Origin of the sequence: Microcoleus sp. D3_18a_C4, from assembly GCF_036702415.1 — a bacterium.
Lineage (GTDB): Bacteria > Cyanobacteriota > Cyanobacteriia > Cyanobacteriales > Microcoleaceae > Microcoleus.
In genome coordinates this window covers 1-52,922 of sequence record NZ_JAUBTI010000039.1, presented here as the reverse complement: position 1 = coordinate 52,922, position 52,922 = coordinate 1, and the positions used below count along the sequence as shown (strand labels likewise).

The window sequence follows — 52,922 nt, the reverse complement described above, 5'->3', positions numbered from 1 at the left end:
GTCCCGCCCGTCCTTTTTGGACGGGCGGGACGCCCATCCCACAAACTTGTGGAAGTTATTTAATTCTCATTCCTTAGAAGCAAGTAACTCAAAACGCCTGCTGCAGACTGTTGGGGGAGTGGGATATGTATTGCGAGAGCAAAAGTGAGGAGGGGCGGATTTACAAATACTTGGCAGATTAAGTATGGATACTGGTGAACCCGCTCCTATTATACTACCTATTTTTTTGTACCAAATAGACCTAGAAATCCGGTCGTTCCTGATAATCTTCTGCAGAACTCGGGTCTAATTCCCACCGACTTTCATCTCGATGTTCAAGCATATTTGTTGTGTTCAAAATAGCGCCATCGGGCATTTCTATGCCCGCAGCGGCTCCGAGTTCGTCAACCATATCCAGGTCGGGAGTAGGCGCAGTTCCGCCCACCGATTGCTCGCCAGTGGCACTTTCTTGTTCCGCAGCAGGATCGCCATCTTCGCCACCGATTTGGGAACTCGTGGAAGAGTATTCCGAACTGCTGTCCTGCAGGGTTGTTATGTCGTCTTGGCTCAATCCCGGTTGATCGATGACGCCGGTACCGTAAGATTCGGTAATTTCTTGAGGCAATTCGCCCAAATTATCACCATCTCTTGTTGTTTTTGCGTTGCGTTCTTTTTGCTGTGCCACGAGACTTGCTCCTGTTTGTTTTTGAACTCAATTAAATTAAAAATGTCCGAATTTCGCTTGAGCTGAATTATTTTTAGTAATTGCCAATGGCTATCATTAAATGACATTGTAATTGCTATTTAAGCTTTTAGCTTCTATCCCAGGAAATATATTGATTCTGAGCAGCTATTTCATTGGGAATACAAAAAGCGATCGCCCTTTTCAAAAGGGCGATCGCTTTTTAATTGGGAGGCTAATTCTATTCTGGAAAATCAGGAATTATCCATTTGGGGGGTTCCGTCCGTTTCCTTCTCACCGCTTCCTCTGCTATTTCTAGCATTTTATCCAGAGAAGTATTTTCAATAAACTGGGACGTTGCTTCTGCGTATTCCCGCTTCGGGCACTTGTCGCCCAGAATGCAGCCATTGACGCAAGCTACAGCACAATCGACAGTGTTCTCCACCATAACTTTTTTCCTTTCACGGTTCCAACAACTAATAGGTAGGTACTCTGGGTGAATTTGTCAAGAGACAGTTCTATATCTTTATTTTACTTCACAAATTGTCATCAAAGGTCGATCGCCAGGGCAAAACTGTTATAAAATCAAAGCAACCTACCTAATCTGCCGATCGTGAGTAATTTTCTGCGGCGCTTAAAACTTTTACCTTGGCGAGAAATGCTGCAAATTGCCGCCCTCGTCAACTCAATCGTGATTGGACTGGAGCTATTTTTAGCCTGGGGTTTCACGCAATCGCGGCCAATCCGCAACGGGGTGACGCTTCTCTACGGTTCCTCCCTGGGGATGTTGATACCTTTTGCAGCCGCAGTGGGAATGGGAGCTTTAGCAGTGTACTTTTTAGAGTATTGGCAACAACAATTTTTGCTCAACCGAATTAGTTTGTGGGTTTTAGTTTTCTGCGTACTCTTGGGTTTGGTGTTAAAGTCATTCCTACCCATCCCTCCTTTATTAGCAAGTTTATCGGAAGCTGCACTAATCGGAGTTACTGTGGGAGTTTTTTGGAAGGGCCGGCCTTATTGGCGATAGTCATGCCATTTTAGATTTTAGATTTTAACTTTTAGATTTTAGATTTTAGATTTTAGATTGGCTATGACTGATGAATATTCTGGTTTGGGGGTTGTCTATAGTTACATTTTTTTGTGAATCTAGTATAAGGTGCCAATAGCGGACACTAGCCAGAAAAATTGTGCGCTATTGGCACCTTACAGAATATAAATTGTGCAGAATTACCGATCGACTAAAAACACAATTCTCAATTCCCCAATTTCATCGCATTTCAGGAACTCTCACAGTCTCTGTAGGAGGCATAATTGCCTCTTTAGCATTCAACTTTTGATTCAACTCCCGAATCCGGCGCGACAGCAAACGAATAATATTCACCGCAATTCCCGGCGTTTCATCAATCGCATCGTATAGCTGCATTTGAGTCAGCATCAAACACTCGGATTGTTCGACAGTAGAAATAGAAGCCGATCGAGGTTCTGCATCAAACAGCGACATTTCCCCGAAACAAGCCCCCGCTTTCAACTGTGCCAAATCCCGATCGCCTATATGCACGCGCACCGTTCCCGATACCAAAATATAGAGAGACCGACCTTCTTGTCCTTCCGTAAAAATCCTGTGCTTAGAAGGAAACGAAAGTTCATCCATTACCGATGCTAGACGCACGAGAAAATCATCCCGCAGTTCCTTAAAAATCGGAACCTCCCTCACAAACAATAGGCGTTCGACGCTTGTTAACATAATGAGATGCAGTGATTAATTTAAACTTAAAAAGGGGAAGGAGAAGGGGAATAAAAATGGTTGACGGTTGACGGTTAACTGTTGACTGACAATAACAACTGCCAACTGACAACTGACTAATGTTACCTTTTTCCCCCAGCACCCAACTCTGCCATCATCTCTTCAACTTGAGCGGATACCAAATTATCGGGGTCATTTTGCAGCCTGGGCAACAATTCGACCAAAGCCCGGGGCGAGGCTATTTTCAAATAGGCTAACACTGCTTCGCGGACAAAACCCGTCGGGTGCTGCAGACAGACAAGAGTTTGTTGAGCCGTCAGACTCCAGCGCGCTTCCCTCGCCAAGTGAAAGCAGCAGGCCAAGGCCCAATCCGAAAGGAAGTTGCGCAATTCTAGCAAGCGGCGCAAACGATCGCTAGGGGCTAGAGGTTTGTAAACCATCAATTCCGAGAGGTTGCTCAATTTTTCTCTTTCCGAGTGTTGATCTAACAAATTGATGAGCGATCGCTTCCTAGCTATATCCACAGTATTATCGAGAATTTCCAATCCCCTAGCCACCAAAGAAGGTTGGCCAGAAGCGATGTTGAAAGCAGCGGCTTGTACGGTGTCCAGCGGATAAAGAAACTTCATCAGCAAAAAACACCGCTCCCTAGAATCAGCTTCCAACCCCGCCAGAGCCCGCTGCAACAATTGAGCCGTATCGTTCCCAGGTGCCCCGGTACTGTTGGCTTCCCGATCCGAGAAATTGCCGTAGGTTGTTACCCCAGACAAATCTACTAGAGCTGCATAAATTTGACCGATAAACATTAACTCCTGTTCGATAAGAGTTTCCAAGCCGCTGCGGCCGATGCGGTCTAGAACCCCTTCTATCCCCGCTTCCGAAGGCATTTTTAACAGGATGCGGAGGATATTGCGCCTCGTCGTTCCCCAAGCCGTCATCAAATTGCTCACCAAAATGTCGATCGCCTCATTTGTCCCAATTTGACCCAGAGCCGTCCAAGCTTGCAACCTGACCAAATCAGACTTGTGGATATCCTCAGCCAAATACACGAGCAAAGGAATGGCATCGTTGTGAAGTTTGACTATCGCCTGCAAAGCCGCTTCCCTAGTCGATTTGTAACCAAGTCCGCGCAGCAGCGAAGGATAATATTCTTCCGAATGAGTAGACGAAATCACGTCTAACAGAGCGCAGCGCACTCGCAGAGATTCATCTTGCAACAGATTGGGGATATGCAGCCGCAGTCCTTGCAAATAATCAGCTTCTCCCAGAGCCCGCGTCCCCATAACACGTTCCCGCTCTTGCTTGTGTGTCAGCATTTGCCGCAGCGTGTTAGTAGCCTCTGCCTTTTGCAGGCGATCGCCCCTTCTCATAATTAAAGCAGCCGCCGTACCCCGCACCACCGGATCGACCGTCGGCTGCAAGTAAGGCCGCAAGCTCTCAATATTCGGTTCAGCTTCCGTCAGCCAGATGTAGCGCAAAGCCAAGGCCAGAACCTCCGGCGGCAAGGATTGCTGCGAGAGTGCGCGGACAGATTCTAAATATGCGGGGTTCGGGTGTTGCAGCATCGTTTCCAAGCTCTGGCGCTGCAAACCTGGGGACAGCGAATCGAGGAGGGGAGCCAGAACTTCTCCGACATTTTTGGGGTCAATTTGCGTCAGGAGTTCTATGCAAGAGCGCTTTTCATCTTCGCCCCCCGGCTTTTGTAGAGTTTCCACCACTGCGCGCTTGAGAGCTTTGAGGTCAACGTCTGTGACGCCCAAGCGTCCCCGCTCCGCACTTTTGACCAACAAACCCACGTATTGAGAGCGGATCAACCAGACCACAAACACCCACAACAGTGCCAATATGACGATCGCGCCAATAAATATCAAGCTTTGCTGGTCGTGAAATACATTTTCGTCTTGCTGGGGGAGTATCTTGCCTGTCACCCACAGCATAATCAGGATGCCTACTCCTGTAGCTCCGCAGGACAAAGGTTCGCCCACACCGTTGACCAAAGTTTGAATTCCCGATCGAATATTGTCGGGAATCGGTTGAAATAAAACCGGGCTAACGGTTTCCAAAAGCGTGTAGTGCAGCAGTTCGTCTAAAAATCTCAGCAATATTAGCCCGATAAACACAGATACTAGCTGGCCCAGAGATGCTCCTATAGTCAGCACCCCGAGTATAGCGATGCCCGCCGGCAAAATCATCGCCGTCACGAATACACCGATTCTTTCCACCAACCGACTCGAAGCGAACCATTGAGTCGCCACTTGAAACAGGCCTTGTATGCCTTCATAAATGCCCAGGAAGCTAGCGATCCAGCTAGCTCCGTCCCCCGGATTTTGGTATTCTAACTGGCTGTAGAATTGGAAATCTACCAGCACGTAGACGACTTCTGCGAGGATGAAGAAACTGACTAGAGGTACGGCGTATTTTTGCAGCGGGCCTGTAACTTTGCGGGCGGTAAATTCTTCTTGGTCGTCGTCTTCGTCGTCATCCGTCCAGTGAGCCGTTTCCGGGAATGCTTGGCTGTATTTTTCCGTGAGGTAGTAGAGCAACACCGAGCCTGTCGCCACCATCAGCCCCGATATGAGGGTAACGTTTTTGAGTCCGACTACGTACAGCAAAACAGGCAGAGAAAATCCGCTGACTACTCCAGCTACTAGATAGCCGCTACTGACTAGCGGATAGGTGCGCTTGATTTCTCTAATATTAAACAGTTGGTTGGAAGTGATAGAAGTATTAAGGTCATTGAGGACATAGCAAGCTTCCACCCACAGCCACATCAAAAAAATAGTAATAAAAGCGATGCTGATGCCAGCTATCTTAGTATTTTCGTAGCCTATTCCGAATCGAAACAAAAATAGCGGTACCGACATCATGCCCAGAACCACTACGACGGTGCGCCTCAGCGGCAGGATTTTTTGCAGCCACGAGTAGACAAATCCCAAGCCAGAACCGATAAAGGCGCTGGCTATGTAGATAAAAGGCATTTTGTCGGCACCGTACTCGTCTAAAAACAGACCTACTGTGCTTAGTTCCAGCCAGATCAGCCCGACGGAGGTTAGAGTGTAGACGAGGAACATCAGTAAGGTTCGCTCTACTTCTTCCGATCGCAGGTTGAGCGATCGTAGCACTCCTTGTCTTACTCCCGCCGAACCGCTGATTTGAAAATTTTCCATGCAGCGTTGATTTCCCTGTGTGGTAGCTTATTCCTGACTAACTTCGGAAGTCATCAGCTATCAGTCACCAGTTTATGACTGATGACTGCTCACTAATGACTATCTATTTATACTTTCTTTGGCGACAGCAGCATCATCATACTGCGTCCTTCTTTTTTGGGGGCTTGCTGCACTTCTGCGATTTCCTGCAAATCTGTGGCCATGCGCTTCAGCAAGTCCTCTGCTAGGTTGCTGTGTTGGATTTCCCGACCTCTGAACATGATCGTGGCTTTTACTTTGTCCCCAGATTTGATAAAGCGGTCTGCTAGTTTGAGGCGCACTTGGTAGTCGTGTTCTTCAATTTTGTAGCGCATCTTCACTTCTTTAACATCGGCAGTGTGCTGCTTCCGCTTTGCTTCTCGCGCTTTCTTTTCCTGCTCGAATTTGTACTTCCCATAGTCCATTACCCGGCATACGGGCGGGTCAGCTTTGTCGCTGACAAGTACGAGATCGAGTTCTTTTTCTTCTGCGAGGCGCAGCGCTTCTGCAGGCGTCAATATCCCTAGTTGCGCGCCGTCGGTATCGATTACCCGGATTTTGGGGTATCGAATATTTTCGTTAATCTGGGGTAGGTTGCGATTTTGTCTTCTTTCAATCACAGGCATGAATGGTTGTACAAGCAGTAGTTTAATAGCGAAGCTTCTTGATAGTTACAGGTTTGATCGGTCAATTTTTCACGATTGACGATCGAACTGTTTTATAAGGTGTTACCCTTACCGGACGTACTACCGCGCCCTGTGTCCCCTCCGCTAAAGCCTTGGGGAATATTTGGACTGATCGTAAATGAATTCTTACAATACTTGCTATTCTACTCACTCTGGCTGAGTTTCTGCCTAGTTTTATTTTAACTTCACACACGATCGCCCGCCCCCAGGCCCGATCGATGACAAAACCCTCAAAAATTCAGGGTAAAAGCTTAAGGATGAGGTACAACCGCTTTTCCTAGCCCATCTCGCCCGGTCTGGCAAGTCACCCAAGTCGCCTGATGTGCCTTGTACAATAGGTATAAGCAAGTGTAAATTTATGTTGCGATCTGAGGCAAAATTGACAAATTCTCTGCTGTGGCACCAACGGGTGGGAACTCAACGAGACTGGATGTGGCGGGGTTGGCAAACTCGCTACACTTATTTGCGGCCGGTTTTGGGGCGAAATCAAGACGCGATCGAATCTCAAGATTCTGCGGCCCCGGCAATTGCCCCGCACGCATCGGGAACGCCGATTATTTTACTGCACGGGTTTGGAGCTTCGATCGGTCACTGGCGACAAAATCTCGCCCAACTCGCCGAAAACCAAACGGTTTACGCCTTGGATTTGTTGGGGTTTGGCGCTTCCCAAAAAGCTCCGATCGACTATTCTGTCTCTTTGTGGGTCGATCAAGTTTATGATTTTTGGCTAACTTTTATCAGAGAGCCAGTAATATTGGCAGGAAACTCGATCGGCTCGCTAATTTGTCTGGCCGTCGCCGCGGCTCACCCGGACATGGTGGCCGGCACGGTGATGATTAGCCTCCCAGACCCCTCTGTGCGAGCCGAGGCGGTGCCCGGATGGCTGCTTCCGGCGATCGAAGCGGTTGAAAGTTTGTTTGTTTCTCCGATCGTACTGAGGCCTCTGTTTTATTTTGCCCGCAAGCCTTCCTTTGTCCGTCGCTGGGTTGGCTTTGCCTACTCCAACCCCGAAGCTGTTACCGACGAATTAGTGGAAATTCTAGCAGGGCCAGCGGGCGATCGGGGAGCAGCCCGCGCCTTCTGCGCTTTATTTAAAGCTGTAGGCAGTTCACAATTTTGCCCCAGTGTCAAGACTGTGCTGCGAAATTTAAGAATCCCGATGCTGTTAATTTGGGGCAAACAAGACCGGATGATTCCCCCTCGGTTCGCCCGACCCCACCAATTTGTCGAATGCAACCCCAATTATTTAGAGCTAGTTGAATTAGACAATGCGGGCCACTGTCCCCAGGATGAATGCCCGGAACAAGTAAATCAAGCCATTTTGAACTGGATGAGCCGGAATTTTGCACCTATGGGCGAGAGCGAATTGCAGCACTGTTGATTAGACGTCAACTACCGCACACCAACCCGAAGGGTCTGGTGTGGGCTTGAAAAAGCCTGTTGACCAGACGGCTAGTTCTTGACTAGCAGGCGTTAAGACCAAGCGTTAAACTTCGTACCTTGAAATGCGTGCCAGTTTCAAGCTCTACAACCGAGCAATTAAACAGGTGATTAAGGGAAAGCCAGTGTTGCTCAGATAGTACCGAGTCTTAACATCGTCGAGGCAAACTTAACCAAGAAATTGAGTGATGCAGTAATGCGTACATTTGTCCTAGATAAAAACTTGAAACCTCTTGACCCATGCCACCGGGCACGGGCAAGAGAACTATTGAAAAAAGGGAGGGCTAAGGTTTTTAAACGCTATCCGTTTACCATTGTTTTACAGGATAGGATTCTCGAAGATTCGGTAACTCACTGTCACCGAATCAAAATTGACCCAGGTAGCAAAACTACGGGTATTGCCGTGGTTCAAGAGCAAACAGGTCGCGTCACGAACGCATTAGAAATTGCTCACCGAGGGCAACAAATTAAAGATACTCTCGAATCTCGCAGAACGCTCAGAAGAGGGCGTCGCAACAGAAAGACCCGTTACCGCCAACCCCGTTTTTTAAACAGAACCCGTAAAACAGGATGGTTGCCACCATCTCTTGATAGCCGTGTTGCCAATATTGAAACCTGGGTTAGGCGAATCAGAAAGGTCTGTCCCGTTACCGCCATTTCTCAAGAATTGGTGCGTTTCGATTTACAACAGTTCCAGAATCCTGAAATTTCTGGAATCGAATATCAAAGGGGCGAATTATTCGGTTTTGAAATTAAGGAATATTTACTGCAAAAATGGAATAGGAAGTGCGCTTATTGCGGTGCGACAAATGTTCCTTTCGAGGTTGAGCATATTCTCGCCAAGTCTAAGGGAGGAAGTAATCGGGTCAGCAATCTGTGTCTTAGTTGCCATTCCTGCAACCAAGCCAAGGGAAGTAAACCCGTTGAAGAATTTCTCAAGAAAAAACCTGAAATCCTTCAGCGGATACTAGCCCAAGCCAAGACACCTCTACTGGATGCAGCAGCCGTCAATGCTACTCGTTGGGAGCTATACAGAAGACTACAGTTAACCGGACTGCCCGTGGAATTGGGTTCAGGGGGACGAACAAAATTCAACCGCCAAACCAGGGGAATAGAAAAACAGCATTGGACTGATGCAGCTTGTGTCGGGGAATCAACTCCCGAAAGACTACTGCTAAATAGCGTGAAACCTTTGCTAATTAAGGCTAAGGGACACGGAAGAAGACAGCGCTGCGGAACCGACAGATTTGGCTTCGTGCGATTCGTTCCCTACAAAGTGGAAGGCTATGCAGCCTGAAACGAACTAGGGGCAAGGAGAACCAACCTCTCGTAGTGGTTGGAACAGAACCTTGACAACTTGATTGACCTGTAGGTGAACCCTAATAAGGGTAATTCCTGCCGCCTTGACGCTTAGGTTGAAGCATCTCCCCCAGGATGGCGACTGACTGTCAAAATCTGGAAATCAGCAGGGGGGAGAAACGACAGATAAACCTTACCTCAGAGGATAATCTGGCTAGCTAAGTTAGGACGGGTTAACGTTCAGTAAACTCACTTGAAACCTTCGTTAATTTGAAGCTGCGGAAATGAGGAGAGAATAGCCAAAAGCTATGACCGCAGCCGTCAAAAAGACAATGGGGAAATGTGGCTGGTGAATTGAATCCGTCACCAGAAAGCGTTCACGCAAGTTATCAGCTAGATAACTATACTAACCCCGGAGGAGTGTGAGAACCCACCCCTGACGCAATTAGGTCAATCAGGAACGAATTAAGTCCCCTGTCATCTCTCCGAGTAGGTCGATACTCTGAGCAGGTAGTCAGCCGCATGAGGCAGGGGAATAGGATGGCTTCAGAAGCTAACGCCTTGGGGAAAGCCCAAGGATATGCAGACAGAAGTCCGACTGTTTGGAAGATGTAGAGGTACAAGTAGTAGTACATATACCGTGAGATGAAGGCAAGTAACCCAAAATGTGAAAACCAGAGTACGGATGGTAAGCCTGACGAGTGGAAGGACATTCCCTGGCGCAAGCTGGAACGTAAGGTTTATAAGCTACAAAAGCGCATCTACACAGCCTCGCAGCGTGGTGAAACTCCTCAAGTTCGGAAGCTACAGAAGCTACTGATTAAGTCCAGAGCTGCAAAGCTTCTGGCTGTCAGGCGGGTCACGCAGGAGAACAAAGGCAAGAAAACCGCTGGCGTCGATGGGGTGAAAGCGTTATCCCCACGTCAGAGATTGGAACTTGCTAAGAACCTGCGAATAGATGGTAAGGCAATGCCGACGCGAAGAGTTTGGATAGACAAACCCGGTCGAGATGAGAAACGCCCCCTTGGTATACCCGTCATGAGAGACAGAGCGAAGCAGAAGCTAGTGGAACTAGCTCTTAACCCAGAATGGGAGGCTCGCTTCGAGCCAAATAGTTATGGGTTTAGGAAAGGACGCTCATGCCAAGATGCGATTGATGCTATCAACAGCAGTATCCAAAAGATGCCCAAATGGGTATTAGATGCGGATATTGCCAAGTGTTTCGACCGTATAAACCATGAAGCTCTACTCACAAAATTGAATACCATGCCGCACCTTCGTAGGCAAATCGAAGCCTGGTTGCGATGTGGAGTATTGGATGGAATGAAATACTTCGACACCACAGAGGGAACCCCGCAAGGGGGCGTAATTTCCCCCCTTCTGGCTAACGTTGCCCTTCACGGCATAGAAGAACTGCTCAACCAATCCTTTGGCGGGGGATATTACGTTTCCCCTCAAGGAAAAAGAAAACGGTACACAAGTAATACCGTTCGGTTAATCAGATATGCCGATGACTTTGTAATACTGCACGAAGACCTAAAAACCATCCAACAAGCCCAAAAAGTAGTAGCTGATTGGCTTCAAGACATGGGTTGGGAATTAAAGCCAGAAAAAACTAGAATCACACATACTCTTGACGGAGGAAAAGAGTATGAAACTGGGTTCAACTTCTTGGGTTTTCACATCCAACAATACGAAGTTGGAAAACACCAATCCCGGACAAAAGACAAAATCAAAAGACTTGGCTTTAATTTCAATACATTAATCACCCCAGCCAAAGATAAGGTACAGGCTCACTTGGACAAACTCCATAACTTAATCTTGGAGGGTAAAGCAAAAGCCAAACCCCAGGCAGGGCTAATAGAAGAACTTAACTCCGTTGTTCGGGGATGGGCGAACTATTACAGGACAGTCAATAGCTCTAAAACATTCCATACGCTAGACCACCTGATGTACCAAAGACTACGGCGATGGGCAAAACGTCGCCACTCCAATAAGAATAAAACCTGGATAGCTGGACGCTACTGGGGTATAAACAGAGGGGAAGGCTGGGAATTCACCGACACAAAAACAGGGGCAACGCTATATAAATATTCCGACACGAAAGTCATCAGTCCTGGCACTAAAGACGAGTATGTGAAGGTCAAAGGCGAAAAAAGCCCCTACGACGGTGATATAGCTTACTGGGCTGCAAGAACTGGAAAACATCCTGAGTTGCCTAAACGAAAATCAATTCTGCTCAAGCAACAAAGACAAAGATGTACTCATTGTGGGTTATATATTACCGATGTACTGGATACGGAAGTCCACCATAAGGACAAAAATCACAAAAACAATTCATGGGGAAACCTTGAACTTGTACACACAATCTGTCACGACCAGATACACGGTAACTAAACATATGAGAGAAATCACGCTGAAGGGAAACAACGGCAGGTTGGAATCTACGGAGTATTGATAGATGAATCTCCGTTATTTATCTAACCCCCAAAGATGAGATAGGCAAACGCCACACTCCCCCCTAAACCTGAATAACGGCAAGAGGCTTGCTATGACAAAGCGTCCACAGTTGAGGAGCCGTGTGAAGGGAAATCTTTCAAGCACGGTTTTGAAGACCAGCGGGGGAGGTGACAAACCCGTTGAGTTCAACCCCATTCGTCATGCACCGGCCCAAAAGTTCTTCATGGGTTTTCAAACTGGGGACTTGGTGAAAGCTAACGTCCTCACTGGAAAATATGCAGGAAGCTACACAGGCAGAATTGCAATTCGGTTTAGACCAAGTTTTAAGCTAACCGCAAGAGACAAATGTTTTGACGTGCATCCAAAACATCTGACAACTATTCATAAGGCTGATGGCTATGAATATTAGTCCTAAAAACAAGGATGCCCTGTCGGGCAACTTATTTATTGGCGACAATTTCCCAGACGCTAATCCGTTGGCGGTACTCGCGGAGCTCGATATATCCGCCTCGGTTATAGCGTCCGCCCCCTTGTCGCATTTTAGGTGGACGACTCATGGAGCAAAGTAAGTCTCCGTCTTTCTGTGATGTCATGTATCTACTGTTATTGATGGTTGCTTCTTTGAGAAGCTCAGAGATTGACACAATCACCAAGATAGTGTATCTTCTCTAACTGGTAGTACACATCGAAGTTATGCAGTTAGTCGAAAGGCAAGTCATTAAACCAAATCACAGGTTTTACCCAGAAGCCGATCGATTGTCTTTGCTGTCCAACAAACTTTACAACTGCGATAACAATATCTACGGTCAAAACTTTTTCTCAGGTCAACCAACCAATGCTCTGGCTGTCGATCGTACACTCAAAAAGAGTCTAAAGTACAAAGCATTGCCGACCAAAGTAACACACAAAACTCTCCCGTTACTGCTGAAAACATGGACTAGCTATCATAGTGTTAAATTGGCGGGCGCGATCACGATCGCCCCACTAAATTTCAAGCAGCACCGAAAACCACTGATTAAAAAAATCAGAAAAGAAAGAGCAGGGGCGATATGTAGTTGTATTTAACTGTCAATGTGTTAGCAAAAAAGCTTTTGCCAAAGAATATGTCAGTTTGTCTGGGACTAACATTTGGCGGCCTTGAAAAGTTACCTAAATCTGGGAAATCCGGATTGTTACCGAGGTAAGTTGTTAAGTTATTGAGGTAGTTGAGGAAAAGTTAGAACAAAACGCAAGTGTAAAGCGGATTATAACCCTGGCCGTAACGAGCTTCGCCAACATTAAAAAGCTATGAAACCCCTCCCTGGAAGATCGGTAAAATTCTACCTTCTAACTTGTACCTTCTAACTTCAAGAAACACCTTGTCTCTTGCTCCTAAAAATAAATACCTTCCCTTGTGTCCACAATCTTTCAGTCTGCTTATAACCGATCGCCCCCACGTATACGGGAAAGTTCAAAAATGCCGGGATCTGGCATTTGGGAGCCTGTTAACGCATAAAAAAGTCAATTTAGCCAACAACTGACGGCCCCCGTGCCCCCGGTCTGCTGGCGGCTAACTGCTGAAAGCCTCTGAGGGCAAGCAGCGCCCTTCCAGCTTTTGGCAGTAACGCAAACGAGGAAAAAACTGTCGTGAAATTCCACTGGCTACTACCGAGTTTCTTAAGTGTATTTTTGCTCGCCGGAGCCGCCGAAGCAGCTAGACTGCAATCTTGGCGGTTTGATGATTCAGAGAACCGGCTTTACATTACAACAGAGGGGGGAGTACAACCCAAGGCTCAACTGATTTTCAACCCGATGCGGTTGGTAATCGACTTGCCGGGGACGAGTCTGGGTCGTCCCTCGGTCAGCAGACCGCTCTCAGGGGCGATCGAATCGGTGCGGGTAGGGCAGTTTGACAACAATACGACCAGAATTGTGGTCGAGATCAGAGACGGGTTTACTATAGACCCCGAACAAGTAAAATTCCGGGGTATTTCTCCGAGCGAGTGGACAGTGGATTTGCCAACGCCGGTGCGGGGAGAAACTCAAAATCCGATTTCAGAGCCAGGGGGAGAAAGGTTATCGGTTGAACCTTCAGCATCCCAAGCCCAGTCGGCTGAGGCGACTGTAGTTCAGAACGTTCAGGTGACGGCGGACGGTTTTTTAGTCCGCACTGCGGGCGGTCGCCCCCAAATTAATTTTGAACAAAGTCGGGCTGGGGACATCGCCACCCTCGATATTGAAGGAGCGAGTTTAGCGCCGGGCCTAAGCAGCCAACAGCCTCAAACGAACGGTCAGCACGGGGTTGACAAGATTGAAGTCCGGGAACTACCAACAGACCCGCCCGTTACCCGCGTGACTTTGCGGATGAAGAGTCCTAATACTCAGTGGCGGGCGTCTGTGAGCAATTTGGGCGGGGTTGTGCTATTGCCGGGAGGTGTATTAAGACAGCCCTCGGTTCCCCGCCGCCTGACTGTAGACCCTCCGGCTAGACAAGCTCAAGGAAATTTAGCGAGAGTTCAGTCAATTGATTTAGCCAGTAACGGCACGCAACTGGTGGTGAGAACTGACCGCCAAGTCTCCTATACCAGCGGGTGGGATCAGGCGTCGAGAGCTTACTGGATCAGGATCGCCTCTAGTGTCCTGACGGGCGAAATTCCTCAGCTAGATGCCAACAGTCCTGTATCGTTTAGTGCCAGCCAAGAAGATGCGGAGACTGTGGTGGTTTGGGTGCAGCCGCGATCGGGGGTAGAGGTAGGCCGGGTGACGAGACCGAACCCGCAGTTGCTGTCTTTGCAGTTGCGATCGAATGCTAGCGCGCAGCCTTTGACTCGCACTCCCAATTTGCAGCCTTTGCCGAGAAGGACTTTCGGAACCGATGATTTGCCCCAAGCTTCTAACCGCCGCGCCGTAGTAGCGATCGATCCTGGTCACGGTGGCCGCGATCCGGGGGCAGTCGGGATTCAGGGCATTCAGGAAAAGGAGATTGTTTTGGATATCTCGCTTCAGGTGGCGAGGCTGCTGGAACAGCAAGGGGTGCAGGCGGTGATGACTCGGACTGACGATAGGGAAATCGACCTGGACCCCAGAGTTTCTTTGGCGGAACGGGTGAATGCTACTTTGTTTGTCAGCATTCACGCTAATGCGATTAATATGAGTCGGCCGGATATCAATGGGATTGAGACTTATTATTTCAATAACGGCCAAGATTTGGCCAGGGTGATTCACGCCAGTATTTTGGAGGGGACGGGGGCGAATGACCGCCGAGTGCGGCAGGCGCGATTTTATGTTTTGAGGAAGACTTCTATGCCTTCTGTTTTGCTGGAGGTGGGTTTTGTGACGGGTGCTGATGATGCTGCTAGGCTGTCTGACCCAGCTTACCGCAGTCAAATGGCGGCTTCGATCGCTCGCGGCATTTTACTTTATCTTCAACAAAGATAATATATTGCCGGAGGGATTGGTAATTGGTAATTCGGCATTGGTAATTGGTAATTTTTCCTGATGACTCATGAGTGATGGCTGATGCCTGGTGCCTGCTGACTATTGACAACCGACTATTGACAATTAACAAATGACAACAGACTCTGGACAACAAAGAATCGGTATTTTTGACAGCGGCGTGGGCGGTTTGACTGTTTTGACCCAGTTGTACCGACAATTGCCCAACGAATCGATACTTTATTTTGGAGATACGGCGAGGCTGCCTTACGGCACTCGCACGCCGTCGGAAATTGTGGAGTTTGTCCGCGAAATTATGGCCTGGTTGGTGGAACAGGATGTGAAAATGGTCATTATGGCCTGCAACACCAGTTCTGCTTTGGCGATGGAGATGGTGCAGGCGGAATTTGATATCCCGGTGCTGGGAGTAATTCTGCCGGGGGCGCAGGCTGCGGTGCAGCAAGGCAAACGGATCGGGGTCATCGCAACTCCTGCTACGGCTGCTAGCAATGCTTATCGAAATGCGATTTTGGAGATGGACGATTCTTGCCTAGTGTGGCAGGTTAGCTGTCCGGCTTTTGTGCCGCTGGTGGAGCAAAACCGGATTCACGACCCTTATACTTGTGAGGTGGCTCGGGAATATTTGGCTCCTTTGATTCAGCAGCGCATCGATACCCTGATTTACGGCTGCACTCATTATCCGCTGTTGGCTCCTGTGCTTCGCTCGCTTTTGCCGGCTGGGGTGACATCGATCGATCCTGCGGTACGGGTGGTGGCTGCTGCTGCTAGAGAATTGGAGCTTTTGGGGCTGCGGAATCCTGGTACTGCGTTACCGACTCGTTTTTGCGTGAGCGGCCCCCCGCAGCAGTTTGCCGAGTTGTCGGTGCAGTGGCTCGGTTGTACTCCTGCTGTTGAGAAAATATCCCTGCCGACAGTTGTACGTAGCGAAGCGGGGCGTAAGCCATCGCCCGTATCGCTCGAATCTGCCGAATAAGCCGGAAAATTTATCCGTTAATTAAACCCCCCAAAACTCAGGTAAAGCTGGCTCTGGGGGGTTTAATTATTGCGATGTAACCTAGCAATTACACATCAATAGGTAATATTATTGAACAAAAGCTTTGATGAACAATGCAAATAATGTCCTATACGTGCTGGAGCTCTTCAGCCTTGAACCATGTCACCCTATGTATCACAAGCAGTTTTACTTGTAGACGGCTATAACATAATTGGACTTTGGCCTCGACTCCGAGAGAAGCGCGATCGCGACGAACTCGAAACAGCACGCCGCGAGTTGATTGAGGTTTTAGTTAACTACAGCGCCGTTCAAGATTTTGAGGCTCGACTTGTATTTGACGCGCACTATCGAGATACTCCCGGCGTTAAAGAAATTATTACTAAAAATTTATCGGTGCACTACACTGACTTCGGTCAGACAGCAGATACTTATATTGAAAAATCTTGTGCTAGTTTGCGCTACGAGTTGCGATCGGTCAAAGGCAAAGGCCGCATGATTGTCGCCACCTCCGACCGAGCGCAGCAATTGACCGTAGTCGGCTACGGTGCCGAATGGATGTCCGCCGAACAACTAGCGGCTGACGTAGAATCCACTGCCCGCCGCAGCGAGCGCCGGCACAAATCCCGCAAACAAAATTCCAGTCGCTTTCTCGCCAGTTCCCTCGATCCAGAATCCCAGCAGCGCCTCGCCAAGTTGAGAATGGGGCTGCATTAGCTGCTGAAACCCGCTCGCTGTCTGATAAAAAAAAAGTTTCTCAAAGGCCTTGCCAAATCGAGTAAGTTCAGCTATTGTTAGTAAATGTGGGTAACAAAAACCCCCAATCCTCGGTAGCTCAGTGGCAGAGCGGTCGGCTGTAATGAATGCAAGCCTTTGGCATCAACCAAAAGCCCTAGTGACATAGCAGCTCTATCCGGTAACGGGTACTGAAAAATCGGGTGAATTCAAGGAAACCGCAGCACTTCGGGTGGCGGCAATCTTGAGCCAAGTCTGGCGAAAGGCAGCGGTTACGATCGCAAGTAGCCGGAAAGGTGCAGAGACTAGAGATGAGGAGCCTAACCAATAAATCTCATAGCGCCCGACATCCGACGACAGATCGCAAACATGATTTGTAGGGATGATGAAATAGTCCGCGCCCTTCGGAAACGTTGGGATAAGTGTAACCGATTGGTCGTAGGTTCAAATCCTACCCGGGGAGTTAGTAAAAGTCAGAAGTTGGAAAATTCCAGCTTCTGACTTTTTGTTTTTAAGATTTTTATTTAACTATAAAAGAGAATACCCAGCTTCCCGACTTCGCAGAAGTTGTCGGGGAGCTAAAAGAACAGCGCTTTACGTTTAATTAGAACGACATACTGAAGTGTGTTGTCTGTCGCCTAAACTTGCGTTTTCCAGCCCTGGGCTTTCCCTTCGTTCTTGGTGACAAGGCTCAAAGCTAGAGCTAAACCTTGAAGTTATAGAGATCAGTCTGTCATGTGTGCGATCGGCATCACAGAATTTGTTACAATATTGCAATCAACTTGGTGAGGTGTTCGACCGTACATCATTAAGTCGGAGTTCAAACCCGATGTTCGCCTGTCCGCGCGTCCAGACACTTTCAAAGTTTAGGCATCTCGCTATCTAAAAAATCCCAGACTCACTACTGATATTTTAAAGTATCGAAAATTACCAGTTTTACAAAAAATACTTAAGTACCGCCCGCCCGCGCTCCGATCGATATCAAGCGCAATGTTAACCCAAAGCTTCGTCAGAGAATAAAACCCATGAATACACTTCCCGGTTACAAAATCACAGAAGTTGTTCAACCTGGTGTGAAGTCGATCATTTATCGCGCAGTCAGGGAATCCGATCGAACATCAGTCATCATTAAAACACTCAATACCGAGTACCCCACAATAGAAGAAATTACCCGGTTGAGACATGAATACAAAATTAGCTCGAATCTCCAAATCGAAGGGATTGTTAAACCCCATAGCTTAGAAAAATATAACAACAGTTTCGCTCTGATATTAGAAGATTGTGGCGGTCAATCTCTCAGACACCATCTAGCGGGTAAAAGTATTAAAGTTCCGAAGTTTTTGCCACTGGCTATTCAAGTGGCTCAAACTCTCGGAGAAGTGCATCAAAGCCAGATAATTCATAAAGATATAAAACCCTCAAATATTATCATTACCCCAGATTTTCAACAAGTAAAAATCACCGACTTTAGCATGGCAACGCGCCTATCTAGAGAGGTTCACCAAAATAGCAATGCCACCGTACTAGAAGGCACTCTAGCCTATATATCCCCAGAGCAAACCGGTCGGATGAACCGCGACCTTGATTACCGAACTGACTTTTACTCTCTAGGCATCACGTTTTATGAAATGCTTACAGGAGAGTTAGCGTTTAATTCAACCGACCCCTTAGAATTAATTCACAGCCACATTGCGGTGACGCCAGTTCCTCCCGATCAGTTAAACAAGGAAGTCCCCCTGGTAGTTTCATCCATTGTCATGAAACTATTAGCTAAAAATGCCGAAGACCGATATCAAAGTGCCTTTGGAGTAAAAGCAGACCTGGAAAATTGTCTAACCCAGCTACAAACTACTGGCAAAATAGAAAATTTCATTCCAGGGACAGTTGACAAATCAGGTCAATTTTTGATTCCCCAAAAACTCTACGGCCGCAGACAAGAAGTCGCTGATTTGATGGCATCATTCGAGCGAGTCAGCTTCGGGACAACAGAGATGGTGTTGGTAAGCGGTTACTCAGGCATCGGCAAAACTTCAGTTGTCAGTGAAATTCACAAACCAATTGTCAGGCAGCGGGGTTATTTTATTGCTGGCAAATTTGACCAGTTTAAGCGGGATATTCCTTATGCTGCAATAACTCAAGCCTTTGAATCATTAATGCAGCAGTTATTAACAAAAAGCTCAGAAGATTTGGCAATTTGGAAAGAAAAGCTTTTGTCAAGGCTGGGTAATAACGGTGGAATTATTATTGATGTTGTCCCTTCTGTCGAACTAATAATTGGTTCGCAGCCTGCCGTTCCCCAATTGGAACCGACCGAATCTCAAAATCGCTTTAATCGATTGTTCAAAGAATTCATGAATGTGTTTGCCCAAGCTGAACACCCATTAGTTCTATTTTTGGATGATTTGCAGTGGGCAGATTTAGCTTCCTTAAAATTGATTCAGGAATTAGTTACTGACCAGAATAGCCGATATTTTTTACTGATAGGAGCCTATCGAGATAACGAAGTAAATTCGACTCATCCGTTAGTTCAAACTGTCGAAAAAATTAAACAGACTGGTGCGGATGTGCATCACATTATTCTCCCATGTTTAGATTTGAGCAGCGTCACTGAGCTAGTATGGGATACTTTGGGTAATCAAACGGAAAAATTAAAGTCTCTGAGCGAGTTAATTTTTAATAAAACTGGCGGAAATCCATTTTTTATAACTCAACTTCTGTCAACTCTTTACTCAGAAAAACTGTTAGTTTTTGAGTTCACTGTTGGTGCATGGCAGTGGGACATCACAGAAATTGAAGCCGCTGGTCTTGCAGATTACACTGTCGTTGAATTAGTTGCGCGGAATCTTCAACAACTGTCGGAGGAGACGCAGGAAGTATTAAAATTAGCTGCTTGTATGGGCAACCGTTTTAATTTAGAAAATTTGGCAATTGTTAGGGAAAAATCCGGCTCGGAAACCGCGGCAGATTTATGGGATGCGCTTCAGGCTGGTTTAATTCTGCCAATGAGCGATGCTTACAAAATCCCTCTGGTTGAGGAAATCGACTCCGGGTGTCCCAGGCATGGGGATGGAGTAGGGAGTCGCGCTCAATACGCAATATCTTACAGGTTTTTGCACGATCGCGTACAGCAAGCCGCCTATTCTCTCATCCCTGACTCGCAGAAAAAACAAACTCACTTAAAAATCGGTTCCCTGCTACTGCAGGGCGGGCACGGGGGCATCGCCCCTACGGCATCCGAGATAGCAGAAAATATCTTTGATATTGTCAACCAACTCAATATCGGGGGCGAATTCATCACAAATCAAGAAAAGCGAGATGAACTAGCTAACTTTAATCTTATAGCTGGCAAGAAAGCTAAGAGTTCTGCCGCCTATGCAGCAGCACTCAAATATTTTAATGCTGGTCGAGAACTTCTACCCGAACCAGCTTGGGAGAGTCACTACAATTTAATCATGGAACTTCACCGGGAATCGCTGGAATTATCCTATATAAATACTGATTTTGAGCGAGCATTGCAGCTATCGGATGTGATTATATTGCGCGCTAAAAATTTGCTAGAAAAAGTAAAAGTTTATGAACTCAAAGTAATTTATTATTTAATCCAAAATCAATTCCAAGCGTCGATAGATATAGGTCTCAAAGCTTTGAAAATGCTGGAAGTGTACATCCCGATAAATCCACAAAAAATGAATATTTCCCTGGAGCTATTTCTAACAAAACTAGCTTTAAGAAATAAGCAGATTGAGGATTTAGTGGAACTGCCGCCAATGACTGACCCTCATAAAATTGCTGCTCTACGAATTCTAACGAATATGACTCCCGCTGCTTTTGTAGTAGCCCCCGATATGTTCCCACCGATCATATTTAAAATGGTTACACTTTCTCTTAAATACGGGAATGCGCCACTGTCTAGTTGCGCCTATGCGAACTATGGTGTTATCCACTGTGGGGTGTTAGGCGATATTAATTCTGGATACCGATACGGTCAAATGGCTGAGGCACTTTTAGAACGCTTCCACACCAACTTGCACAAATCTCAAGTTTCAATGCTTTTTAATGGTTTTATCCGTCACTGGTCTGAGCAGGTCAGGGAAAGTCTTATAGGTTTGCTTGAGGGTATTCAGAGCGGACTAGAAACCGGAGATGTCAGCAATGCTTGTTCTTGTGCTGGTCTTTACAGCAATTATATATTTTTGAGCGGCGAACCTCTGGACTCCGTAGCCAGTAAGCAGAGTCAATGTATTGAAATGCTGGTGAAGTACCAGAATGAATTTATGATGAATCATACCATTATAGGGGCTCAAGTTGTCTTAAATTTGCAAGGTAAAACAGCTAATCCTTGCCTGTTAGTTGGCGAGAGATTTAATGAAGAAACTATGCTGCCCGCTTTAAGGGAGAGTAAAAATAATCTGGTAATATTTTTAGGATGTTTTTTTAAATCATGGCTAAATTATCTATTTAAAGATTATGCTAAATCTGCTGAAAATGCCATAACAGCATCAAATTACTCTGAGGCTGTGATGTCCATGATGTATGTTCCTCTGCACAATTTTTACTATTCCCTAGCCCTCTTAGCTTTGTATCCCACAGCTTCAAAAATAGAACAGAAAAAATATTTAAAAAAAGTTGCGTCGCTTCAGAAAAAAATGAAGCAGTGGGCTTTTCACTGCCCGCAAAATTATCAGCACAAATATGACTTAGTAGAAGCCGAGAAAGCGCGAGTATTGGGACAATATGAAAAAGCTGCTCTGTATTACGAGCAAGCAGTGAAAGGAGCTTCGGAGAATGAATACATCCACGAAGAAGCGCTAGCCAACGAACGGGCGGCAGAATTTTATCTGGCTCGCGGTCGAAACAAAGTGGCCCAGAGTTATCTGATAGATGCTTACTACGGCTATATTCATTGGGGAGCAACCGCCAAGGTCAAACATTTGGAGTCAGAGTATCCGATGTCTTTACCCCCTGCATCTGCGGCCAAATCTAGTAGCGATCGAACTATTACTAGCACTAATTATAGCACGAGTAGCAGTCACAGCAGTTTATTGGATTTGACAACTGTTGTTAAAGCATCTCAAGCACTAGCTAGCGAAATTGTGCTGGATAATTTGTTAGAAAAGTTAATGAAAATGGCGATCGAGAATGCGGGAGCCCAAAAAGGTTTTCTCCTGATGCCCAAAGAAGGAAAATTGTGGATTCAAGCAGCGGCCTCGGTGGAGTCATCGGATGTTGCAGTTGAACAATGCCCTAGAGTATCTCCTGCAGAGGTTTTGCCACTAACGGTGATTAATTATGTTGAAAAAACGCACTCTGATGTAGTTTTAAGTCAGGCTGCTAGGGAAGGCCTATTTACAGATGACCCCTATATTAAAAAGCAGCAAGTGAAATCTGCGCTTTGTACTCCTATTCTGAATCAAAGCAAACTCCTCGGCATCCTTTATCTGGAAAATAATTTAACTAATGAAGCGTTTTCTCCAACGAGGCTGGAGGTTTTGAAAATACTTTCTTCCCAAGCTGCCATTTCTCTAGAAAATGCGGTACTTGTTGCTAATTTGTCGCAGGCTAAGGAACAGTTGGAGGATTATTCGCGGACGCTGGAGGTGAGAGTAGAACAGCGCACGCAGGAATTAAAGACTAAAGAAGCTAAGCTGCAAGAAGCTCAAAAACTGGCGCACCTCGGCAACTGGGAATTTGATTTGGAGGGGGATAAATTAACTTGGTCTGAGGAAGTATTCCGAATTTTTGGTCTTGACCCTGAACTACCAGAACCGACTATTTTAGAACATAGGAAGCAAATTCATCCCGATGACCTACAGTTGTGGTTAGAGCGATTAGAGAAGATTATTCAGTTAGGAAAGCCTTGTGAGTTGGAATTGAGAATTTTGCGCCCTGATGGATCTGTCAGATATATTTATGTTAAGGCGCAAGCTATTTTTGATGGCGGTAAGGTGATTAAGTTATTTGGGACGATACAGGACATTACCGAGCGCAAGTTAGCGGAGGATGCTTTGCGACTGTCGGAGGGGCAATTGAGAGAAAAAGCGACACAATTGGAAGTTACTTTGTCCGAATTACGCTCGACGCAGACTCAACTAATTCAAACGGAAAAAATGTCTTCTTTGGGGCAGTTGGTTGCGGGGGTTGCTCACGAAATTAATAATCCGATTAATTTCATTTATGGCAATGTTCTCCATGCTAACGATTATAGCTCGGATTTGCTGGGGTTGATTGAGCTTTACCAGGACTCTTACCCGAATGCCAATCCTGAGATTGTTGCTAAAACAGAAGATATTGACCTCGCTTTTATTCAAGAAGATTTGCCCAAAATTCTAAAATCAATGCAGGTTGGGGTCGATCGCGTTCGCAATATTGTGCTGTCGCTGCGGAATTTCTCACGCCTGGATGAAGCCGAGATGAAACCAGTGGATATTCACTCCGGGATTGATTCGACTCTGCTAATTTTGCAGCACAGGTTGAAAAAGGATGCAGTCGGACATGGCATTGAGGTAGTTAAAGAGTACGGTCAGCTGCCGAAGGTAAATTGTTATGCTTCGGGGTTAAATCAGGTGTTTATGAATATTTTGAGCAATGCAATTGATGCAGTGGAGTTAGGAGTTGGGCGACCGGAGACAACTGCCAAACTAGAAAATCCTTTGTCTCCAATCTTTGAGCGAAAGATTGAGATTCGGACTGAGGTATGCGACCAAAACTGGGTGAGAATTTATATTGCTGATAATGGTCGGGGGATGACGGAGGAAGTACGATCGCGAATATTTGACCCTTTCTTTACTACAAAACCTGTGGGCCAAGGTACCGGTTTAGGGTTGAGTATCAGTTATCAGATTGTAGTAGAGAAACACGGCGGGAAGCTAATGTGCTTTTCCGCGCCCGGTGAAGGGGCTGAGTTTGTGATTGAAATTCCCGTGAAGCAGTGAACTTTTTTTAAGTTTTTATATAAGTTTTTTTAACCGCCGATAAACGCCGATGAACGCAGATACAATTCTATCTGCGTTCATCTGTGTTTATCGGCTGATATCTGCGGTTAAAAATTCTCAATCTTAATATTAAACATCGCGTTCTGTCCGCACCCATTTAGTTTGCCGCTTCAGGATAAAACCCAGATACAAAGGGATTTTCCAGAGGATGTAAAAAGGTACAGATAAAAGAGTAGATCCAGAAATATTCGCACGCCCGAATTTTGCCCAAGCGCCGACAATTGAAACTAAAATCAGCAATCCTTGTACTGCTAACAAGACGGCGGGAATTGGGGATGTTCCCAAAATTGCTGCTAGTAAAGAGGTGGCAAAAGCAGCTAGCCAGATAGCGACTAAAAGCGATAGGGGAGGGACGGATAAGTCGAGGGCGATCGCCAATAAGTCAAAACGTTTTTGCTCGACTGAAGCTGCTGTCAGCCGGGGAGTTTGAGTTAACAATGTCTGTATGTGACCGTGTTCCCATCTGGTTCTTTGACTTGTGGCTGCTTGCTGCTGCTGTGGCAAACACCCGGTGACGTTTGCTTCGGGGCAGAATACTGTTGGATGTCCGGCGATCGCCAAATCCAAACTCATCTGCATATCTTCAACAATATTGCCGCTAGCTAGGGAAACCGATCGAATTATCGACCAGGGAAAAGCCATGCCAGTACCTGTGAGTAATGATGGGAATCCTAACTGTTTTAATCCGCTGGGACGGACTAAGTTTTTCACGAGAAAGGCTAAAGCAGAAATGGAATCTTTGGGGGTAGGATTTGGTGGCTGTTCCATGAGATAAGTTGCTTGCACTGGTCTTTGTTCAGCAACTGCAACCGTGGCTAATTTTTCTATAGAATCTGGCTGACAGATGCAGTCTGCGTCAACCATGATTACTACTTCTGGGGGGTCTGATTCGATCGACTGCAAGCCAAAATCCAGTGCGTATCCTTTGCCCTTGCGTTGTGTGTCTTGGCGCTCGATCGCACTTGCACCGCAGTTACGAGCGATTTCTGCCGTGGCGTCCGTGCAGTTGTCAGCAATCACTAACAGGCGGTCTTGAGGTGTTAGCTGTGGCAATATAGTGGAGATGGTGGCCGCAATTCCTGCTGCTTCGTTGTAAGCGGGAATTAAAACTGCTACTTTGGGGCGGGGCGCTTTAGTTTCCGCTGTCTCGCCCTGGCCGGACAAGAAAGCTGCACTGCATTCTAGAAATAGAACTGCAACGGGAATTAGAAGGAGCAGGGCGATCGCCCATAGCACAACATCAATCAATAGGAACATTAGCTGATTAATTTCCACAATTCTCGTACCTTAATTTAATTTAATTTCTTGCGGTCATTGAGTTTATTTAATCTTATTGCACCTTTGTTAACTCACTGCGCCACGCTATCTAAAGTATCATCATATCATGCCCGCAAAAAATCACCCTTCTCACATTTGTTGTGAGAACTTAAGTCCTCCTAAAACTACTAGGACTAGCATCCTCACTCAAAATTAATTTGATTGCGCTTGTGCGATCGCAAATAATATCATATCATGTCAATTCTGACAATGTTAAGTCACTCAATTTAATTACACCTCAAACAAGCTCAGACGGCAGAAACCCGGTTTCTTTTAGAAACCAGGTTTCTGGGTGGTCTATTTTGAATCAACTAAACACTTAGTCGATGTTTAACATCAAATCAGGTTGCATCGGAATAATAAAATCGAGTCAAGAGTTAACACTCAACCATTCAGTTTTTCGACACCGAGTCAACTGTCAACTGTCAACTGTCAACAATCATTTCGCTCGTGCAACCGGAATTGATATAACTCATTCATCCCCTGTGGGTGGGCAGTCACGAAACAATCTCCCAACTCAAAACTATGTTCAAGCTACGCTGCATCGGGGATAGCAACAGGTTCAGATTTTTTGGTGGTGAACTGTGCGGGGGGTGCAAATTCTCTGAGATATCTCGACACCGATCGCAAATATCCCACTTCTGCTTGAATCAAATCCAGCGTAGAAAGACTCTCAACTAAGTCATCAAACTCATCTGCCGTAACTCCAGCACTGTGCAAGACTTCTTGGTTAAGCCGCCCGCAGATTCCTTGCAGGAGGAGTTCGATAATCTCGCTATAGTCAGCGATTTCCGTTCCGTAACCTTGCAATTTCTTCGGATTGATTCCCCACTGCAAAATTTTCAACAAGTCTTCAGGGGCACTCCACGCAAAAGAGGAAGCAATCACTTCTTTTTCCGCTGCGACAAGAGCGTGCTTGATTTGCACTTCGGGGAAATCTGGATCGATGATTAGGCTTTCGAGCTTTGACACTTGTTTATCTAAGACGGGCAAAGAAAAAGGAGCTAATTCTACAGTCACCATGTCGCCCGCATCGTTAACACTTCTAAAAGGATCTTCCAACACATTAATTAGGAGGTGAATGTCGGTAGGCTTTTTCCAGTCAAACTGTCCAAGGAAAAACGGTTCTTCGTATCCCGGCAAAAGTCCTTGAAAATAAATCGGCAGATTTTTGCCTGATTCAAGAATTTTATAAAGAGCTACTTCCAAGGTTTCTGTCGGCCAACCGAGATTACTTACGGCAACAATTTTCAGTTTGCCGGGAACGGACACAACCAGAGAATTCAGCAATAAATGTACGGCTTCAAAAAGATTTTGAGCAGTTACGTAGCGGTGGGGAGCGTGAACGTTGACAGTTTTACCTTGCTCTACTTTTTTGGACATTTGCTCGCAGAACAAGCTATTTTCCAACATATGAGTAAAGCGAACCATCCCGTAAGTCACATCTCCTTCTTGAGCTGCTTTGGCAAATTGCCATTCGGCAAACTTCTTCGAGGCGGCGTAAACTTCGGTTGTAAAATATCGAGATGTTTTGCCTGTGGAAGAGAAGATGCAGTGTTCTACGCCGTATTCTTCGCACAGTTGGATGACGTGTTTACATCCTAACAGGCTGGTTGTAACTGTTTCTCGGATTTTGATTTCAGCTAGTCCGGGTTGGCGTTGGGCTGCTAGGTGAAAAACAATTGCTGGTTTTTCTACCTCAAATATGTGTTTGAGCGCGTCGAGGTTGCGAATGTCGGCGGCATAGAAAGTTACAGCACCTTCTCTGTTAAAAAGCGGGAGATTTTCTTCGGGGTTTTGACATCGGGCGTTGTCTGCGGAAATGATTTTAGTTGCGCCTAATTCGAGGAGTTTTGCGATTAAGAAACGACCGACACATCCTTCTCCACCGGTGATGAGGATGGTTTTTCCTTTGATTTGGCTGCTGCAGGCGGATGCGTATAGGTGAATAGTGCGACCGCGCACGTCGCTAAAAGGTTCGCTTTCTAATTGTCCGTCGGCTTGATAGGCGGCGATTAGGTGTGCGGTGAGAGTTTGTAAGGCTGCGAGGATTTCAGGATCTTGCGGTTCCGGGGAACCGGGCGGAACTAGCTGCTGGATGCGCTCAATTATTTCCGCTTTGCTGGCACCTTCAAACACTTCTCTTTGGTTAAATGCACTCTTCACTTTTTTTGCTCCTTTAAATTCTAGAAATACGGTGGCTGATAAGCGCGTTGTTAAACTAATTTCCGAGGGACAGAATCTTTAAAAGTCTGCTTGGTTTTAGGATTTTTTCGACTGAAAGCTACTTAATTGGAAAAACACGCGAGCGGCTCTGCTTGTAGTTTTATTAAGCGCTTTTTTAACCTGCTTACTTCTGCGATCGGCCAATATCGGCAAAGTCGGAATGTTCTCTGTCCAAAATTGGTCACTACAACTATATACTTAAATTGCTGAGTGTTGGCAATACTCGGAACATATCTTTACTATTTCTTTGCAATCACCTGCGAGTTTTCACGCAATTTTAAAGTTTATGTAAAGTAAGGTCTACGTTTAAAAAACTTAACAATAAACTCGACACTGATTATAGGATTTTACTCTTTAATTAAAATGTATTTATTGTTACTAAATAAAGTAAAAATTTAAGTAAAAATACGCACCAAAGCCTTAACCAAATATTTCCGTGTGCGGAAAATCTTGTTACTTGATGAGTGGGGTAGTCCTGCAGTGCCTACCCCTGTATGTGTGCTGCTACCGGGCGCGAACGCTGCGTTCTTTTTTGCTGCCTTCAAAGCCGCGAGCGTCCCCAACATCGTAGCCTCCTGTCCGCAAGCGGCGGTCTAAATCGCTGGCTTCGGGAGAAGTTTTGGCCGCTTCTTCGATCGTGACTCTGCCCTCAAGCACGAGTTTGTAAAGACCCTGGTTGATAATCTGCATTCCTTCGTAAGTATCATGCTCCATTAATCGGAAAGCTTCATCATCAGCACCTTTCATCAAGTAATCGTGCATGGCAGGTGTATTCACCAAAATATCGTGAACTGCTACTCGACGGTTGTCAACTGTTGGCAGCAAAAGTTGGGCAATTACCGCTACTAAAGAATCGCAAATTTGAATCCGCATCGCCTGTTGTTCCTCGGGCGGGTAGAGGTTCAACAACCGGTTAATAGCGTTAATGGCGCTGCGAGTGTGGAGAGTTCCCAATACTAAGTGACCAGTTTGAGCGGCTTGCAACGCTGTATTGATGGTAACGCGATCGCGCATTTCCCCGATCAGAATTACATCTGGATCTTCCCGCAAAACAGCCCGCAAAGCCTGCTGAAACTCGTGGGTATGCAAGCCGACTTCCCGCTGGCTGACCAAGCATTTTTTAGAAGGGTGAATGAATTCGATCGGGTCTTCAATTGTAACTACGTGCTTTTGCTCCATCTGGTTGAGGTGGTCGATCATCGCAGCTACGGTTGTCGATTTCCCCGAACCGGTAGGCCCTGTAACCAATATTAATCCCTGCGATCGCAAAATGATATTTTTGAAAACTTCTGGCAACCTCAAGGAATCGATAGTAGGTATTTCCAAACTAATCAACCGCAATACTATGGCACCGCCGCTGAGGGACTCAAAACAGTTTAGCCGACACCGCACGAAGCCAGGGTAAAAAATTGCTGAATCTAATTCCTTGGTAGTTGCAAACTGTTTTCGCTGTTCGGGGGTGAGAATTTCGGCTAGGTAATTTTCAAAAATTTCTGGGGTTACTTTGGGGTGGTTAGTTGCTACTTGCATCACGCCCCGAATCCGAAATCGAGGTACTTGGCCGACTCGGATGTGAATGTCGGAAGCGCTCGCGGCCTGGGCATCTCTGACCATTTGTTCGATCGTACTGAGGGGTGTCTCAACAGACCGCTGCTGGGCTGCGGGGGGCGCACTCGGCGCTGGTGCAGGAGGTGGCGCGGGAGTTGCAGCCAAGGGCGGGGGCGGGGGCGGTGTTCGGCGGGCTTGAGCCTCTGGTCGAAGGGGTGTAGGATTGTTTAATGGGTTCATTTTTTGGTCTCCAGTCAATCGATTTTAGATTTTAGATTTTAGATTTTAGATTTACTCGACAGATTAATCTGCGAGCAGGAACTAGAGTCTAAAATTTGGGGATCGACCCTGACTGAGTGTCGGGGGCTTGTATCCGTTTTTTGGGAGGGGTCAATGTAGATTTATTGCGAAAAAATGCCCGATTTCTAATTTTATCGCTCGCAGCTAATTCGGTGTTAAATGCTGAGAATATTTTACAATTAGGCTTGATGGGGCGATCGAGTAATTAACAATTTAAACTCCTATGAACATCGGTCACAAAATCGCCGACTGGCTCGAAAATCGTGCTGTTACCCCTGCCTACGCGGGTTGGCTGCTGTCGGGGATGACGGTTTTCTTTTTTGGGTCGGCGACTAATACAATGTCGGGGTGGCTGTACGTGCTCAGCGGTGGGGGTTTGGCGCTGTTGGGAGTAGCGGCGGTTTTGCCTGGAAAATCGCTCCGTTCGCTGGAAGTCCGTCGCCGCCCGATCGAACCGGTGAGTGCGGGCGATCAAATCACCGTCGAACTAGAAATCGAAAATCGCGCCCGCCAACCTAAGACTCTGTTGCAAGTGATAGACATCTTGCCGTTTGTATTGGGAGAACCGGTTGTCCGCCCGATCGAAGTCATAGAGCCTAACAGTATATACAGGCATACATACTATCTGGAAGTCCGGCAGCGCGGCGTCTATCGCTGGCAAGAGATACACTTGAGGACGGCGGCACCTTTAGGGTTGTTTTGGTGCCGACGCAGCCGCCCAGTCAAAGCCGTGGCGGTTGTGTATCCACAAGTTTTGCCGTTGAGCACTTGTCCTTTGATCGATCGCATCGGTCAAGAAGACAGCCCGCAATTTTACAATCGCAGTCGATCGCAAACTGCTACCGAAGGCCTCACCCGCAACCTGAGACCTTACCGCCACGGAGACCCCACCCGCCTGATTCACTGGCGCACCAGCGCCCGCTACGGAGAACTGCGGGTGAGAGAGTTAGAAGTTGCAGCCGGCGGTCAAGAAATTATTATTGCTCTCGACAGCGCTGCGGCGTGGCAGCCAGAAGAATTTGAACGAGCCGTGACAGTAGCTGCGTCTCTTTACTTCTATGCTAGCAAGCGCCTGTTAAACGTCAAACTTTGGACTGCCGGGACTGGACTCGTATCGGGGAACCGGGTAGTTTTGGAAACTTTAGCGGCGGTTAATGCTGGGGAAGATGCGATCGATAATCGGTCGAAACTGCCGATAATTTGGCTGACTCAAAACTCTGCAACTTTAAGCACTCTTTCCCCTGGCAGCCGCTGGGTGCTCTGGCCGTTGGCAACTGCTGAAACCGGCGACAAAACGTTAGTCAAACACGATTTACCGGGTTTGAAAATTCGCTCTGACCGACCGTTAGAACTTCAGTTACAAGATACTCTGGAAAGAGCGATTAATTATTAAGTAAGATAGACCACGAAAAAACCTGTGAAAGAGCGATTAGTTATGAATATTGACTTGATTAATCTAAAACCTCAAGAACCATGATACACTACAGGAGTGTAATTCATCAACTTAAGGGTCTTACAGGGTCTGGCAATTGCTTGGCAAGTTAAGAGCAGCTTAGATTACTGTGACTCCGGTCATAAACATCATATCTCATTCACCAAACAGGAGAAAAAATGACTTTCTGGGAGAAATTAAAGCAGAACGTATCACAAATCAATGATTCTCTGCAAACCAATATTTCCAAGTTTAAAAATAATGATTTTGCTGATGCATCAATGGCAATATGTGCATTGATTGCTGCTGCTGATGGCACTATCAATACCGAGGAAAGACAAAAAACGGCTGCTCTAATAATTTCCAATAAAACACTCCAAATTTTTCCGGCGTCGGAGTTAAAGCAAAAATTTGATTTTTATTGTGAGAAGCTCTCACAAGACTTCGATTTTGGTAAAATTGAGGCTATCCAAGCGATAGGGAAACTTAATAAAAAACTAGACCAAGGTCGTGCAGTCATCCAAATTGGCATTATTATCGGTGGTGCGGACGGTAATTTTGACAAAGATGAAAAGAAGGTTGTCAAAGAAGCTTGCCATGCTGTAGGCATTAATCCAGGGGAATTCGATCTCTAAATTCAGCTATTTTATGGTTCTAGCCAATCAATTATTCAAGGCTTTATATCTGCGAATAGCATTGTTCATTGAGTTTATTTGCTCTGCGTGAAATGAGGGAGGCATTAAGCTATGAACAGTATGAACGAGTCCATTGTGCATGACATCGGTCGGAAGTGCAGAATGATCGAGTCCTAGTGTATGTCCTATTTCATGGGCAATGGTATTTGCAATTAAGTTAGATAGTTGATTGAGACTAAGGCTGGCATTGCAAGAAGCATAGAATACTTGGTCAATCCGAATAATCGCCCGATCTGTAACCATTCCCGATTTGAAGCTAGCCACGCCGAGATAGTCAACCGGCTGGCTATCCACGAATATATAAACATGAGTAAAATCTTCCCCCCACTCTTGGCGATCGGGGGTATCGGAGGTCAAAAATACCTTGACGCTTCTAAATGCGCCGTAGAGTTTGGAGAAAGCGTCCATCAGTAGGGAAAATATCGCTTCTTTATTTTCGGGTGCGACATCCATTCCTGATAAATCTACCCAAATACAACGGCGAAAATCGCTATCCTTATCAATTAGAACTCTTCCACAGGAAGGGCAAAACTCCCACTGAGGCTGGGTACGGGAACGACAGCCGTGACAGCGGAGTTTGGGGGTTCTAGTGAGGTTTAGCCGTTGAGAGAGGGGGAGTTTTAGCTTGCGATTGTGTTTGGTTAAGTCTAGGCGATCGTACAGAGACATTGATTCAGTGTCTGATTCCAGCAAGTAGAAAGCATCTATGTACCGAAGGAATTGTTAAGCATAGGTTTTCACAAGTTCCTGTAACCCATTAACCTTAACACCGTTACCGATGGCTGCCATTTTCCACTCATTATTATGCTTGTAGATTTCTGCCATCAGCATCCCCGTCATGCCTTTGTATTCAGAACCTGATAGGTTATATTTTGCGAGCTCTTGATTATTGGACGTATTAACCAAACGCACAAACGCATTTTGAACTTGTCCAAAGTCTTGCTTGCGTGCAATGCAATCGTAAATGTTAACTGTAAAAACCAGTTTGACAATTTGCGAGGGAATTCGAGATAAATCGACGAGAATTTGCTCGTCATCTCCCTCTCCCGCTCCAGTCAAATTATCACCTAGATGCGTAATAGCTCCTGAACGGTGGGAGAGATTGCCAAAATAAACGATATTGGTCATATCATTCACTTTGTCATTTCCATCTAAACAAATCACTGAGGCATCCAGGTCATAATCGGGAGCACTGCTAAAAGCCCCAAACAAACCTCCACCGGAGCGTTTCGCCACATCCCACCCTAATCCGCAGATCAGTTTTGTTAGCCCTGGTGCTTCTTTGGAAAGCGAGATGCGCTGTCCTTTTTGTAGGTTAATTCCCATGTGTTTTACCTTTTTATATCAAATCCGGTTGTATCGGAATTGTATGGACGGGGCGGGTTTATGAGATTGTTGGTTTTAGCCAAATATTGTCGGTGAACCCGCCCCTACGGAAGTCGATCGGATATAATTCCAAATTAAACGGAAATGATATTAGCTATAGCGATCGAGTAATGCTTGCAAACCACCTTGATAACCTGATCCCACTGCATTGAGACGCCACTCGCCGTCTTTCCGGTAGAGTTCAGCCATGATCAGCGCTGTCTCTATGGAATAATCTTCTACCAAGTCATAGCGAACAGCTTCCTGTTGTGTTTGGGCATTAACGATCCGCACGAAGGCATTTTGCACCTGACCAAAATTTTGACGGCGTTGCTGTGCTTCATGGATGGTTACAGTTACAAGAATTTTTTGGACATCATTAGGCACTTTTTTGAGGTTGATTTTGATAACTTCATCATCCCCCTCGCCGGCCCCCGTGAGATTATCTCCCAGGTGCTGCACTGATTTGTCGGGATCTGGACTTGTGAGATTGTTGTAAAAAATGAAGTGGTTGTCAGAAATTAATTTCTCGTTAGCACCTAAAAGGAACAATGATGAGTCTAGGTCAAAGTCAGAGCCCGTGTCTGTAGCTTTAACGTCCCATCCCAGTCCTATGAATACTTCTGAGAGACCGGGTGAAATTTTCTCAAGCGATACCCGTTGTCCTTTGTTCAGAGATACTGCCATGATTCAATCTTCCTCTTTATTAGAATTAGAAGTGGTTATGGAGGGAGGCGCGGACTGGAAAACTTTATTAAGTTTTTGCTGGAAATAGTTGGAGAATTTTAAATCTTAAATAATAAGAATATTAGCTAACTCTGCAGATGTCAATAGGGATTACAACTCTTAATTATTTTTTGGGTCTGAGTACAAAGCAATCATGCCCTGCCTCCCACAGTTGTGTAATCTCAGCTTGGGTTATTGTGCTTGTGTATTTTGACAAACTCTCGGAACTTTGCCGATCGACCCCACAAGTCGAGGGTGTTGCGATTGATTCCTAACAACGGTTTGAGCCAAGGTGCCGGCGCGATCGCTCTGCAAAACTGGCGACTAATTGTAGTCTATTTTCTAACCGACGAAAGCGGTTGCTATAGTTTAATTTAAATGCCGATCGGCTCGAATCGAACTCTTTGCCTGACAATAAAAGCTCAATCCTTATCACTCCGTAGTGTCGGGGAGAATTTCGACTACATACTCCGGTACATATTCGGGTCGATTCTCTGGCCGATTCGGGGGCAAATTATCGGGCAAATTATCGGGCAAATTATCGGGCAAATTCCTCGGTGGATGTTCGAGCCTGACTCGCCGGATCGGGAGATTTGCAATTAGTGCTGTGGCCCGCTGGTCGCTCTCCAGCGAGAACTCAGACCCGGTGGTATCGATTTCCACGTAGCGAGATACCACCTCTAGAATTTCTCGGCGCATCGACTCAACCATTTCTGGGCTGAGTTCTGAGCGATCGTGGGCTAGAACCAGTTTGAGGCGCCGTTTTACCTCGTCGCGGCTGTTGTCAGGAGTGCGCGGGAAAAGTCGTTCGAGAAGTGTGTATAGCATGGGTATGGCGAGTTTGTCAAGGGTTAGGCATAGAAAAGGTCATACCATTTTCGATTTGCGATTTACGATTTTCGATTGGGGAATCAGTGGTTCCCGTGCGGTTTGGAGGTAGTCTACAATTTCATTCTTTTTGAGAACGGGTGTCACTGGGGGAAAATTTCGGCTAGTTTTTGTGATGCGGTCGCTGGTGTTAAACATCGCCAATAACCACATCACATAATTTTAGTATTTAAGAACTTGCGGAGGCGAGTAAAGAAGTTTTCGGGACGGGGATTTAGATCGAGAAATTCAACTTTTTCGCCTTCTAAGCGGCGGGCAATATTGTCGAAGGCTGTTCCAGCTAAAGAGGCCGTTTCCGACAATACTAATGGTTCCCCTCGGTTGGTGGAAACGATGACGCGCTCGTCGTCGGGAACGACGCCTAACAGCGAAATGGCGAGGATTTCCCGCACGTCTTGCACCGACATCATATCATTTGCCAGCACCATTGCGGGTCTGATCCGGTTGACGATTAGGTTGATTTTCTTGACGTTGTTGGCTTCCAGCAGGCCGATGACTCGATCGGCATCGCGGACAGCAGCGATTTCGGGAGTGGTGACAATGATGCCTTCTTGAGCCGGGGCGATCGCATTTTGAAAGCCTTGTTCAATTCCAGCAGGAGAGTCGATCAAAATATAGTCGTATTTTGGTCCCAACATCCCCACAAGCTGCTTCATCTGCTCGGCGCTGATGGCATCTTTCATCCGAGTTTGGGCAGCCGGCAACAGCACCAAGCGCGGCTGCCGCTTATCTTTCACCAAAGCTTGCTCTAATCGGCACTCTCCAGCGAGAACTTCTAATGCCGTGTAAACAATCCGATTTTCTAAGCCCAGCAGCAAGTCTAAATTTCTGAGACCGAAATCGGCATCAATTACGGCAACGTTGCGCCCCCGCTTAGCTAAAGCCATGCCGAGATTGGCTGTGGAGGTGGTTTTTCCTACCCCGCCTTTCCCTGATGTAACAACAATAATGCGAGCCATAAGCGATTTTTAGATTAGTTATTGCTAATTGGTAATTGGTAATTGCTAATTGCTAATTGGTAATTGGTAATTGCTAATTGCTAATTGCTAATTGCTAATTGGTAACAACTAACAAATGCCAACTAACAACCGTCAACTGTCAACTGCCAACTGTCAACTGTCAACTGTCAACTGTCAACTGTCAACTGTCAACTGTCAACTAACCATTACCCCCGACTAACTGCGATTTGTCAAAATCAGAGGCTCTACCGATCCGAATCCCTTGGGGCGTCACATAGGCGACTTCCGGGAAAAACTGAGCGGGTGAGGTTTCTGGGCCTCTGGCAACATACTTAGCAATCCTAATCACCATCGGTTCCATCTGCAAGGTCATAATCACGCTTTTGGTATTGCCACTGGCACCAGCGTGCACGACTCCGCGCAAACGGCCCCAAACTAGGATATCCCCTCCGGCGATGACCGATCCGCCGGGATTTACGTCTCCTAAAAGTACGACGGTGCCTGGATGACGAATTTCTACGCCCGATCGCACTGTCATCTGCAAATATAAAGGTTCCGCCAGCGATTGCGGTTTTTCGGCAGTGGCTTGATTCAGGGAAGAAACCGGAGGCTGCTGTTCTACACAATAGCCTGCTGTAGCAGCAGCAACGGCGGTTTGGCGGCGACTGGTGTGGACTCGTTTGAGTTGCAGTTCCACTTCGGAGAGGGCATCGGCGATTTCTTGTAGTTGGCGGATATCTAAAAGTCGATCGTTCCCCATCAATTGTACTTCTGCGTTTGGCTGCCAAAAGCGTTCTCCTGCGTTCAGCCTGACTTTTAGCTGCTGCCAAAGTTCAGTCCAAGTCGAGGCGGAGGCTGTTGCGGGTTCGCTGTTGGTTTCGGGGGGGAGTAGCAACAGTAGCTGTCCATCTTCTGTCTTGAGTCGGACTTGCAGCTCCAAGCTGACTTCGGGTGTGGATTGAGTGGCAGGGGCGGAAGTGGCTCCGGCGGTGGCATCGGGTGTCATGGACAAGTCTGAGTTCGGGTATGGACAGGTTAACATCAATATTAGCCTGAGTGGTCATTAGTCATTAGTCATTAGTCATTAGTCATTAGTCATTAGTCATTAGTCATTAGTCATTAGCCGGGCACTCCGCGCGCACTTTAGACAATTATAGGACTTACGCATGGGGGTCTAGAAACCGGGTTTTTTTACAAAAATACTTCGTTGCAACCGGCAGATTCGGTAAAAAACCCGGTTTCTTCTATCGGTGCATAAATCCTGAATTACTCGTTACCAATTCCCCATTCCCAATTCCCCATTCCCAATTCCCCATTCCCCATTACTATATGCAGCAAATAGAACGTTATCGCGGCAGTCTTCTCGGTTTAGCAGTTGGCGATGCTTTGGGAACAACTTTAGAGTTCTGTCGCCCAGGAACGTTTGCGCCTATTAACGATATGGTTGGCGGCGGCCCGTTTCGACTGCAACCGGGCGAGTGGACGGACGATACTTCGATGGCGCTTTGTTTGGCTGAAAGTTTGATTGAGAAGCAAGGTTTCGATCCAGTCCATCAGTTAGAAACTTATTTGCGGTGGTGGCGAGAGGGACATTTGAGCAGCACTGGTGGATGTTTTGATATTGGCAATACGGTTCAACAAGCACTTTGGAAGTTTGAAGATACAAGAAAACCTTACTGCGGTTTTACCGATGCTCAGACTGCTGGCAATGGTTCGATTATGCGCTTGGCTCCCGTGCCTTTGTTTTATGCGAATAATCCTTTAGAATTAATAGAAAAATCGGCACAAAGTTCTCGAACTACTCACGGTGCTGCTACTTGTGTGGATGCTTGCCGCTATTTTGGTGCTTTAATTGCGGGGGCTGTGAAGGGGGTTGCTAAAGATGTGTTGCTGTCGGAAAGATATTGTCCTATTTCGGGATATTGGGCCGCAAATCCGCTGGTAGCAGAGATTGATGAGATTGCGGCGGGTTCTTTTAAATTGCGACAACCTCCTGAAATTAAAGGTACGGGTTATGTTGTGAAGTCTTTGGAGGCGGCACTTTGGGCGTTTTACAACAGTTCTTCTTTTGCCGAAGGCTGTTTGTTGGCTGTAAATTTGGGCGACGACGCGGATACAACAGGTGCGGTTTACGGACAATTGGCGGGGGCTTTTTACGGAGAATCTGGTATACGGGAAAAATGGATCTCGCAATTGGTCGATCGCACTTTAATTGCATCTTTTGGCGATCGGCTTTTGACTTTATCTAGATCGCTGTGAATACTTATATCAGTTTTCAACCTTCTTGGTTTTTACAAGAACTAGCAATTTTAGTTAATATAGATAAATTTACCCCACCATCTACCAGAATAGGCGCAACCACAGGCAGATTGCGCCAACAAAACGCTATATTTTGTTGTTCGTAAGTCCTGAATCGAAAATCGAAAATCTAAAATCTAAAATCAATTGACGTGTGTAGCAATTCGTGATATGTGTCTTCGCGTTTATCTAGGGTGTGTCATCAATTAAAAGAGTTGACAAAAGCTGACGAATGTGCGTATGGTTCGGAGCGATCGCTCAAGCTTCAGGAAAACCCGATGACACGGCGCTACTGGCAGCATCCGTCATTGGGCTGGCTTAACCCTCTGAGCGCTACTCAATACACGTTAATTCTGTTTTGTCAACCAACCTAATTAATGACACGCCCTAGATATAAAAAATATTTATGAATAAATCTTAAGTTTTAATTAACTTTCGTATTATAATTTTGGTAACTTCCAACTAAGTATTTATTCTCAATATGATAGCGGATCAATTTCCTTGGCTGACCGCAATTGTCATCCTACCCCTCGTAGCTTCCCTCGCCATCCCTTTTCTGCCCGATACAGACGGCAAAACCGTGCGCTGGTATGCCCTAGGCGTAGGCATTGCAGATTTTGTATTAATGTGCTGGGTGTTTTGGACTCATTACGATCCAAGCATCTCTACTTTCCAAATCGTCGAACAATATCCCTGGATACCTTCTTTAGGCCTCAACTGGTCTGTTTCCGTTGACGGGCTGTCTGTGCCGTTGGTACTGTTGGCGGGATTGGTGACGACGCTATCAATCTTTGCAGCCTGGGAAGTCGATCGCAAGCCGCGACTCTTCTACTTCCTGATGCTGGTGATGTACTCCGCACAAATAGGAGTGTTCGTCGCCCAAGACATCATGCTGCTGTTCATTGTCTGGGAACTAGAACTAATTCCGGTGTACCTCCTAATCTCGATTTGGGGCGGACAAAACCGCCGCTACGCAGCTACCAAATTCTTGATTTACACCGCAGGCGCTTCCATCTTTATTTTGATAGCAGCCTTAGCAATGGCATTCTACGGCGGAGGCACCCCCACCTTCGACATGGTAGAACTCGGCTTGAAGGACTACCCACTGAGTTTAGAATTACTGCTTTATGCGGGATTGCTGATTGCCTTCGGTGTGAAACTGGCGATTTTCCCCTTCCACACTTGGCTACCTGATGCCCACGGTGAAGCATCTTCTCCCGTATCGATGATTCTGGCCGGCGTATTGCTGAAAATGGGCGGATACGGACTGATTCGCCTGAATTTGGAACTTCTTCCCCAAGCACACGTTTACTTTGCACCGATTATGGCGGTGCTCGGCGTAGTCAATATTATCTACGGCGCGCTGAATTCCTTCGGCCAATCGAACATGAAGCGCCGCTTAGCGAATTCGTCGATTTCTCACATGGGATTCGTGTTGTTGGGTATTGCTTCCTTCACGGATTTGGGAATCAACGGGGCGCTGTTGCAAATGATTTCCCACGGTTTAATCGCCTCAGTATTGTTTTTCCTGGCTGGCGTTACTTACGATCGCACCCATACCATGATCATGGACGAGATGGGCGAGATTGGAAAAGTCATGCCGAAAGTGTTTGCCTTGTTTACCGCAGGCGCGATGGCATCCTTGGCCCTCCCCGGAATGAGCGGTTTTGCTAGCGAACTGTCAGTGTTTGTGGGCGTCGCAACTAGCGATATGTACAGCGGTTCTTTCCGCGCGGTGACAGTGTTCCTGGCGGCAGTAGGACTGATTTTGACGCCGATTTATTTGCTCTCGATGCTGCGACAGTTATTTTACAACTGTGGGACACTAGCGGCTTGCGACCTTGAGGATCTCAATTTGCAGAATCAGAGAAACAATCTGGATGAAGCGGTTTGTTTTGGTAATAGTTGCGTTTTGCCTGGTGATGCACCGTTTATTGATGCTAAACCTCGGGAAGTGGCGATCGCATTTTGCTTTTTGATACCGATTGTCGGCATTGGTTTTTATCCCAACATGGCCATGCAAGTCTACGATGCCAAGACTGTCGCAGTCAACGCAGAAGTCCGCCAATCTTACATCCAAATTGCTCAACAAAATCCTCGGATTTATGCGAATCAACTTTTGGTTCCCAAAATTGCCCAAGCTCAAAAATCACCTGCTTTGGACAAAATTACAGGGTCTGAATCTGCATCGGTTTTTGGCATTGTCAAATAATTTTACCGAATTCTGTTTTTGTTGAAAATTGGGCGATCGCTTTTGTCAAAGGGCGATCGCTTTTTTGTTAGCCCTGAATTTCTGAAATAATCTGCGCCAGATTCTCCCTAGCATATCCCACCTCAAGAAGGGATTTATCCTCCAGATCGGAGGCAACTTTATTCAAGATATTTAGCGGTTCTTCAGAGCCTATTGTTTTCGCAAACAAAACTTGCAGCCGATTTTTTACTAATTCTAAAATAGAGCTAATTGGCTCGCCTTTATTCCCTTTCCTTTTAGCAATGTTGATGCTCAATTTGTGAGTTTTCAACAGCCGTATTCTTTCTATTCCTTGCGTCTTAACCGTCTCCAAAACCTCCGATCGAATCTGATCGACTAATCGGTCGGCCACATATTGCACGATCAAAGGCTGAAGCATAAAAACAGTTTCCCCGCCCTCACTGATTTTGTCAATCAGCGAGCGACGACCCAGAGAATCGAGATTTTTCAGCAAATCTGAAAGCGAGGAATTGACCAACATCTGCTCTCGCAAAGTCGCCAGGGAAATCGGGCTTTGAGCAATAGCAATCCAGTAGGCAATCTCTTGTTCAGAACTCGACATTCGATCGAACTGCTGCGCGAGCAAATTGCTGATATGTTCTTCAATAAATAAAGCCGTAGCTTCCAAAAGCTTTAAAACATTCCCCTCAAAAAACTCGTTAATTGTTGTCGCTACAATCTTTAATGCTAACAGATTGCCTCCGTACCGGGATAACAAGATTTCCAACTCTCGATCTTGAGGCGACAAACCTTTTTCTTGGAAAATTTCCCGCGCTATTTCCTCGGAAATAGCAGGTTTTAAAGACCGCACTTTTTCTCCCGCCTGCAAAGCCAGTTCCGTAGGCTCTTCCGAACTAACTAGCAGTAAACAGCTATTGTGATTGACCTCACACAGCCGCACGATTAAATCTCGATATCCTTCGCAGCCTTCGCGGTAGTGTCCCGCTAATTCTTCAGGTCTGAGAACCGCTTCAAAATCATCTAAAATTACCAGACAGCGGTGTTTCCGCAGATACTCGACCAAGCGCGAAATTTGGGTGTTGAGGTCGAGCGGCACATCGGGTTTTTGTTGGTTATAAAAAAGTTGAATTAAGCTCCCTAGGAAGTCGGATGGTGCGGGTGTCGATCGCAGCGAGCGCCAAATCACAAAATCAAACTCATTCTGTACCTGTTTTGCCAACTGCACCGACAGAGTTGTTTTGCCGTTACCAGCCAAACCCAGCAGCGCTACCAGGCGACAATTATCTGATACAATCCACTGCTTTAAAGTAGTTAATTCTTCAGTCCGTCCGTAAAAAACCGAAACATCCGGTGCTTGACCCCAATCTTCCTGTCGGTGTCCGAGCGCCATCTTCAATAGAGAGCCTTTACCTCGACTAAAATCGCTCGTTCCCCGATCGATGTGGTATGAAAACAGCAACTGATGCCTCAATTCCGAAAGCTTTCCAGGGCCGTTCCCCCCGATCTGAAACTTTTTGTAAACTTCGCCGAGTCTTTTGCGAACGGCGATGTCGCTAATGCCAAGCTTGGTTGCGATCGTCGCTGTAGATTGACCGTCCAGAGCCATAAACACAGTTTCTAACTCGGCATCTGTGACACCGCGCTGTTTGGCGATCGTTTGCACAAAGTTTTGAGGAATCGGAGTAGTCAAGGTAGGAATCTCGTCTATACTAAAAATCTATCTTCTATTATATTGTGTGAGTTCTCGCAGGCGAGCAATTGAATCGAATCTACCAACGTTCAGCTTGCTTTTTGTTGTTTGGGCAGTTTTAGATATTTATACCCAATTATCGATTGTGATACCAGTTTAAAAAATTGCTACTCTCGGCCCGTGATCCAAACCAATACACAATCAGTCATTCCCAATTCTTTAATCCTTTAATCTAAAATGGTATGAGAAACTTCATTGAGTTTATAAGCAATTATAAACAATAATGGTATTATGTTGTAAGTGTTGAATAAGGAATACGCACAGCCAGAAAAACGGAAATCTCAAATGCAGTTAACAGAGAGGCACATCATTAAATCCACGGAACATCGTTTCGCCCAAATTGACGAACTAGCTTTCAAGTCCAAAAACCTCTACAATGCCGCCAATTACGTTATTCGTCAGAGTTTTATTTATGGGTGGGGCTATGTTAATTACAACGAAACGAACCGCTTGATGAAGTCTCATGAAGCCTACAAGGCTTTGCCTGCAAAAGTAAGTCAGCAAATCTTAATGGTTTTAGACAAGAACTGGAAATCGTTTTTTGCGGCTGTTAAAGCTTATAAAGTCGATCATTCCAAATTCACAGGTCGCCCAAAACTACCAAAGTACAAAGATAAGGTCAAAGGGCGCAACCTTCTCATCTACACGATTCAAGCAATTAGCAGCAAACAGTTGAAGAAAGGAATCATTAAACTTTCGGGTACAGAACTTTTAATTAAAACCCAAGTCAATCCCGACCAGGTTTGCCAAATTAGGCTGGTTCCGAAATGTGATTCCTATGTAATTGAGGTAATTTATGATGAACCGGACTCCACCCTTGGCAACGCTAATTTTGTAGCTAGTATGGATTTAGGACTGGATAATTTAGTGGCGTTAACTTCAAATCAACCGGGATTTCTCCCTTTGTTGATTAACGGGCGACCATTGAAATCGATCAACCAGTTCTACAACAAGCGAAAATCACGATTACAATCCCAGTTAAAAGGGAACCGCAAAATATCACCCCGAATTCAGCGCTTAACTCGCTGTCGCAATCAGAAAGTAGACAATTACTTACATCATGCTAGCCGTCTAATTATTAACCTTTTGCTCACCAAGCAGATTGGGACGCTAGTAATTGGCAAGAACGCGCAGTGGAAAACAGAAATTGATTTAGGGAAGCAAACCAACCAAAAATTTGTTAGTATTCCTCACTCTCGATTAATTGAGATGTTGGAATACAAAGCTCGGTTGGTAGGAATCGATGTAATTGTACAGGAAGAATCTTACACATCTCGCGCAAATTTTTTGGGTTTAGATTCAATCCCTGTCTACGGGAAAACAGAAAAAGAGCCTGTGTTTACTGGTAAACGAATCAAGCGAGGTTTGTACAAAACATCGACTGGTCAGTTAATTAATTCTGATATCAACGCTTCGTACAACATCCTCAGAAAAGCAATCCCAAATGCGTTCAGCTTTCTTGATAGGGAGCTGCGTAGTTGGGCCAATGCGGGTCAATCCGCTCAAAGTAAAAGTGAATGGGGAGGGACTTGAAGCCTCCCATGCCTATAAATGACTATACTTTTACCAGCTATGAGAAACGGGGAGTTAATCTGCATTAATTGTTGCTATTTCCGACCCGTAAAACCTATTGTAGAGTGGAGGCGCGGCGCTTAATTTATAGCACCAAACCATAAATCTCCAACCGCACCACAACCCACCGCGAACCAACAAGCGCGTAAATTCACCATTTTGGAAAGCAGCGCTGTATCAGCCAAAATTTGTCGCAGTAGCGCGGTATTCTTGGGCCGAAAGCAGCCGCCAACTCCCATCGCCCAGAAGTTCCAAAACCTGCTGGTGATATTTCACTAAACTCAATCGGTGACCGACACTCACAAACGTAGTTTTAGTGGCTTGCAACTGCTCGTATAAATGTTGCTCGTTCTTCAAATCCAAAGCACTTGTCGCCTCATCCAAAATAGCGTATCTCGGTTCCGTCAATAACAATCTAGCAAAAGCTAAACGTTGCTGTTCTCCCAGCGACAAAATCTCGCCCCAATCTAAATTCGCATCAAAACCGTCCAATCTGTCCGGCAAATCTGCTAAATTTACTGATGCCAAAACGCGGCGCAATTTTTCCTCATCAACCTCGCTGCTGGTATTGGGATACAAAAGTTGCGATCGCAAACTACCCAAAATCATATAAGGACGCTGCGGCAAAAACAGCATTTCCCCCAATTCCGGTCGCCCTAAACGCCCCGTTCCCGCGTCCCACAAACCCGCAATGGCCCGCAGCAAGGAACTCTTTCCAGCACCGCTTTGTCCGACAATTAACAGTCCTTCACCGGGCTGCACTGCTACCGACAAATCCCTAATTAAAGTCTTTTGATGCTGCGGAGTCTCTAAAGTAACGTGCTCCAGTGTCAACTGAGAATCTACTACTACATCTATAGCAGTTCCTCCAGGACGAGATACCGCTTTTTTCGCTTCCAGAGTATCTGTAAATACAGTCAAACGATTGATACTAGCGGCAAAAGAACTCAGCGGCTCAATCTGAGTTACAATCACAGAAAAAGCGCGCAAAACCTGACTAAAAGCAAAACCAGCTTGAGTGATATCTCCAAACTCGATTGTACCACTTTGATCGGCAAAATAAGTTGGAGCCAGAAACAAAGCCGGAATAATCACCACAGCATATCCGTATCCAGTTGTGAAATAATCCAAATTCCGCTGCCAACCAATTAGCAAATTAAAATTGCGAAATACTTCCACAAATCGCTGCTTTATTTGAAATGATTCTTGCTCCTCGCCTCCATAAAAAGCAATAGATTCGGCGTTGTCGCGAATGTGAACCAGTCCGTAGCGAAAATTTGCTTCTTTTTTAAGTTGCTCGAAATTCAGAGGTACTAATCTTTGACCAAAAACTAGAGTAGCTGTCGTGCCCACAATAGCATAGATAATCAGAAAAATCGAAAGTGCTTTTGAGATAGACCACAGGATACCAGTAAAAGATATAATATTAACTATTGAACCCAGCATGAGCAGCATAAATGACAAACTTGTCCGGGTAAAAGATCGGACATCTTCGGAAATTCGCTGGTCTGGATTGTCGATTTCCTTGTGTAAATTTATTTCGTAATAAGCCCGATTCTGAAAATACTTATCGAGGAACTTATTAGTCATCCACTCCCGCCAGTAGATACCCAATTTATCTTCGGTATATCGGTAAATTACCACAATGGGAGTGCCGACTATAAAAACCCATGCATACACAAACAGATACTTCCAGTAATTGAGCTGGTCTTTCTTAGCTAGTGCTGTGTTAAAAAAGTTACCGACGTAACTAATTATTACATTCATACCGCTGACTGACAGGGACAAAAACAGCAGCAAAGTCAATAAAGCCCAGGGCTGCCAGTGCGGCGTCAATCTGTCTTTGAACCAGACAAAAGCGCTGAAAGGAAGAATTAACATTAAAGCCACGATCGCAATTGCGGGCGAATTAATAATTCCTTTCAACAAAGTAACTAAGCCGGCTGCAATACTATTGACAAATTCGGGAAATAAGACTTGAGTACCCAAACACACAGCGCTGACGAGTACAAACATCGCAGCGAACAGAAATATCAACAACTGCGCTACTAATCCTAAAAAGATTCTGCCGCTCCCAGGCTCTAAAGGATAAAAGTAAGGTTGAGCGATCGCAATAAATCTCTGCCACAACTGACGGTCAAATCGATTCATCTTTGCTGTTTACAAAACTACTTTGACTGTTCTAACATATGGGAGCATCTCAGTTTTGTAAAAAGCATTTTTTTTATTGTAGTGCGAGCGTCCCCGCTCGCGTATTGTACAATACGCGAGCGGGGACGCTCGCACTGTAAATGCAAAACTGAGATGCTCCCTAACCTATCAATTCTTGTGACAAACAGCAGCAGTAATTTATGTCGAAGTTTGGCGAAAAAATTTGTCTCACCCACAGACGGAAACTGGTTTTCCGAGTTAAGTGGTGGAGACCAAAAAATTGGGAGCTTAGTTCAAGCTCTTATATTCATCTGTTGAATCAATTCTTTAATCTCAAATCTCAAATCTCTCTAGCTGGAAGAAGTTGCGCTATCGCCGGCCAAGTCCGACTGCAATTTACTGGGATAAAATCGTTGGCTAATCCCTAAAATTACTTGTTTCATTAGCCAATACAAAACAGCAATTACTACAAAAGTGACAGCCATTACTAAAACCGGACGCTTGCCTATCAAATCGTTCATTACACTGTTAACCAGCGCATCGGGGTTAGTAAGAATGTCCCAAGTGTTGAAGCGGATAAATCGCCCTAAATAAATGCCGATCGCCGAAAGTGCGTGTATAGTTATCTCCGTTACCAGGATAAATCTACTCAAACCCTGTTGCTTCAAATAGTAACCCAAATTCATCACCGACAGCACGTAAGCCCCAAACCCGATCAGCATAAACGCGAGATATTGGGGAATCAAAGCCAGAGTCACAGTCCACACCGAGTTCCCCTCTTTAATCTGGCGGATCAGGTGAATGATATCAGTTAAAACGTAGGGCGCATTGGGTAAAAATGCGATAAACCAGAAAAAACCGCCCCACCACCGGAGAGAGCGAACTCCGCGCTGCCGCAGTACCCAGATGTCTACAGCCATCAGTGCCAGCGTAATCGCGATCGCCCCCAAAACGTAAGTTTTGCCCACATCTTGCACTATGTGCCTCACATACGCAAAAACAGGGCGCGTACTGGACAAAAAAGTAGCGCCCAGGAGAAAGCCCGTACCCCACAGCAGCCAGCGCGATCGAGGTTTGCGGAACAGCCAAAAACTCAGGCCCAGCGGTACTAAACCCAAAAATAAATTCCAAGACATCCAGCGGACATTGTGTCCCATTGCTTGCAGGGCTTCCAGGATTAATCCCATCATGTCAATTTTTCTACAATTAAAGGTTTGATGCGGCACCGCTTCATTCGCAGCTTCCGTCTATTTTAGTCTTTAAATTGTAGGGTGAGTCAGCTTATGGCCCCTGGCTGCGCCCCTGAAAATCAGGCTCTGCTGACGAATCCTACCACTGCGGAGTCAATCTCAAATCTCAAATCTAAAATCGACTGACGCACCCTACCACTGCGGAGTCAATCTCAAATCTAAAATCTAAAATCTAAAATCTAAAATCGACTGACGCCCTACTATTTATACACTTGGTCGATCGGAATCTCAATATTAAAAGTTGTTCCGCATCCTATGGAAGAAATACACTCAATCTTACCCTTGTGCTTTTCCACCACAATCGAGTGCGCGATAGACATTCCCAACCCCGTACCTTTCCCCACAGCTTTTGTAGTAAAAAACGGGTTAAAAATGCGATCGACTATCCCCTCCGGAATGCCCGTACCGTTGTCCGAAATTTCTACCCTCACAGTCTTCTGGGGAGTGACACCAGTGGAAATAGTAATCCGTCCACTCTTTGTCTCTGATTGTGGAACAGATAACTGGTGATATCGTTCTTCAATAGCATCAATTGCATTAGCAATAATATTCATAAACACCTGATTCAGTTGGCTAGCATAGCACTCCACCAGTGGCAGTTTTCCAAACTCCTTAATTACTTCAATTTCCGGGCGAGAGTCCCTACTCTTCAAGCGGTGCTGCAAAATCAACAAAGTGCTCTCAATTCCCGCGTGAATATCGACCGGCTTCATGGCGGATTCGTCCAGTCGCGAGAAATTTCTGAGGGACAACACAATTTGCCGGATGCGCTCGGTTCCTACCTGCATTGAACCCACAAGTTTTATTAAATCCTCAGCCATGAAATCTAAATCAATCTCTTGAATGCGATCCACAATTCTTGAATTAGGTTCGGGATACTCATCTTCGTAAAGGCTCACCAGATCGAGCAACTGTGTAGTATACTGGTTGAGATAATCAATGTTAGCGTGAATGAAATTAACGGGATTATTAATTTCGTGAGCGATGCCAGCCACTAATTGCCCCAAAGAAGACATTTTTTCAGTTTGAATGAGTTGAGTTTGAGTAGAGCGCAATGACCGCAGCGCTGACTCTAAATCTCTGGCTTTTTCTCTTTCTCGTTCCTCGCTTTGCCGCAGTGCTTCCTCTGCTTGCTTGCGAGTCGTAATATCCTGGGAAACTCCAATTATTACCTTAGCCTGACCCTCCGCATTCCTACTAAAAATAGTATCCCGGCTTTGCAGCCACAACAATTGACCGTATGCTCCCTGTACCCGGTACTCAATTTCCCTAGTTTCGCCATCTTCAACTTCTGCAAAGCTCGCGTGATGTTTCACGATTTTAGGCAAATCTTCGGGGTAGATTAACTGAGGCATGAGTGACGAATCCATCGCTGTAATGTCGTCAAGGGTATATCCCAAAAGCCCGAACAGTGAAGTATTAGTGTAGATATTGCGCTGTTCTTCCAAGTCGTATAGATACAAAATACCGGGAGTAGCCTCGGCTACTTTTTGAATAAACTGCTGGCTTTCTTGCAATTCTAATTCAGCTTGTTTGCGATCGGTAACATCAACGGCGATGCCGTCCCAAAGAATATCGCCGTTGTCCTTAGCTTCAGGACGCGCATTTATCTGAAACCAACGAATGTTGCCGGAAGGCAGCACCATCCGTCCTTCCCACTGCCAAGCTTGCAAACTCTGGGCAGAAATAGCAACAGATTCGTCATGATTTTGGCGGTCTTCGGGATGAATTAAATCTGTTACCAAAGCCGCATTTTTCCCAACATCTTCTGGATCTAACTCAAAAAGTTCTCGGCAAGCACCATTTATGTAAGAAAAACTGAAAGAGCCATCGGCACACAACAAAAATTGATAAATGATTCCCGGCACATTAGCAGACAGCTTTTGGAATCTTGCCTCGCTTTCCCGCAGTGCTTCCTCTGCTTGTTTGCGCTCGGTAATGTCAGTAATTGAACCAACCATGCGGACTGCTTTTCCAGATTCGTCCCACAAAGCTTGTCCCCGACTCAATATCCATTTGTAAGCGCTGTTGTAGCACCACAAGCGGTATTCGGTGATGTAATGCGGCGTTTTTCTCTCCAAGTGTTCTTGAAGAAGTTGCTGAGAACTCACTAAATCATCGGGATGTAAACTCGTATTCCATGTATTATTGTAATCGCTAATGTCACTATCTTCGTAACCAGTGATTTCCTTAAAGCGATCGGAAACAAAAAGTTCACCGGTTTGCAAGTTCCAGTCCCAAATGCCGTCATTGTTGCCTTTGAGTGCTAACTGCCAGCGTTCTTCAGTTTGCATCAATTGAGCAGTTCTCTGTTTCACTCTATTTTCGAGTTCTTGATTGAGCTGTTTGAGACTTTCTTCTGCCTGGTTGCGTTCGATCGCAATTCCTGCTAAATTAATCGACGCTTCTATCAATTGCAGATCAAAGTTTTTGGGGTAGCGCGGTTGGGAATAATACATTCCAAAAGTCCCCAAAACTTGACCCTGAGATGAGAAAATAGGAGTAGACAAGCAAGCTCTCAGTCCAAAACTCAAGGCTAAATCTCGATAATTTTCCCACAAAGGATCGCTGGCAATATCTGTAACGATTACCTGTTGGCGGCTAAAGGTAGCAGAGCCGCAGGAACCGACATCCGGCCCGATGGCTATGCCATGAATAGCAGCATTGTAACTGTCGGGCAAACTGGGCGCGGCTCCGTGCAGCAAATGTTTTCCGTCTGGAGCTAGAAGCAATATCGAACCGATGACATCTCTAGATTGCTGCTCGATAATTTTAACTAAAGTATTTAAAGTATCGCCCAGAGAAGCACCCTTAGCAATCATTTCTAAAATTTGTTTTTGACCCGTTAACCAATTTTCAGCTTGCTTGCGCTCCGTAATGTTGCGGGCTACCCACAGAGCCGTGTTTTCTTTCATTGGCGAAATGGTAGCGGCAAACCACGTTTGTACGCTGGCAAGTTCCAGGTTATATTCAAAAGTACAGGTTTGATTTGTAGCAAGGGCGGTGCGAATTTTATCGTGAAAAATATCTGCCATTTCTGGCTCGAATAATTCGCTGATTTTTTTCCCGGAAAATTCCGCCGGTGGCTTGTACAATAATTCTGGATTTGTCGGGGCAATTTTCAGCAAGCGTCCCTCAATATCAATCTCGAAAATTACGTCGTTCATGGCAGCGAACAAAGCTCGAAGTTCCGCTTCAGAACCTTGCAGGGCGATTTCAGCTTGTTTGCGATCGCTAATATCCGTCCCGATACAAAGCAGTCCTGCCACATTTCCCTTCGCATCTAGTAAAGGTTTATTTGTCCACGCTATCCACACCCTTTCTCCATTGCTGCGGATGTTTTCATTTTCGTTTTGGAAGTATTTTTCCGGCTGTGCCAAACAGTCTCGAATCTTTGTCGCGAGGTCACTTTCAAATAACTCTGTTTTCGGTATAATTGTGCCGATCGCACTTTGGCCGATGATTTCTGCTTCTGAATACCCGAAAAAATCTTCAGCAAACTCGTTAAAAAAAGTAATATTACCTTCACTGTCTAACTGCACAATCATGCTGTTAGCATTCTCAACTAATTGCCGGTACTTAACTTCGCTCTCCCGCAGTTTCGCACGGCCGTACACCCCGCTAAAAACTGCCACCCCAGTCAAAAGTGCCAGCAAGTCGCCTCCAAAGATCACCCACCCCCGAAACGGCGAATTCGCAGGCCATCCTCCCGCCGGAATTGCTGCCAACTGCCAGGAACCGTTGGGCAAAGTCACTTCCAGCACCACGGGATTCTCCTCAAAAATTGACCCGTCACCGAAAAACACAGGGCCGGAGGCTTCCGAACCGTCTTTGCCCCGCAGAGCGTATTGCAGCTTCGCTGAGGAGTCGTTGAGTCCTGCTTCCTCAATGAGGGTATTTTTGTCGATGATCAGGCCTGTCAAGCCCCAGTAAACTCCTGTTTCTGCCTCGGCGCCGGAGGGTGTGAGAAAAATCGGCGATCGGCTGATGAAAGTCTCGTCCCCCTCCAATAATTTCACGGGCCCGGCTAGCAAAGTTTTTCTGGTTCGGATGACCTCTTTGACCATTTCCCGCTGTTCGGGTAGCGTCGTCAAGTCAACTCCGATCGCCGCTTCATTTCCCTCCCGTGGATAAATGTAAGCCACCGTCGTGCCTTTAACTAAAGTTATGGCGCGAATGCCCGGTTGCTGTGCCACCAGAATTCTCGCCGTCGCTGTAAACTCGGCTTCGGTGATGTTTGGGTTGTTGGAAAGGTAAGCCCCCAAACCCCGCATCAAAAACAGGCGGGAATTCAAAGAGGCTTCCAGCTTAGAACGGACTGTGCTGAGGCGATCGAGGGTACTAGCGCGGTTGTAGTGAAAAAACCGCCGCTGTTCAGAGCGATCTAAAATGCCAACTCCGACCAAAATCGCTATTGATGCCGAAATTGCTGCTAAATACGGTGAAATTTGGAATTTTTTAACCTTAAAGTATTCCATCTGCCGGGGGTTAAGGTATTTTTTTACGTCTTTAGATAGATTTAGTTTAGTTCTATTTTTTTAAGCAAATCCAAGATTTCGGGGATACCGGGCTTTTGGCAAGCGGGCGCGAGTTGGTTTTTTTCTAAGCTGTTGTGCATTTGAATTGTAGATTTCAATAGCGTATTTTCCACTCGTCAAATCCTCGAACCGGATAGGGTTCTGTCCCTATCCGCTTCTGGCGACTGGTCATTTATCGGGTAGGGCGCGCCATACTCCCGCACCACAGCGGTGGGGGAACGCGCACCCGAAAGACGGGAGTTATTAGCTAAAATAAGGTTAGCAATAATTTTTTTCAGCGCTACGCCGAATCTATCATAGGGGCAATTTGATGCAAGAACAGTTGATGGAAGCGATCGCACCTTACCGCGATCGCGTAGATTATCTAGAAGTTCGCCTCGAACAAAGCGAGTCAACTGCGATTAGTTTTCGCGGCCCTCAGTTAGATGCTGTCAACCGCAGTTTTAGTCTCGCCGGCGGCATCCGCGCCTGTCACAAAGGTGGCTGGAGTTTTGTAACTTTTAACGGTTTAGATGAGTTAAAAGACCGCATTGAAGAAGCTGTAGTGCAGTCTCGTTTGGTTGGCAGCGAAAAAACTCTACTAGCAGATGTCACCCCGATTCAAGATTATGTAGCGGTGGAATTGGGCCGTGACCCGCGCTCTATTACTCTAGCCGAAAAGCGGAAATTGCTGGAATCTTACAACCAGTTGCTGTTAGATTATGACCCGCGAATTCAGACGACAATGGCAGGTTACAGCGACAGATTTGGGATTACTTATTTTGTGAATTCTCAAGGTACTTGCATCGCTCAAGAGCGCTTGGACGTGACCGGGCGTTTCGGAGCGATCGCCCGCGGGGAGGGCGGTGTCGTCCGCCAAGGGTTTGAGTCGATTCACTCGCGATCGGATTACGATGTCTTGACAAATATTGAAGATCGTGTTAAGAGTGCGGCCGTTCGAGCAGTGGGCCAACTAGAGGCCAAATCGGTGAAAGGCGGTCAGTATCCGGTGATTTTAGACCCTTATTTGTCGGGGGTTTTTATTCACGAAGCTTTCGGGCATTTGTCGGAAGCAGACGGCATTTACGAAAACCCGAAAATGCAGGAATTGTTGACATTGGGCAAGCCTGTGGCGATCGAACAATTAAATGTAATTGACGACGCCACTGTGCCGGGATTGCCGGGAACTTTGAAATATGACGACGAAGGCGTGCCGGCTCAGTGCAAGCATTTAATTAAAAATGGAGTTTTAGCCGCTCGGATGCACAATCGCGAGACTGCGGGCAAAATGGGCGAAAGTCCGACGGGAAATGCCCGGGCTTTAAGTGCTACTTTTATGCCTTTGGTGCGGATGACTAATACTGCGATCGAGTCTGGCGAACATTCTTTTGACGAAATGGTTGCCGACATTGACGAAGGAGTTTATGCAGTGCGGATGTTGGGAGGACAAACCAACGGCGAAATGTTTACCTTTGCGGCGGCTCAAGGTTTTATGATTCGCGACGGCAAATTAGCCGAACCAGTGAGCGATGTCACTTTAAGCGGCAATGTATTTCAGACTTTAAAGGATATTGAGTCGATAGGAAACGACTCGGTTTATGCCTACGGCGGTTGCGGTAAAGGCGGCCAGAGTGGTTTGCCCGTAAGTGTCGGCGGCCCCCATTTGCGGATTAAAAATGTTGTAGTCGGAGGAAGGTAATCATTAGTCATTAGTCATTAGTCATTAGTTATTAGTTCAAGACTTACGACACTGGTTAAGGTGAGGGTGGGATGTCGCGCTCACCTTAACCAGTTTGGGCTACTGACAAGCTCACAAACGACTCCAAATCTGGTATTTACTTTCACTCCCGCTGAGTGCGATACCGGGGGCTAACGCTCAATACGGTTCAGTTAAAACTGTTTATTCCGGGCGAGATCCCCCTCAATCCCCCTTAAGAAGGGGGACGCAAGAGTAAGCTCTTGTCCCCCCCTTCTTAAGGGGGAGTAGGGGGCAAGCTAAGGGGGGATCGGGCTGGGAGCATCTCAGTTTTGTAAAAAGCATTTTTTTTATTGTAGTGCGAGCGTCCCCGCTCGCGTATTGTACAATAC

General features: G+C 46.1%; 34 protein-coding genes and 1 pseudogene. 17 read left to right on the top strand and 18 right to left on the bottom strand.

All coding sequences use genetic code 11. The features are described from left to right. Positions 1 to 241 precede the first annotated feature (241 nt). Both QUB16_RS18165 and QUB16_RS18160 read right to left on the bottom strand, forming a co-directional pair. On the bottom strand, positions 242 to 664 hold the full coding sequence (locus QUB16_RS18165) for a DUF6335 family protein (protein WP_333318143.1): 423 nt from the start codon (positions 662 to 664) through the stop codon (positions 242 to 244). Positions 665 to 902: 238 nt separating this feature from the next. Continuing rightward, positions 903 to 1,109, bottom strand: a complete 207-nt coding sequence (locus tag QUB16_RS18160) for a hypothetical protein (protein ID WP_333287335.1) — start codon at positions 1,107 to 1,109, stop codon at positions 903 to 905. Positions 1,110 to 1,274: 165 nt separating this feature from the next. Here QUB16_RS18160 and QUB16_RS18155 point away from each other — a divergent pair, with 165 nt between their 5' ends. Further along, positions 1,275 to 1,688, top strand: coding sequence for a peptide chain release factor 1 (locus QUB16_RS18155; RefSeq protein ID WP_333318141.1), 414 nt, complete (start codon positions 1,275 to 1,277; stop codon positions 1,686 to 1,688). 240 nt (positions 1,689 to 1,928) lie between these two features. Here the strand turns inward: QUB16_RS18155 and QUB16_RS18150 are convergent, their stop codons facing one another. The 3 genes from QUB16_RS18150 to infC form a co-directional block, all read right to left on the bottom strand. After that, positions 1,929 to 2,405, bottom strand: a complete 477-nt coding sequence (locus QUB16_RS18150; RefSeq protein ID WP_333042796.1) for a Crp/Fnr family transcriptional regulator — start codon at positions 2,403 to 2,405, stop codon at positions 1,929 to 1,931. Between the two features lie 122 nt (positions 2,406 to 2,527). After that, positions 2,528 to 5,572: a HEAT repeat domain-containing protein gene (locus QUB16_RS18145; protein WP_333318139.1), complete on the bottom strand. Its 3,045-nt coding sequence runs from the start codon at positions 5,570 to 5,572 to the stop codon at positions 2,528 to 2,530. Positions 5,573 to 5,679: 107 nt separating this feature from the next. Then, on the bottom strand, positions 5,680 to 6,216 hold the full coding sequence (gene infC, locus QUB16_RS18140) for a translation initiation factor IF-3 (RefSeq protein ID WP_006635262.1): 537 nt from the start codon (positions 6,214 to 6,216) through the stop codon (positions 5,680 to 5,682). A gap of 418 nt (positions 6,217 to 6,634) precedes the next feature. Between infC and QUB16_RS18135 the strand changes: the two genes are divergently transcribed. The 9 genes from QUB16_RS18135 (at position 6,635) to QUB16_RS18095 (ending at position 23,568) form a co-directional block, all read left to right on the top strand. Then, positions 6,635 to 7,657 (top strand): alpha/beta fold hydrolase, encoded by a 1,023-nt coding sequence (locus QUB16_RS18135; RefSeq protein ID WP_333318137.1) that lies wholly within the window; start codon positions 6,635 to 6,637, stop codon positions 7,655 to 7,657. A 255-nt stretch (positions 7,658 to 7,912) separates the two neighbouring features. Next, a complete protein-coding gene (iscB, locus tag QUB16_RS18130; protein ID WP_333318135.1) occupies positions 7,913 to 9,013 on the top strand; it encodes an RNA-guided endonuclease IscB in 1,101 nt (366 codons plus the stop codon). 647 nt (positions 9,014 to 9,660) lie between these two features. Further along, on the top strand, positions 9,661 to 11,412 hold the full coding sequence (gene ltrA, locus QUB16_RS18125) for a group II intron reverse transcriptase/maturase (protein ID WP_333318134.1): 1,752 nt from the start codon (positions 9,661 to 9,663) through the stop codon (positions 11,410 to 11,412). A gap of 154 nt (positions 11,413 to 11,566) precedes the next feature. Beyond that, the gene (locus QUB16_RS18120; protein WP_445251134.1) at positions 11,567 to 11,884 is read left to right on the top strand and encodes a hypothetical protein; all 318 of its coding nucleotides are present in this window, start codon (positions 11,567 to 11,569) and stop codon (positions 11,882 to 11,884) included. 284 nt (positions 11,885 to 12,168) lie between these two features. After that, on the top strand, positions 12,169 to 12,540 hold the full coding sequence (locus QUB16_RS18115; protein WP_333318133.1) for a hypothetical protein: 372 nt from the start codon (positions 12,169 to 12,171) through the stop codon (positions 12,538 to 12,540). Between the two features lie 561 nt (positions 12,541 to 13,101). Beyond that, entirely contained in the window at positions 13,102 to 14,892 is a 1,791-nt protein-coding gene (locus QUB16_RS18110) for an N-acetylmuramoyl-L-alanine amidase (protein ID WP_333318130.1), read from the top strand. A gap of 130 nt (positions 14,893 to 15,022) precedes the next feature. Then, the gene (gene murI, locus QUB16_RS18105) at positions 15,023 to 15,883 is read left to right on the top strand and encodes a glutamate racemase (RefSeq protein ID WP_333095953.1); all 861 of its coding nucleotides are present in this window, start codon (positions 15,023 to 15,025) and stop codon (positions 15,881 to 15,883) included. A 180-nt stretch (positions 15,884 to 16,063) separates the two neighbouring features. After that, complete coding sequence (locus QUB16_RS18100) at positions 16,064 to 16,618, top strand: NYN domain-containing protein (RefSeq protein WP_006635267.1); 555 nt, start codon at positions 16,064 to 16,066, stop codon at positions 16,616 to 16,618. A 1,043-nt stretch (positions 16,619 to 17,661) separates the two neighbouring features. Next, positions 17,662 to 23,568 carry an AAA family ATPase gene (locus tag QUB16_RS18095; RefSeq protein WP_333318129.1) on the top strand — a complete coding sequence of 1,969 codons (5,907 nt, stop codon included), beginning with the start codon at positions 17,662 to 17,664 and terminating at the stop codon, positions 23,566 to 23,568. A 129-nt stretch (positions 23,569 to 23,697) separates the two neighbouring features. Here QUB16_RS18095 and QUB16_RS18090 read toward each other — a convergent pair whose 3' ends face one another. The 3 genes from QUB16_RS18090 to QUB16_RS18080 all read right to left on the bottom strand — a co-directional run bounded on the left by QUB16_RS18090 (position 23,698) and on the right by QUB16_RS18080 (position 28,959). After that, complete coding sequence (locus tag QUB16_RS18090) at positions 23,698 to 24,885, bottom strand: glycosyltransferase (protein WP_333318128.1); 1,188 nt, start codon at positions 24,883 to 24,885, stop codon at positions 23,698 to 23,700. 594 nt (positions 24,886 to 25,479) lie between these two features. Further along, positions 25,480 to 27,111, bottom strand: a complete 1,632-nt coding sequence (locus QUB16_RS18085) for a polysaccharide biosynthesis protein (RefSeq protein ID WP_333318126.1) — start codon at positions 27,109 to 27,111, stop codon at positions 25,480 to 25,482. Positions 27,112 to 27,675: 564 nt separating this feature from the next. Further along, complete coding sequence (locus QUB16_RS18080; RefSeq protein ID WP_333318124.1) at positions 27,676 to 28,959, bottom strand: PilT/PilU family type 4a pilus ATPase; 1,284 nt, start codon at positions 28,957 to 28,959, stop codon at positions 27,676 to 27,678. Positions 28,960 to 29,242: 283 nt separating this feature from the next. Between QUB16_RS18080 and QUB16_RS18075 the strand changes: the two genes are divergently transcribed. Both QUB16_RS18075 and QUB16_RS18070 read left to right on the top strand, forming a co-directional pair. Then, complete coding sequence (locus QUB16_RS18075; RefSeq protein ID WP_333318123.1) at positions 29,243 to 30,412, top strand: DUF58 domain-containing protein; 1,170 nt, start codon at positions 29,243 to 29,245, stop codon at positions 30,410 to 30,412. Between the two features lie 218 nt (positions 30,413 to 30,630). Next, on the top strand, positions 30,631 to 31,086 hold the full coding sequence (locus QUB16_RS18070; RefSeq protein WP_190657273.1) for a TerB family tellurite resistance protein: 456 nt from the start codon (positions 30,631 to 30,633) through the stop codon (positions 31,084 to 31,086). A gap of 27 nt (positions 31,087 to 31,113) precedes the next feature. Here QUB16_RS18070 and QUB16_RS18065 read toward each other — a convergent pair whose 3' ends face one another. From QUB16_RS18065 to QUB16_RS18055, 3 genes are all read right to left on the bottom strand, one after another. After that, on the bottom strand, positions 31,114 to 31,815 hold the full coding sequence (locus tag QUB16_RS18065) for a matrixin family metalloprotease (RefSeq protein WP_333318122.1): 702 nt from the start codon (positions 31,813 to 31,815) through the stop codon (positions 31,114 to 31,116). Positions 31,816 to 31,869: 54 nt separating this feature from the next. After that, positions 31,870 to 32,472 (bottom strand): TerD family protein, encoded by a 603-nt coding sequence (locus QUB16_RS18060; RefSeq protein WP_333318121.1) that lies wholly within the window; start codon positions 32,470 to 32,472, stop codon positions 31,870 to 31,872. A gap of 150 nt (positions 32,473 to 32,622) precedes the next feature. Further along, positions 32,623 to 33,198 carry a TerD family protein gene (locus QUB16_RS18055; protein WP_333147677.1) on the bottom strand — a complete coding sequence of 192 codons (576 nt, stop codon included), beginning with the start codon at positions 33,196 to 33,198 and terminating at the stop codon, positions 32,623 to 32,625. A 249-nt stretch (positions 33,199 to 33,447) separates the two neighbouring features. Here QUB16_RS18055 and QUB16_RS18050 point away from each other — a divergent pair, with 249 nt between their 5' ends. Next, positions 33,448 to 33,615, top strand: a complete 168-nt coding sequence (locus QUB16_RS18050; RefSeq protein WP_333318120.1) for a hypothetical protein — start codon at positions 33,448 to 33,450, stop codon at positions 33,613 to 33,615. Positions 33,616 to 33,669: 54 nt separating this feature from the next. Here QUB16_RS18050 and minE read toward each other — a convergent pair whose 3' ends face one another. The 3 genes from minE to minC form a co-directional block, all read right to left on the bottom strand. Beyond that, complete coding sequence (minE, locus tag QUB16_RS18045) at positions 33,670 to 34,065, bottom strand: cell division topological specificity factor MinE (RefSeq protein WP_445251133.1); 396 nt, start codon at positions 34,063 to 34,065, stop codon at positions 33,670 to 33,672. Positions 34,066 to 34,277: 212 nt separating this feature from the next. Then, the gene (gene minD, locus QUB16_RS18040; RefSeq protein WP_333103449.1) at positions 34,278 to 35,084 is read right to left on the bottom strand and encodes a septum site-determining protein MinD; all 807 of its coding nucleotides are present in this window, start codon (positions 35,082 to 35,084) and stop codon (positions 34,278 to 34,280) included. Positions 35,085 to 35,283: 199 nt separating this feature from the next. After that, entirely contained in the window at positions 35,284 to 36,090 is an 807-nt protein-coding gene (gene minC / locus QUB16_RS18035; RefSeq protein ID WP_333318145.1) for a septum site-determining protein MinC, read from the bottom strand. A 323-nt stretch (positions 36,091 to 36,413) separates the two neighbouring features. Here minC and QUB16_RS18030 point away from each other — a divergent pair, with 323 nt between their 5' ends. Together QUB16_RS18030 and QUB16_RS18025 are read left to right on the top strand one after the other, a co-directional pair. Then, positions 36,414 to 37,343: an ADP-ribosylglycohydrolase family protein gene (locus tag QUB16_RS18030; RefSeq protein ID WP_333318119.1), complete on the top strand. Its 930-nt coding sequence runs from the start codon at positions 36,414 to 36,416 to the stop codon at positions 37,341 to 37,343. 520 nt (positions 37,344 to 37,863) lie between these two features. Then, positions 37,864 to 39,594 (top strand): NAD(P)H-quinone oxidoreductase subunit 4, encoded by a 1,731-nt coding sequence (locus tag QUB16_RS18025; RefSeq protein WP_333318118.1) that lies wholly within the window; start codon positions 37,864 to 37,866, stop codon positions 39,592 to 39,594. A 67-nt stretch (positions 39,595 to 39,661) separates the two neighbouring features. On the opposite strand, the gene QUB16_RS18020 is transcribed toward QUB16_RS18025, so the two are convergent. Beyond that, positions 39,662 to 41,284 carry an NB-ARC domain-containing protein gene (locus QUB16_RS18020; protein ID WP_333318117.1) on the bottom strand — a complete coding sequence of 541 codons (1,623 nt, stop codon included), beginning with the start codon at positions 41,282 to 41,284 and terminating at the stop codon, positions 39,662 to 39,664. 345 nt (positions 41,285 to 41,629) lie between these two features. Here QUB16_RS18020 and QUB16_RS18015 point away from each other — a divergent pair. Next, positions 41,630 to 42,899 (top strand): annotated as a pseudogene (locus tag QUB16_RS18015) (RNA-guided endonuclease InsQ/TnpB family protein). A gap of 194 nt (positions 42,900 to 43,093) precedes the next feature. Here the strand turns inward: QUB16_RS18015 and QUB16_RS18010 are convergent. The 3 genes from QUB16_RS18010 to QUB16_RS18000 form a co-directional block, all read right to left on the bottom strand. Continuing rightward, on the bottom strand, positions 43,094 to 45,067 hold the full coding sequence (locus tag QUB16_RS18010) for an ABC transporter ATP-binding protein/permease (RefSeq protein ID WP_333318112.1): 1,974 nt from the start codon (positions 45,065 to 45,067) through the stop codon (positions 43,094 to 43,096). 350 nt (positions 45,068 to 45,417) lie between these two features. After that, positions 45,418 to 46,257: a DUF1361 domain-containing protein gene (locus QUB16_RS18005; RefSeq protein WP_333318111.1), complete on the bottom strand. Its 840-nt coding sequence runs from the start codon at positions 46,255 to 46,257 to the stop codon at positions 45,418 to 45,420. A gap of 260 nt (positions 46,258 to 46,517) precedes the next feature. After that, positions 46,518 to 50,795, bottom strand: a complete 4,278-nt coding sequence (locus QUB16_RS18000) for a PAS domain S-box protein (RefSeq protein ID WP_333318110.1) — start codon at positions 50,793 to 50,795, stop codon at positions 46,518 to 46,520. Positions 50,796 to 51,165: 370 nt separating this feature from the next. Between QUB16_RS18000 and QUB16_RS17995 the strand changes: the two genes are divergently transcribed. After that, entirely contained in the window at positions 51,166 to 52,533 is a 1,368-nt protein-coding gene (locus tag QUB16_RS17995; protein ID WP_333106075.1) for a TldD/PmbA family protein, read from the top strand. The last annotated feature ends 389 nt before the right edge of the window (positions 52,534 to 52,922 follow it).

Coding starts and splice junctions, on each gene's coding strand:
- QUB16_RS18160 (WP_333287335.1), bottom strand. CDS start 1,109: ATGGTGGAGAACACTGTCGATTGTGCTGTAGCTTGCGTCAATGGCTGC.
- QUB16_RS18150 (WP_333042796.1), bottom strand. CDS start 2,405: ATGTTAACAAGCGTCGAACGCCTATTGTTTGTGAGGGAGGTTCCGATT.
- QUB16_RS18145 (WP_333318139.1), bottom strand. CDS start 5,572: ATGGAAAATTTTCAAATCAGCGGTTCGGCGGGAGTAAGACAAGGAGTG.
- infC (WP_006635262.1), bottom strand. CDS start 6,216: ATGCCTGTGATTGAAAGAAGACAAAATCGCAACCTACCCCAGATTAAC.
- QUB16_RS18135 (WP_333318137.1), top strand. CDS start 6,635: ATGTTGCGATCTGAGGCAAAATTGACAAATTCTCTGCTGTGGCACCAA.
- iscB (WP_333318135.1), top strand. CDS start 7,913: ATGCGTACATTTGTCCTAGATAAAAACTTGAAACCTCTTGACCCATGC.
- ltrA (WP_333318134.1), top strand. CDS start 9,661: ATGAAGGCAAGTAACCCAAAATGTGAAAACCAGAGTACGGATGGTAAG.
- QUB16_RS18120 (WP_445251134.1), top strand. CDS start 11,567: ATGACAAAGCGTCCACAGTTGAGGAGCCGTGTGAAGGGAAATCTTTCA.
- QUB16_RS18115 (WP_333318133.1), top strand. CDS start 12,169: ATGCAGTTAGTCGAAAGGCAAGTCATTAAACCAAATCACAGGTTTTAC.
- murI (WP_333095953.1), top strand. CDS start 15,023: ATGACAACAGACTCTGGACAACAAAGAATCGGTATTTTTGACAGCGGC.
- QUB16_RS18100 (WP_006635267.1), top strand. CDS start 16,064: ATGTCACCCTATGTATCACAAGCAGTTTTACTTGTAGACGGCTATAAC.
- QUB16_RS18095 (WP_333318129.1), top strand. CDS start 17,662: ATGAATACACTTCCCGGTTACAAAATCACAGAAGTTGTTCAACCTGGT.
- QUB16_RS18090 (WP_333318128.1), bottom strand. CDS start 24,885: ATGTTCCTATTGATTGATGTTGTGCTATGGGCGATCGCCCTGCTCCTT.
- QUB16_RS18080 (WP_333318124.1), bottom strand. CDS start 28,959: ATGAACCCATTAAACAATCCTACACCCCTTCGACCAGAGGCTCAAGCC.
- QUB16_RS18075 (WP_333318123.1), top strand. CDS start 29,243: ATGAACATCGGTCACAAAATCGCCGACTGGCTCGAAAATCGTGCTGTT.
- QUB16_RS18070 (WP_190657273.1), top strand. CDS start 30,631: ATGACTTTCTGGGAGAAATTAAAGCAGAACGTATCACAAATCAATGAT.
- QUB16_RS18065 (WP_333318122.1), bottom strand. CDS start 31,815: ATGTCTCTGTACGATCGCCTAGACTTAACCAAACACAATCGCAAGCTA.
- QUB16_RS18060 (WP_333318121.1), bottom strand. CDS start 32,472: ATGGGAATTAACCTACAAAAAGGACAGCGCATCTCGCTTTCCAAAGAA.
- QUB16_RS18055 (WP_333147677.1), bottom strand. CDS start 33,198: ATGGCAGTATCTCTGAACAAAGGACAACGGGTATCGCTTGAGAAAATT.
- minE (WP_445251133.1), bottom strand. CDS start 34,065: ATGCTATACACACTTCTCGAACGACTTTTCCCGCGCACTCCTGACAAC.
- minD (WP_333103449.1), bottom strand. CDS start 35,084: ATGGCTCGCATTATTGTTGTTACATCAGGGAAAGGCGGGGTAGGAAAA.
- minC (WP_333318145.1), bottom strand. CDS start 36,090: ATGACACCCGATGCCACCGCCGGAGCCACTTCCGCCCCTGCCACTCAA.
- QUB16_RS18030 (WP_333318119.1), top strand. CDS start 36,414: ATGCAGCAAATAGAACGTTATCGCGGCAGTCTTCTCGGTTTAGCAGTT.
- QUB16_RS18025 (WP_333318118.1), top strand. CDS start 37,864: ATGATAGCGGATCAATTTCCTTGGCTGACCGCAATTGTCATCCTACCC.
- QUB16_RS18010 (WP_333318112.1), bottom strand. CDS start 45,067: ATGAATCGATTTGACCGTCAGTTGTGGCAGAGATTTATTGCGATCGCT.
- QUB16_RS18005 (WP_333318111.1), bottom strand. CDS start 46,257: ATGATGGGATTAATCCTGGAAGCCCTGCAAGCAATGGGACACAATGTC.
- QUB16_RS18000 (WP_333318110.1), bottom strand. CDS start 50,795: ATGGAATACTTTAAGGTTAAAAAATTCCAAATTTCACCGTATTTAGCA.
- QUB16_RS17995 (WP_333106075.1), top strand. CDS start 51,166: ATGCAAGAACAGTTGATGGAAGCGATCGCACCTTACCGCGATCGCGTA.